Here is a 55,341-nt window from a genome sequence, read left to right as displayed (position 1 = left end):
CCGTCGCGACCTCCGGTAGCGATGTCAACTCGGGAGCCGGGGACGGGTTCGACCGCTGCGGTCTTTCGGTACGAAGCCTTAACGCTCCTTTCCATCGCCAAGGTATGACGAAGGAACGACGTTGACGGCACCCTCCAGCCGAAGCATGGTCTGACGGTCTTTTTCTAAGGAGCGGCTCGTCATGACCCTGGGAGACGGGGAGGCGCAGGAAGCCCTCGACGCCCAACCCCACCCCCCGCGGGAGCGCGACCAGATCGTTCCCCTGCTCGACCACGGCAAACGGACCCGCATCTACGCGGTCCTCTCCTACGCGTTCCGCGCGCAGGTGGATGCCGCCGATGCTCTCAGGATCCTGGGGGAATCGTGCAGCCGCAAGAACCAGGAGGACAAGCAGCTCGGTGCCGCTGCCGGCCAGCTTCTGGACCGCCTCCGCCAGGGCGACGCCATCGGGGAGGCGCTCGGCCGCATCCTGGGTCGCATGCTCTCGGCGGAGGAGGCGGCCATCCTGGCGGTCCTCGCTACCGCTCCGGACGCGGACCCGGCAGCGATGCGGGAATTCCACGCCATGGAGATGCTGCTCCGCCTGCGCGAGATGGATCTCTTGGAGGACCGTCGCACGCAATGACCGCGGAGGTCGTACCTTTCACGATCTGCCGGCTCTCCAGAGCGGTCGCCGGCACGCGGGACATCGTCGAGAACAGCCGCGCCGACGCCCTTCGCTTCGCGGCGATCGCGTCCGGCGTCGTCCGCAGCCCGACCGAAGTCGCGGGCGATCAGCATGGGCGCGTGACCATGACGTGGCGCGGCCCCGACGCCGAAGTCGTCCTGCTCTTTCTCGGCGGCGGCCGCGTCGAGTGGCGCGCCTGCCGCCAGCACGCCTGCTGGCACGGCAGCGCCCGGACGCTCGACGTCGTCGATCACGTCGATTTCGCTGGCGCCACCTGCCACCGGATGCCGGCCGGCTGACGCCCGATCCAACGAGGCAGGAGTAGCCCGATGCCCGAAGACAAGCCGTTCGTCGTCGAGGGATACGAGGTCCCCACCAGGATCGTCGATGCCGCCATGCAGGAGATCGGAAGCCGCAGCGGTTTTCGGGCCGGTGAAATCCAGGCGTTCCTCGTCGAGTCCGGCGTTCCCACGGCCGCCGTGGATCCCAAGTACGGCCCCTGGGGGCCAGCCAACCGCATCGCCGACCGCCTGCTGCAGCGGGCGAGGCGCGCCGGCCTGATTGAGTACCGCAAAGGGCTCTGGCACAGGCGGCCGAGTGCCGGCGCCCGTACTGCCGCCGGGACCTGACGTGCGCATCCCGGCCGTCCTCGCGCTCGCCTTGGCGGCGATTCCCGCCGCACCGACCCGTCCGCTCGCCGCCGATGCGGCGCAGATCGTCCGCACCGCCAGGGCGCTCATGGACGGCGGCCGGTACGTCCGGTGCGGTCTGGACATGAAGCCATCGGATGCCGGCGGCTATTATCGGTGCTTCGATTTCGGACCCTACCGCGTCGTCGAGGACTACCCGCGTCTCTCCGTCTTCGTGACGGGCGAGGACGCGCCCTTCCGCATCTTCGCCTCCGAGAGCGGGCACGCTGGCTTCCTGTTCTCGGGACCCTGGACGACGGATCTCGCGCCGCGGCTGGCCAAGCACGCGGTCGATGCGGTCTCGAAGCGGGAGGCCGGCCCTTCGGCGGAAGCCCGCCGCCTGGACGCCGAAGCCCGCCTGGGCCGGCTCATCGAATCGGAGCGGCCCAAGCCGCCGCCGTCTCCCGCTCCGGAGCCGGAGCCGTCCGCGTCCGCCGTGGCGCCGCCCGGGCACGATCGGAAGCCGCCCCTCGCCGCCGGAAATCCCGGGACCCCCGTCGGGGATGCGGCCCTCAGGCAGGCCCTCGAAGCCGCGGGCCTCACCGGCAGGCGCTGATCCGGAGCTGGGATCGGAGCGCCCTCGGCACCAAGCCGGATCGACGGGGCTCCGAACGCCCGGCGCGGATCAGGGGCGCGGCCCCGCCGGGGGCATCCGCAGCGCGTCCTCTGGATCGTCGGCCATGCGTTCGTCCAGCACGGTCCCGGCTTGGTCGAGGGACTGGATCCTGAAGCTCCCGCTCTTGGCCAGCTGCTTGCCCTTCTCGCCGAAGATCCGGGTGACCGTTCCATCCTCTTCCGGACGAGCGAGGAAAGGGCCTTCCTTCGACCCGCCCGGCAGAAAGCCTGCCGACCTCAAGCCCGAGAGGCGGTCGGACGATGCCGTCACGGAAGGCGACGCCGCCGTGGGCAGATCTCGGAGCTTGCTCGCGCGCCCGGCCTCGGCCGGGACCTCGCGATGCCGGGCGGCGAGGTCGTGCGCAATCGGCGGCCGAGGCGGCGGGGCAAGGCGAGCCTGGGGCGCCGGAAGAGCCGGGGCCTGCGCCGTCCGTTCCAGGAACGCGCGGCCGACGCCGTCGCGGTAGATCGCGGTGCCGCCCTCCCAGCAATAGATGTGCAGGCCCTCGAAGCCGTTCTCCGCCGGCTCGCGGACGAGGAGGAAGCTCTTGTCGTCGGTGGTGGCCAGCACGACCTCGGTGACGTAGTTGCCGAGCGCTTGGCCGTGATCGACGCGGTCCGCCGCGATCGTCACGCCGTTCGCGCGGATCCATCCGGCGACCGCCTGGATCTCGCGCTCGACCTCCCGCGACTCGCGCGGATCGGCCTGCGGCAGGCCGCGGACGAGGCTGAGGCCCGAGACCATGCCCAGCGGATCGCGGCCGGCGGCCTGCCAGACCTGCTCGTGCCGGGCGAAACACGGCCACTGCCGGTGCTGCCGCCGCATGAAGGCGCGGATGCCCTCGTTGTGCAGGTAGGCCCCCCCGTTCATGTCGCGGATGCGGGTCCAGCTCCTGACCTGCGGCGGCGCGCCCCCCGGCGCGGCACCGCCTCCCGCGAGCGCGGGAAGTCCGCCGACGACGGGCGCCGGGAGCCGTTCCGCCGCGACCGGGCCGGCGAGCGCGCCGCCCCTCGGGAGCGCCGGAACCGTCCAACCCGGTGCGGGGCCGGCGAGGGCCGGACGCCCACGGTCCAGCCGCCGCTCGTTCTCGGCACCACGCCGGAGATCGTCCGATCCGTACTCGTCGCGAAGATGGGCGGTCGCCTGGGAGAGGAGGCGCAGCTTCTCCCGCATGGCCGCCGCGGGATCGGCGGGTCTCAGTCCGCGGGGGCCGGCATTCGCGACGCCACCGGCCGCTGGGCGCGCCGGAAGGTTTTCATAACGAGGGGGCATCGCTCTACTCCTGCGCGTGCAGGATGACGGACCTCGGCGAAAACCGCGAGCGGGTGGAGCGCGCCGCACGGACCGCCCCGAGGCCGAGCAGATCGGCCCGCAGCTTGTCTTCCATCGACGCCCACCCCGCCACTCGCCGGACGCCCGCGTCGAGGTCGATCAGAGCGCCCGCCATGTGCAGGGCCAGAGCGCCGGCGCGGAAGGGAAGATCCCGCTCGACGGTTCTGGCGAAGGCCTCGAACGCCGGCATCCGGGTCTCGCGGTCCGCCAGTGCCCGCTGAGCCAGCGCGTAGGCGAGTGCGGCGGCCTCGGCCAGAATCGAGGCCGAACCGGGCAGAACGGATCGCCGGCCTTCCAGGACGTCGTGCGCCGGGGGAGCCGACAGGAAACGCCACCTGTAGAGGATCAGGCCCGGGGCGGCCTCGGGACCGACGACCCTGATGAGCTTCGGAAGGACGTCGTAGGCCCGCCTGGTCGTGGTCAGCACCCGGGACGCCTCGAACCAGTCCTCGCCCGGACGGGGTCCTCCGCGCCGGCATACGAAGCCGACCACCGCGGGATCGACCCTCAGCGTCAGCGCCCTCGACAGGAAGCGGAGGTTCTCCCGTTCGACCTCGGAAAGCGCGAAAGCAGTCCCTTCGGGGAGCGGCCTCATGCGAGGGCCTTCGGGCGCGGAGCCGAGCAGTGGAGGATCGCCATTGCCATGCCGGCGCCTACGACGCCGCCGGGCACGCCGCGGAGCAGCGCGTTGAACACGACGCTCCAGAAGTGCGTCGGCGTCGGCGAGAGATCCAGGAACATCATCCAGCGCATCTCGGCGCCCGCGACGACCATCCCGCCGATCAGGGCGCATTGCCATGCCAAGCGGCGGGGGCCGTCCTCCCGCAATCCCCGCGCGAGGAGAGGAGCCGTGGCGACGGCAGTGCAGAGGGCGGTCAGCTGAACCGCGGCCGTCATCCGGAGGAAGTCGCCGAACGAGCCCTCGAAGACCAGCGCGGGCACGGCTGCGGAGACGTGGACGCCGACGACCGCGCCGGCGAGCGTCGCTGCCAGGGCCCTGATCAGGGACCGCACGTGGGCCATCAGAACACTCCCGCGCTCCGAAGGATGGAGAGGACCCGGTCGCCCGCCTCCATCAGCAGGTCGGCGACGTCCTGGTCCGTGATGCGCTTCGTCCACCACATCCAGCCCGCGACGCCGAGCGCCAGGAGGGCGGAGGCGAGGACGATCTCGGCCGCCAGCAGCACGGCGCGGAAAGGAAACAGGAAGACCTGCAGGCAGCCCATGAACACGGCGGGCGCCTTGAACCAGAAGGGATCGGCCGACCCGAGCGTCGAGACCTCGCCGCCGACCACGTACACGGAGACGGGGCGGTCCCCGACGGCCTGCCTGCGGCGCGCGTTTCCGGCCTCGTCTGTCACTGGTTCACTCCTTCGATGCCGGGGAGCATGAGCCGGGCCGGCGCGCCCGTCAACGAAATTGAAGGAATGGGAGCCGCCTCACTTGCCCGCGGCTGCGATGCGCACGATGGTCGTCGTCGAGACGAAGGAACCGACAGATGCGCCTCCCCGCCGCCGCCCTGCTCCTCGCCGTGGGCATGGCCCCCGCCCACGCGCTCTGCGACGTCGCCACGGGCGAGCGCCCTTCGCGCACGCCGTTCTTCCTCGGCATCGAACCAATGGACGGACCGGCGGAGGTATTCTGCAAGCTGCAGCAGCTCAAGGGCCGCTATCGGGTCAATCTGCAGTTCCGCGACACGGGCGTCGACCGGACGAAGGAGTTCTCCTTCGACGGCGCCCGCGGATTGGGACCCGAGCATCTGACGACCTTCCTTCAGTCCCTCTTCCCGACCGAGCGCGGCCCGGAGTTCGATCCCGTGGACGGCAAGCCGTTCCCGAAGGTCCTCAAGCACGTCGTCCAGGGCCGCGCCTCGCAGGTGCCGGGCGGCGGAGACCTCCAGATCCCGGACGTCTGGCAGGGCGCGCGGCAGTTCATGCTCTGGGAGAAGTTCGCCATCCGCCTTCGGCCGATGCCCGCACCGCTCGAAGGGTTCACCTTGACCGTCAACTTCCGCCCGAGCCCAGGCCGCTTCGTCATGGAGGCCTCCGGCCGCCGCCCGAGCCTCCACTTCCGGGCCTGGAAGCCGCGCCTGCCCATCGGCAGCAGCATCAATTCGGCCTGCTCCGAGGAGATCCCGATCTGCAAGGATCTGCCCGAGGTGGTGCCGGTGCGCATGTCCCACGAGGTCGAGGAAGTGCGTCTCGATCTCGAAGGCGACAATCTCGCCGCGCCCGCCGAACAGACGCTGACGAACCTGGAGACGCGCTACCGGCGCCATCTCGCATCCTCCAACATGCGGGATTTCGATCCCGTCCGCGGGCGCGGACACGTCGAGATCCGGGACGGAACGACGGTCATCACCGGCGAATCGTTCCCACCGGAACGCGGCAAGATCGGTCCTTCGCGCGTCAGCGTGGTCTATGCCGAGGAGCAGAGCCCGGACAGCTACAGGGCGCGCATCGACAACTACTTCCGCGAGTTCCGGGACGCCCTGGTGCGGCAGCAGAGCATCGACCGCAAGGCGCGGACGTACTGAAGCCTCGGCGGACCCGTCGTCAGATCGCCGCGGCGACGCTTTCGTGCGCCGCCGGCCGCAGCTGCGCTCCCAGGATTTCAGGCAGCATGTCGATCATCATGCGCTTGATGACGCGGATCGAACGGCCGGCCTTGAACTCGTACTCGGCCTTCGTGAATTCCCACGCCCCCGGCATGCTCGCGGGGTCCAGCCCGTAGTCGGCCGCGACCTCGTTCATGATGCTCCTGGCGATCTGCGGGAAGGCGTCGGCCGGAGGCTTCTCGACGGTCTCGACGCTCACGCGCGAGCGCATGATGTCGTTGATGTTCATGCGGTCGTTGGCGGCGAGCATGTAGTTCACGTAGAACAGGTCGACGTCGGCCTGAAGGCACTCGTCGTAGTAGCGCCTCGCGGTTTCCGGCTCGAGGACGGCCAGGAGGGCGTCCTCGAGCTTTCCGGCGGCTAGGTTCTTGGCCGCCTTGTCGATCTCGTCGACGAACATGATCGGATTGGCGAAGCGGGACCGGAAGATCGCCTCGACGGGCGCGCACGGCGTCGGTGCTTCATGCGACCGGCCGTTGCCGACGAAGTCCGCGCCCGACGATTTGCCGCCTGCGTTGAGGTACCGGTAGCCGACGCCCGCGATCTGGGCGAGCCGGCGCGCGAACCGGCTCTTGCCGACGCCGGCGGGTCCGACGAGGAGCAGCGGCCGGAATTTGAGGTAGGGCCGATCCGCGAAATGGGCGATCCGCAGATCGTTCCGCAGACGCGCGATGGCGTGCCGGAACCACGGCATCTCCTCCATCAACTCGGCCGCGATGTCCCTTGGATCGAGGTGGCCGCCGCCGAGCGGCAATGGGCGGGTCAGTGGTGCGTAGATGTCCGCGATCCCGCGGGAGTCGTTGGCGCCTCCGATCTCCCTCACGACGATCCGCGTCGGTCGATCGCCCGCGCGCGACGTGCCGAGGCTGCGCTGGACGTAGTCTGCGAAAGAGCGGCCGTCGCTCCAGTCCGTCACGTCGGTGAGGGCCCGCAGGCCCAGAAGCCGCATCTCGTAGGGGTCGCTCGGGACCTTCGGGGATCCGAAGAGGGCCGACAGGGCGGCGAGCGCCGTCGCGCGGGTGGTCGCGGCCACTTTGAGCTCCGTGAGGAGGCTTTCGGCGACCTCGGTCGCGACGAGCCGCTTCAGCGCGGCCGGATGCCCCGCGGCCTCGCCGATCGGCGCATCGGCGAGCATGCGCGAGATGCGGCCCGGGATGTCGTCGGCCCGTGCCGCCACGAAGACCGGGAGGACGTCGTCGTCCCAACCCGCGCGCAGCATGGTCTCGATCCTGAGCAGAGCCTCGCCGGACCAGCGCTCGATGTCCTCGAACACGCGGATCTCGCGCCGGCTTCCGCTGCGGCACCACCCCTCGGCCTCAACCTCGTGAGGCGCGAATGCCCTGCAGGACATGCCGACGCACCCCGCGACCGCCGCAAACAGAGCCCGCTGCCGGGCGTCGGCCCTCGCCCCGTGAACAAGAAGGGGCCGGAACGCGAAACCTTCCCGTCCGCAACGGGCGAGCATCTCCGAATCCGCACGCAGATGGCGCAGCAGGCGCTCCGCCCATGGGTGGGCCTCCGCAACGGTCCGGACGTCTTCGTTTGTGAAGGAACGCATTTCCGGTCTACTCCTTCCGAGAGCCGGAAGGATCGCCGCAAGTCACGTCTCTGGCAAGCCTGCGCGCGATCAGGCCGCATCGTGTTCGAAACGGTCCAGGCGTTCGTAGTCCGAAGGCCAGTCCGGCGACCAATCCCACGAAGGACCCACGTCCGGCCGCGAGAACCCGCACACGTCCTGATCCAAGTCCGCCTCTATCCTGGCGGCCACGTCGGCCCGGTGCAGACGGATCCAGCGCAGGGCATCCGGACCATGGACCGCGGCCCGTATCTCGATCCTCGGAACCGAGAACGCGCGATCCAGCGCGTATTTGAGTTCGCGGAATCGCCGGTGGTCGGCGCAGTGGCGTGCGGCATCGAGCGCGGGGATGCCGGTCCAGTTGCCGTGTGCCATCTCCAGAATGGTTCGGGATGTCGCCTGCTCGAAATAGCTCGTCGCATCGAATTTGGCGCGGATGCGCCCGTCGGCGATGGAGACAGCAGACCGGATCACGGACGGGGGACCTATGAGCGAGGCGAACTCGAAATCGCGCCTTGCATCAATTTATCTAGATACTGATAAAATCGCGAACTGTCAACTTCGAAGCGGAGTCAAGCCGAATCTAGAATAGGTATAGATTGATATAGGTTCGCTTAGTCGTCCCGGCGCGATTCAGATCGACTCGCGCGCTATTCGAATTCGAGTGCGTGATCCATCGAGCGATGGTCGTCGCCGCAATGAGACGCGAAAGCCCTCCGACGGGTCTCGAAATCATCCGCCTCGTCTTCGGCGAAACGAATCCCGCTCGTCCGATGACCCGACAGGTCGGTTCAGTTCCGTGGTGCGGGCTTCGACGCGAAACCGGCCGACGCGATGGCGTCCTGTGCGATGTCCACTTGGTCGGGCGAGGCGTCGGTCCACCACGTCGCGTAGGCCAGATTGGCGGTTCCGTCCGCGTTGGCGAGGACGTGGAATTCGCCGTGCTGGGGGGCGGGCTCCAGCCCGGCGAAGAAGACGTGGGTCTCCCGTGCTTCCGGACCGAGACCGAGCGAGTACCGCGCGGATCTGACGAGACGCTCGACGATGCGCACGGGAGGCCCCGAGGCTTCGACGACGTTTTCCGCGCGGTCGTCCAACGGGATCAGCCAAGTCCCGCCGGCACGCTGGATCAAGAGCCCGAAGCAGTGCTCGTTCGACCTGGGATCTCCGAACTCGTTCGCAGCGTGAAGCCCTGGACAACCCTCGAAGGCGTAGGCGACCTGCGGTTCGCCGCCGGAGCCCCGCACGAGCCACGTGGCCGCGATCACCAGATCGCCCTCTTGCGAAGGACCTAGTCGCGCTGCCTTGACTGTCCCGCCATCCCCCCGGCGCGCGCCGGCCAGAGCCCGGACGCGTTCGCCGGGCAGGAAATACCGTCCTTCGACGACGCGGAGCATCTCGGGCGTACCCTCCACGCCTTCGGCGACTTTGATCGCGGACATTCGTCTCTCCGACTTCAGCGGGGCGCGGGATGGCCCGAGAGGGTGGCGGCAGGCTGCCGCGACAGCCAGAACAGATCGACGTGCATCTTCGCATCGGCCCGCGTGGCACGGCTCCAGCAGTGCGCCGTCCCGCCATCCTTGAGGCCGGCCTCGAAGGCCGATGCGAAGCCGTCGTCGGACTCCTTCACCGAGGCGGGTTCGCGGCCGGCACCGAACGTGTAGGCGATCATGTGCGTCGCGACGTAGGCGACCTCGATGTTGCGCGTCTTGAATCCCGGATGGACGCTCGCGGCGGCGCCGCGGTCGATCGCCTCGGCGAGCTGCGCCAGGGTGTCGACGCCGACTGCCCGCGAGAACGCGTCGTGGTAGCGGTTCGCCGTCCTGGCGACGTCGTTCGGAGCCGACCCGCCGAAGCGGCCATGCTCGAACCGGGCGGGCAGGAACAGCCTCAGCGAGGCCGCCTCGCCCTCCAGAAAGGCCCGTACCGCGAGGTGGTCCGCCCAGGCCGCTCCGCCGGAGACGAGCGCCCGGATGCCCCAGTCCCGCATCGTCTCGACCGCGCGGGCGTACATGGCGTCGTAGAGGCCGACCGAGAGCCGGTCGGCATCCGTGCCGCGTCCAGCGGTGCCAATGACGGCGAGCATGTCGTACCCGTTCCTTCGCGGCGCGAGCGCCCCGGGCGCGATGAAGGATCAGCGCGGCGCAAGCGTCAACAGGGCGTCGGGGTCTGACGGGTCGTCCCGGCCATGTATGCGGAAGAGTTCGTCCTCGGAGAAGTCGTACAGGAAGGCGGGCCCCATGCGGGGCGCTTCGGGCCGCGCCTCGATCGCGCGGGCGAAGGCGAGCATCCGCGCGCGTCTGGGAAGTTCCTTGCCGCTGTCCCTACCCACGGCGCGGGCGAAGCCCCATTCCGTGATCCACCACGCCCGCCCAGGCCCGGCCTCGCGAACGAGAGGGTCGAAGGCCTTCGAGACCGCCTCGCGCACGGAGACGTCGGGATCCTCGTCGCGCGCGCCCACCTGCGGGTAGAGGTGGACGGCAAGTCCGTCCGCCACGCGTCCGGCCCCCCGCTCCATGAGCAGACGCATCGCGCATTCGGGCGCGATCGCCGAAACGCCGTTTGCGGCGGCCCAAGCGGGCTCCGGGCGCACGAGGCTGCTCAGCAGGACCGGCACCGCGCGCCCGGCCATGACGCGCTTCGTCTCGCGCAGCACGTCCACGTAGCGGTCGAGCGCCCGACCATAGGGCTCCGCGAACGGGTGGCCGGCGAACTCCGCGGTTTCGACGATGGCCCCGCCCTGGACGATCGGCAGGGCGGCCTCGAAGACGCTGAGGTTCATCTCGTTGCCCACCTCGACCGCCATCGGCGTCACGCCGGCGGCGTCCAGAGCGGCGACGGCATCCCGCCAGAAGTCTGCGTAGAGCGACGGGTCCATCTCCGAAGTCGGCCGCAGCTCGTAATGGACGCCCTCCGCGGCACGCGGCGCGACGCGCGGCGGGAAGAAGTCGGACTGCCCCATCGGGACGACGAGAAGGACCCCCAGGCCCCGTTTCGACGCGGCGGCGGCCGCGTTCGCCATGGCGTCCAGAGGCCTCACCGCCATGATCCTGACGTGACGGGCGCCGGCGGCTGCGAGCGCGGCCGCCTGACCTTCGTGCCGGTCCGGCGGCCGCCACGCCGCCAAGGTGTCGTTGACGCCCCCGAAGTCGACCGCCGGCGATGCGTGCGGAACCAGGGTCAGACCCACGGCGACGAGCCGCGCGACCGTTTTCGAGACCACCGGCCCTGCCCTCGCGATTCAGCTTCTTCTGCGGAACGCCGCGGCCACCCCGTCGATCCGGCCGATCATGTCGGGAGCGACCCCGGGGGCGGAGCCCTTCGGAGCGGACGCCGGGCCGATGCCGAGACGGCGGCGGACTTCGGCTTCGAGATCGACGTCCTTGAGGAGTTCGGCTTCGGAAAGGCGCTTCGTCACCTCGGATGAACCGTTCGGATGCACCTTCAGCCGCACGTACCATCCCTGCCTCGCGCGGTCGGGCACCGTAGCGTGGAACCCGCCCCGCCTCATGAACTCGGCGTCCTCCGCGCTCCCGTCGGGAATGCCGGCCGTCCAGGTCGAGGCCGCAGCCGCTGCGAGACCGATGCCGACGACCGATGCGATCAGGCCGAGAGCCGGAGCGAGCGTCGGGCGAGCGGGCTTCCGCTTCGCACGGGGCGAGCCGAGGGACGCCGCGAGGGCGCCGTTCCAAGACAGCAGCGCTTCGGCCTCGGCGGCGACCGCCTCGGCCGGTTCGGGATCGACCCCGGATACGTCGAAGCGGCGCAGAATGGTCCAGAGTACGCCTCCACCGGAAGGAGCGGCGCCGGCCTCACGGACGACGACGCCCTCCGCGCCGAGGCGGCCGAGCAACCTGCCGACGCTGCGCGTACCGGCCAGAGCCTCGACCTCCTCGCCGAAGTCGTTGAGGATCGTCCACTCGTCCGGGCGAAAGCCGGGCAGCAGGTTCCGGTCCGGGAGACGGACGATCAGCCTGTAGCAGGCGGGACCGCCTGTTGATGTGATCGCGTCCATTCGAACCGCTCCTCGACCTCGTCGCAGCCTAAGCCTTCACGCATTCGGACCGGCCTAACGAAGTCGGTAGCATTCGACCGATCCTTTCATTCCTTCGCGTCCACCGGGAGATCGCGGCTCAGAAGCTCTTCGGGGGTCGGCATGTCCGACAGCGCGTCGAGGCGGAAATGCGTCAGGAAGGAATCGGTCGTCGAGTAGGTCGCGGCACGCCCCGTTCCCGCCCGGCGGATGCCGGGCCGGATCATGCCGGCCTCCATCAGCTTGTCCAGAAGGGCACGGGAAACCTTCACCCCCCTGCCGCGCTCGATCTCGCCCAGAGTGACCGGCTCGTAGAGCGCGATGAACGCGAGCGTCGCCAGAGCGGCCTCCGAGAGCTCGCGCGCCTTGCGCGCCGGCGCCTTGAGCGCGTCCGGAAGAAAGCCCGGATCGACGGCGTACCGCCACCCCTCGGGATCGCGGACCAAGCGGACCGCCCTGTCCTTCGTGCGCTCCGCGAGCTCGCTCAGCAGGCCGGCCGCCGAACTCCCTTCCTGGAGGCGGGCGGCGACCTGGGCTTCGCTGACGGGCGTGGGCGACGCGAGGATGAAGGCCTCGATCTCGGCTCCGTGCAGCAGCGCGAAGTCCGACGGCGGAAGGAGCGGATCCAAGGTCTTCCCCATGATCTCGGGATGGGCTCGCGGTCGGCTCAGTAGCGTTCCACGATGAGGGAGCGCACGCCGAGCCCGGCGTCGTTGATCCATTCCGGCTGACGGACGATCACGGCCGTCACCATCAGGCTCTGGTTCGTCCGCTGGACGGAGGACGCGTAGCTCACGATGATCGGAACCTTGACCTTCCAGGCGTAGCGGCCGATCTCGCCGTACAGGCCTTTCCTTTCGATCTGCACGGGACCGTTCGGCACCCCGGTGAGAACGTAGTGGTTTCCGATCACGGCCTTGAAGTTGCCGGCCTCTTCGATCGACTTCTTGTACTCCTCCCAGCCGTAGACCGTCATGTCCTCCTGGAGCTTCGTGAACTGAGCCTTGTAGTTCAGGAAATCCCAGCCGTAGGCCTTGAGGACGACGTTCGTCGCCCAGCGCTTGATGGCTTCGTCGTCGTGCTTGGCCTCGACGAGAGGGACGATGTCCCGGATCGTGCCGTCGGCGAGGGTCAGGACGTACCGGAAGACGGGCGGCCTCTGGAGCAGCGAGATCGTGCAGATCAGGGCGAGGGACGCCGCCGCGATCATGGCCCAGGTGGCCCGCATCGTCCAGAAGTAGCGGCTGATCGCGTACGACTCCTTCTCCCAGATCGTCCGGACGATGTCCTCCGTGCGTGCCATTGCTTCAAGGTCCGAAGGTACGGTCAACCTGCCGTTGACGTTGCCGTCGATTGTGAGCATGTTTCGAGCGATCGCTCAAGGAGTGGCCGCCGCCGTTCCTTCATCCGGTGGCGGCGCGATCGACGGGCGCAGCGGGCTCCGACGGGCCCTCCCTTCGAGTCAGAGAGGGTTGAAGCAATGAAGCGGATTTCGAACACGATCGGCAACGCGTTCTACGGATTGATGGCCGCGGCCACCGTCATGGCGCTCGACGCCGTTTCCGGCTCGGCCCAGGCCCAGAGCTCCGGGACGGTGGGCAGCATCGCCGACAAGGTGCGCGAGGATCTGGGCAGCGTCGGCAAGGTCCTCATGGTCGGCTGCGGCCTCGGCGGCGCCGGCATGGTGGCCGCGGGCCTCTACAAGCTCAAGCAGGCGTCCGACCAGGGCGGCAACGGCCAGGTCAAGTACACGGACGGCCTCTGGCGCCTCGGGGCGGGCGCCTGCCTCGTGGCGATCCCGACCTTCACCGGCGCTCTGACCAACACCTTCGGCTTCGGCACGCCGTCGATCTCGCAGAAGACCACGCCCTTCTGATCCGAGACACGTCGACATCGAGGCCGCAGGGCCGGGCGGCACCCGTCGCCCGGCCCTCTTCACGTCCGGAGCATCCCGATGCGGCACTGGTTCAGGTTCCTCGCGGTCTACGCGTTCTTCGTCGCCACCGCGCCGGCCCTCGCCGTCGCGCCCCGTTCCGGCAACGACATCGGCAACCGGCTCGCGGGCGTCCTGGAGGATCTCTACGGCCCCTTGTTCCTGGTGGTCGCCGGCGTCAGCTACCTCGTCGGCTTCGTCATGCTGTTCAAGGGGCTCGACCTCCTGAAGGACTCGGCGGCCTGGGGCTCGACCCGCGCGACGAAGGAGAACGGCGCCGGCCGCGGCATGGCCCATCTCGTCTCGGGCACGGTCCTGATCGCCTTGCCCGAGTTCGTCGGCATCGGCGTCACGACCATGTTCGGCGACGCCTTCAACATCTTCGGCTCGTCCTCCGAGTTCCGCCAGATCGCCGCCCAGATGGACATGGGCGGCAACCCGAACTTCAGCGTGCGCGACGGCAACATGCGCTCGCTCCTGCAGATCGGGACCTTCCAGCCGCCCGACAACTGCTACGCTTCGCCCGCACCCGCGGTGTGCTTCTCCAAGAACGTCGCCCAGAACGTGGTCCCGATCGGCCTGATCGTCACCTATGCGGTCGTCTTCCTGTCAGGTGCCCTGATGATCGCGAAGGCGGTCTTCGAGTTCGCCCACGAGGACGTCGGCGGCCGCGCGGGCGGCGATGGACGCTCCGCCCTCGCCAAGGCGGCCGTCGGCTTCCTGATGTGCAACTCGCCCTTCCTGGTCGGTGCCGTCAGCCAGACGCTGATGGGCCAAGCCGGCGTGCTGACCTCCCGGGGCGGTCTCGACCGGAGCCTGCTCAGCTACCGCTTCAACGGAGCGGTGACGGGCAACGGGACCGCATGGCTGCAGCAGCATCAGGATATGGTGGGCTACCTCTTCACGATCCTCGCGCTGTTCGGTGCGATCGCGTTCTTCCGAGGCGTGTTCGTGCTCAAGGCCATCACCGACCGCCGCGGCACCAACGCCTCGGGGGGGAACGCCCTCGTGCACATGATCGCCGGCGTGCTCCTCGCCAACATGAAGACGACGAGCTGCTACGTGACCACGACCTTCGGCGGAGCCGGCCTGACGCTCGGTTTCTGCAGCTGACGGGTCGCGGTGACGGTCCGTAGGACCGGTTCCGGGATCCGCCCAGGCCGGGGCCCGCCCGTCCGGCTTCGCCCCTCCGCCCGCGACGGACGGGGCCCCCGCGTCACCGGCGGCCCTGGTCCGTCCTGCCGAGCGGCCGCTCGACGGGCATGCGCCGCATCACCTGCAGGACGCGGTCCGCGCTCAGGCGATAGAAGGTCTCGCCCATCCGGCCGATCGGCGCGCCGCATTCCACGGGCGACCCGGTCGCGGGTGCGCAGAGGCGACCGCCCTCGACCCTCCACCCTTCCATCCGGGCGCGCACGGGGCTGCCGGGCACGGGCGCGATCCGACGCTGCCCGTTGAGTGCGAAGTGCTCGACGAGCACGACGCCGCGATCCTCGACGGCTACCTCGAAGGTCGAGCCGGGGAACTCGCGCAGCACCTCCGCGTCGCTGAGGACCTTCATTCCCTTGGCCCGCAGGTCGGGGATCGAGCCGAACCCGTCGGACGCCGCGCCGGCGTTTCCCGGATGCATGCACAGAGCCAGGAGCGTCGCGCAGAGCAGGCGGTCCCGCACGGTTCAGGCCGCCACGGAGCCGAGTGGCACGACCGTGAGCCGCGGCTTCGCGCGCTTGGCGGGCGTCTCGCCGAGCGCGCGGAGGATCTCCTTGCGCGCCCCGCCGAAGTGCAGGACGACGTCCATCAGCGTCTCGACGTCGCCGCGGATCTCCCGGATCGTCGCGACGAAGCGGTGGTGGTAGAACACGATGCGCAGCTTCACGACCGCGTCGCCCCGCGCCAGTTCCATGTTGAGCCCTTCGAAGGAATCGCTCGCCTCGATGCGGTCGCCGTTGGCGAGGGAGATGACGACGGGGCCGCCCTGCCGCCGCGATTTCGATCGTTCCTTCGCCGCGATCTGCAGCTTGCGGGGCGCGTTCACCCCGACCGAGGCCACGGCCTTCTGAAGGGACGAGATGTGGGCCCACCGGTCGTCGCGATCTCCGCCCGTCGCGATCCTGAAGCAGGCGTCGAACATCTCGTTGGTGGTGATGGCGGCCGGCATTCCACACTCCGAAGGAACGGCGGGGGCAGCCTGCCCCCGAAGTCCGAAGCTGTCAACGAACTGTCGGCTCCTGTCGCGGATGGGGCTACAGTTCCAGGGCGCCGGACGATCGCCTCCATCTACCGCGGATGCGGGCGCGGCGGAAGCGCCGACGGAGTGACCATTCCTTCGATGTGCACCAGTCTGTCGGCCAGTTCCCGGGATTTGTTCGCGACGAACCGGAAGGCCGCGAGGGCGGGATCGCCCTCGACCTCGTCCCGCAGCCGAAGCAGTCCGGACAGCACCGCCTCCGCTCCCTTCCGGCCCTCGGCCGCGACGACCCCGTTCGCGTTCGCTCCCAGATGCCATGCCGCGACGCCCGCCGCGGAGAGTCGGGGGACGACGGGATCGAGATCCCGGATCCAGTGCGCGCCGACGACCCGCGCGATCCAGACCAGATCGTCCTCCGCCGCCCAGCCCGGTTCGACCTCGATCCGGCCCGACGGCGGAGCGAGGTCCCGCCGTCCGCGGACCGAGGGAAGCCGGGCGAAGGCGAGCGCCTCTTCGAGACGGTCGTGCCCGAAGGCGGTGACCGTCCCGTGCAGGTCGTCGGTGGTCGGGAGGCGGAGAACCGGTCTGCTCTCCGTTTCGTATCGCGGCTGCGTCCACACCGGCAGGGGCGTGCGGACGAACGTCCGCCCGCGGGCGCCTTCCCCCTGCCTCAGGATCAGCCGGGCGGCGGCCGCGCGCACCTCCTCGATCGAAGGGCGGAGGGACGGGAGGTCAACGAGCCAGGAGCACTCCTCGATCCTCTCGGCAGGCTGCAGGACGTCCTGTCCCCGGATCTGGCGACCCGTGATCCTGTGGTGGGGCTTCTGCTGCAGGGCGTCCTCCGATGGAAGGATTCCTGCGGCCGAAGCGAGGTACAGCGCCGCGCCCGCGTTGCCGGTATGGTACTCGCCGCCGAGGCTTCGCTGGCAGGCATACCATGCCGGGAAGTAGCAGCCGCCGTCGAAGCCGAGGTAGTCGTCCTCGAAGTCCGGCAACCGGCGGCCGACCGCGGCATAGCGGGCCACCGACGGCAACTCGGCACCCGGATCGATCGGGATCCGGACGGAGACCGCGGTCCGGATCCGCACGTCGCTGCCGTCCCTGGCGATACCGTCGAACGTGGCCACGACCACGTCCTCGGCCGTTCCGAGGTCCGCCGCGCGGGGAGTCCGTTCCGGCCTCACGGTCGAGGTCCTCCATCGGCGGGAGCCGCCGCGAGCCCGGCTTCGAAGGCGAGCCTCAGGCGCAGGCCGCGGACTCCGGCGCCCCAGTTCGCCGCCTGGGTCGGGTGATCCTGCAGGGCGAAGCCGATCCTGTCCACGAGGGCCAGCATGTCCGCGGCCGTGCCGTACCCGCGGACCGCCTCGGCTCCGTGCGCGCAGTCGTGCCAGAAGGCCACGGCCTCGGCCGGCAGCAGGCCGACGACGTCCCGCAGGACGCGGGCGATCCAGGCATGTTCGCCCGCGAGGACTGCGGACGGGTCGTCCCGGGTCTCCGGCTCGCTCGGCATCTCGACGACCCGGCCGGAGACGACCGGTTCAGGGCGTCCGAGACCTCCTGCGAACGCCGTCGCATCGTCGAGCCGCCGGAGCCCGAACACGTCGTGCCGGCGCCGACCCGGCGCCAGGATGTGAAGCTGGACGTAGGGCTGGCCGCCCCGCTCGAAGACGCCCCAGACGGGCTGATGCGCGGCCATGCACAGACCCGCCTCCGGCCGGATCAGGAAGCACTGCGAAGCCGCATGCCGGATCTCCGCCACCCGTCGGTCGCGGTCGACGACCTCGCGGCCGGAGCGCTCCACCTCTTCGAAGGTCTCCGTCGGTATCGACCAGCGGTTCTCGATCTTGCGGCCGGTCGCGGCGTGGAGCCGGCCTTCCGACGAGAACACGTCGTCGAAGCGGCGCGGGAGGGCGTAGCGGCCGTCGAACTTCAACCGGGCGAGCTGGCGGCCTGGGTCGGGATCGGTCAGGAGGCTGTCGGGGCAGTTCCCGAGCGTCGCATCGTACAGCGGGGCGAAGCTCACGTTGCCGATCCGGGTATAGACCACGAGCCTGTTCCGCCAGCGGCCCGCGTCCGCGTAGATCCCGTCCGACGACGTCGCTCCGTGCCGGTCCTCGGGAACGTCGATCTCGACAGGCATCCGCGAGCGCGTCCCGGCCCCCGTCCTGGGGTCGAGGACGTCGAACTCGACGTGGATCCGGTGCCTGACGGTCGGCAACCGCGCGAAGGAAAGAGTTTTCATGGCCGCTCCCCGGGTGCGGCGGCGGCGACCGGCCCGGCGAGTTCGACCGCCGAGATCCGCAACGCGGGACGCCGGGTGGCGTCGCACCACGCAGCTATGTCGGGGTTCCCGACGCAATCCTCCGCCAGCAGGACGTCCCGCAGGGCGACGAAGTCCGCGAGGCAGCGCAGAGCCGCCGGCCTGCCTTCGTCACGCAGGGCGCTCTCGGAACCGAGCAGGTGGCGCCACAGATGGACCGCTCTCGCCGGCATGTCCGCAAGATTCCCGCCGAGCTCGGGAACGCGCCGCGCCGCGAGCATGCTCGCGAACTCGACGAGGTCGTCCTGCCGGTCCCAGGCGGCATCGTAGTTCCTGATCTCGCCTTCCACCGGCAGCGCAGGCCGCTTGGTGACGCCCGCCAGAATCTCCTGGAAACGGAGGGCCTCCTGCAGGCGGTCGAGAGAGAAGGCCCAGGGCACAAACGATTCGGACCAATCGTTGAGGAGCGTCAGACGCACTTCGACACCCTGGTGCCTGGGGTCGACGAGCCAGACCGGGAGGCGCCGAGAGATGCGTAGTCCGTCGGCGGCCACCAGAGCGTTCCCGAAGGCGTACCTCCGCACGGCCTCGATCCTGGCCTCGCACTGTTCGTCGAGGCTCCAGCGGCTGTCCGCGAGCCGGGCGGGGGTGGCGGACTGGCGATCCGTCCGCGCCTCCGTGCCGGTCGACCGATGCGGGCCGGTCCACGCGAAGATCTGACGCGCAGCCACGGACTCGTTGTTCCAGTTCGAGCGCTCGAGGAGTTCGGAGGCGATGCGGGCTTCGGTCGCCAAGTCCTCGAAGGCCGGATTGCCCCCCGTTCCGAGGCTCGAGTAGCAGGTCCGGAAGGGCGCGAACGTCCTTTCGCCCGCGCCGAGGAAGGACCAGTCGCCGACCCGTCCCCCCCACCGGACGGTTGCCGCGAGAACTGCCGGCAGTTCGCCGCCGGCGTCCACCGCGATGCGGGCGTCTACGACGAAGCGCTGGCGGACGGGGGTTCCGGTCGCCCGTTCGAAGCAGTCCAGCCAGACAGGGATGCCGACGGGGATGGTCGGCAGATCGGAAACGTCGACGGTCATGGCGCACCGGGTCCGGGTAGGAGTGCGTGCAGGGCCTCGAGTTCGGCCCCCAGCCTCAGCTGCTCGGAACGCCAAGCGCTCTCGTGACGCCGGCTCTTCGACCAGAGGAACTCACCGAACAGATCCCGGCACGTCGCGAGGAGCCTCCGGGCTCCGTCCCGACCTTCATGAGCGATCGTATGCCGGGCATTGGCGACCTCGTGCCATTGCTCGACCGCCCTGCGGTCCATCGCGACGAGTTGCGGCCGAAGCAACGTAGCGAGGAAGGCCGCCAGTCGGATCACCAAGGCGCACGGATCCGATAGCGCTTCCGGGCGCCGCGCCGGATCGAAGTATCGAACTTCGCCGAGCACCTCGAAATCCGCACCGTGAAGGAGGCGCGCATGACCCAGGGCGTCGTGCAGCCGGTCGATCGCGAAGATGTCGCCCGCGCTGGCCATTGCCCGATGGGAAAGAACGACCTTCCTGGTCCTCCAGCCGTACTCGTAGACCTGCCACTGCGGCAGGTCGGAGGCGACGTACCATCCCTGCGGACCGCGGAGGAGGCAGCGGGCCGCCAGCTGCCGCGCCTCGGCGACGGCCGCCTCCAGGGGGCCGATGTCGATCGTATCCAGGTCGGGAATCGACAACTCCCCGGCGAGGGGAGCGAGGATCGTCCCCGGATGCGGCCGCGGGACTTCGCCGTCGATGGCATGGTGCCTGGGAGCCGGTTCGAGGACGACGTCGTTTCGCAAGAAGTAGGGGAGATCCCGCAGAGCCTCCGGCAACTTGGAGGCCGCCCGCGACCTGTGCCCATGGGGATCGTTGAGGGTGCGCAGGACGGTGCCGTTGAAATCCAGATACTCGACCGGATCCTCCTCGATCCCATCCGTGCCACGGGCGAGCCTGCAAACCGCCAGCCGGGGGACCTCGCCGTTGGGATCGTGGAAGGCGAGCGCCTCGACGATCAAGGGCAGACGCCATCCGCGACGCCCTCCGCGCGTGGCCAGATCCACGTGGAGGCCGATGCAGACGGCGGACCGTTCGGGGATCGTCGTGCTCAAGGCCTCGGACATCCAGCCACGCTCTCCCGCGCTTCGATCCCGTCGGATTCGAGCCTCGTGCCGAGGAGCCCAGCCCCGAACATCGCCTTCAGTGCGCCGGGACGAGCAAGCGCGACGTGGTCCGAGATGAGCATGAAGGAGCGCAAGACGGAAACGGCTCCTTCAAGGCCCGTGTCGTCGACGTGCTTCGCTCCATTGACGGCCATATGCCAAGCTTTGACCAAGTCCGACGGCATCCAGGCCGGATCGAAGCACCGCTCCCGGGCCGCCTGGGGCGCGACCTCGCGCGCCAACGCGATCAGATCGTGCTCGACCGGCGCCCAGGCGGGATCGTGATCGAGCACCTCCCCATCCGCGACGGCAGGACGACCATCGCCGAGGATGGTGCCGAACCGAATGGCATCGGCGAGACGATCGATTCGGTAGCTCCGCTCCGGCGATACGGCTTCAGGCGTCAGCCTCACCCTCCACCCCTCGCGATTCCACTGAAGGACCCAGCGGGGCGCCGGGCGGGGAGAGAACCACCCGGCCTCGGCGAGATAGAGCAACCGCGCCTGGGCTTCGGCTCGCACGACGCCCGCGATCCGCCCGAGGTCGGACAGGTCGAACTCGTCGGTCCTGGGCCCGACCGGCACATCCTCGGTCATGATCCAGAACGGTTCGAGGATGTACGGCTCCGTATCCCGATAATCGTCCCGCCGGGCGAAGCGCAAATCCGAGAAGTCCTTCAGATCGAACAATCGGGCATGCTCGAACGGGCCGGTGCACCGACCGGTCGGGTGCCATCGATCGGGAGGGGGACCCACTCTCGCTCCGCCGAAGGCCCGGTGAACGAGGACGGTGTCGCCGACGCGATATCGCCCGATCACCGGAGCGTCGCCCGGGACGCGGCGTGGGACCACGACCCCGATCACGAGGTCGACCTTCTTGAGGCAGGCGCCGGGCCGCCACGGCAAGACGACGTCGGCGCGGACGAGCGCGAGCTCACCGGAGGCGGACGCACCGCCGACCGTCGTCATCGGGTAGCCTGCCGGAGTTGGCGCCCGGCACAGGCGAAGGCGGATGGGTGGACGAGCCCTCCACCGGGCGGAACGAGAGCTCGGCCGGAGAGGTCGGTATCCGAGTGGATGTCGAATGGCGTGGGACCCGTCACGGGCGCGGCTCCGCGGGGTTCGCGGACGGGATCAGGGGGGCTTCGAGGTCGATCCGTGCCGCGATGCGGGCGAGGCGCTTCCGGAAGTGCGGGGCGCACTCGACGATGGCGTCGATCTCATGCAGGTACCCGATCAGGCGCCTCAGGCCGGTCAGCACGCGCTCCGCCCCCGACCTGCCCAGGGTAGTGGCGATCCGCTCGGCGTTGGCCGCGTCGTGCCATGCGAGCAGCGTCTCCCGGTCCATGGACGGCGGGTCGAAGAAGCTGAATCGCGCCAGCTGGGGACCGAGTGCCGACGCAAGTCCGACGACGTCGTCCCGCAGCGGCAGCAGGCCGGGGTTCGTCGTCATCGCGCCGTCGAATGGGGGTTGGGGACGCCCGCCCGCGATCATCCGGGCGAATGCGGATGCCTCCCGGCCCCGGTCGATGGAGAACGTCATCTCGTCCGTGGCGTCCATCTCGACGACGTCGTAGGCGAAGGGGGCTTCGCTCACGAAGTCGTGGACGATCCGGATGACGGGTACGGGAGCTTGGTAGTAGAGGCCTTCGGGCCTGCGGATCAGGCGGGCGCGGGCCTCCGCCCGGATGGCCGCCACGGTCTCGGAGATCGTGGTGAGGTCGAACGAGCGGGCTCCGGCCCCCTGGATCCGCGGCGGACCGTCGCCGTAGACCGCGACGGCGAGGTCGGGGTCGTTCTTCAAGCCGTCGGGCCAGAAGGAGTCGTCCTCTCCATACCTGCGGTACTCGAACCGCGCGACAACGTCCTCCGGGCGGGGGCGCGGCTCGGGCGGCACCATTGCGGACGTATGCCGCGCGTTGTCGGCGCGCCGCAGCCTGTAGACCGCGCCTCCCGCGCTCAGATAATCGGAGCGCAGCTCCTCGCGGTAGAGCGGGAAGCTGCCGATCACGGGCAGCCTAGCCTCGGGATCGGCCGGCACCTCGGCGTCGACGAACAGCAGGGCGCGGACCCGGTTCCCCGCCTCGTCGGCGAGCGCCACTTGGGTCTGCACGACGATGCGGGCGTGGGAGCCAGCCGTCGTCGCCTGCGGCGGGGTCACGGTCGAACCCCCGTGGCGGAAGCGGGGACGGGGAGGGCGGCCCGTTCCAGGACGATGCGGTCGCGGAGAGGCCGCCACGCGTGGCCTCCGTCGAAGCCCATCAGGTGGTCGATCATGCGCACCGCGGACTGCAGAATGCGATCCGCGCCGAGACGGCCCTCCGCGGACAGGATGCCGGGTGCGTTCCTCAGGTCGTGCCAGTCGGCGACGAGCCGTGGTTCGAGCAGGTCGGGAGACACGCTCGGCGCGTCGGTCAGAGCGGGTGCGCGTAGCCTGGCCAAGCGGACGACGTCCTCCTCCAGGGGCGGCGCCAACTCGGCGTCCCAGCTCAACAGGTCGCCCGAGACGCCTTTCCGGGGAGACGGGATGTCCCGCAGGGTCTGCGACGCCGCTTCGAACCGGTCCAGCCGGAACGACCGCTCCTCGCAGCACGGCGAGCGGTCAGCGAGCCTCAACTCCGCCAAGTCCTTGTCGATGTAACCCCGGCAAATCTCCCAGCGCGGCATCGGGCGGGGAACGAAGAAACCCTGCGGAGTCAGCAGGATCGCTTCGGCGGCCTCTTCGCGCATGGCGGCGATCTGCGCCCATAGATGGTCGTCCGGCACGGCTTCGCCGGTGGACGCGGGGATCGCGCACCCATCCACTGCGAAGTGCTTCCGGGAGGAGCGGTCGAAGTTCAACCCGCCCGTGATGCGATGGCGGTGGCCTCCGAGCGGCTCGCGCAGATATTCCATAGGCCCGAAGACGTACGGGGACACCCTGCCGAGATCGTCGGAGTGCGGCCCGTCCAGCCGGCTGGCGCGCTCCCAGGCGGCCGGACGGTCGGCCAGGAGCCTGCCGCCGAACGACACGATACCGCCCGGCGTATCCTCGTCGTGGCGGCGGAAACGTGCGAACGGCCGCAGCACCCCCTCGACGTCGTGCGGAACGGCCGCGTCGAACACCGCCTCGCGCCTGACGGCGCGACCGCTCGATCCGCAGAGCGTGTCGATCGGGCCGCGCAGCAGAACCCGGACAGTCGGCAGATCCAAGGCGGGCATCACGGATTGAGGCCGCCGAGGTCGCCGAGATCCGGCACGGCCGCGGGCTGAGGGACGTCCTCGAACGAGAGCCGCAGGCGGACGGGCTCGACCACCTTGCGCAGGAACTCCTGCCGCTTCTTCTGGTCGGCGGCGTTGAGCTCCGTCTCGCGCATGATCTCGTTGAACTCCTCCGCGGCCGCGAAGACGACGCCGGCCTCGATCTCGTCGAACGGGCCGAGCGCCCGGGCGACGTCCCGGGCCTCGATCCAGGGATCGACCGCGGGGCGCGGAAGGGCGCCGAGGAAGGGCGCGGTCTCGACGGCCAGGGCGCGGCCGTAGGCGGCGGCGACAGCCACCGCGTCGGCGCAGGAAGGCTGGACCTCGCCCACCACCGAGCATCCGGACCGGGCGAGGGCGTCGCCGACCGGCAGGCCGGCTTCGTCGAGGTCCTTGGGACCGAGCTTGATCTCGGACGAGGTGCGCAGATGCTTCGTCTTGAGGGCGAGGTAGGCGTAGGCCTCGGCCGCCCTGCCGATCGCGAACGAATCCAACGACGGCCAGTCGGGGTTGGTCTCCGCCACCATCGACAGCTTGCGCTTGTCGGTCTCGCGGACGACCCAGCGCGGCGCCGTGCACTCGCGGTGCACGACGCCGTCGACGACGAGGAAGCCGGCGGCCGCCCTGGCGACGTCGGCCATGCGCTCGGCCCGGTCGTCCTTGACGACCTCGCGGAACCCGGCGTCGCGCTCGTGGGGCAGGTTGCGGGTGGCGACCGGCTTCTTGGCGTCGGGAGAAGCGAACTTCTCCTCGACGGTGGCGAAGGGACTGCGCCACGCGTCGGGCTCGCCCCGGATCGCCAGAAGGTCGCCGAACTGCGCGGCAGTCACGGGCGCCTCGTCCGCGAGGCGGACCGGCTCGAACAGGCGGCAGTCGAAGCCGCGGTACTCGCGCACGACCGCCGAGCCCTTCTCGACGTGCTTCGTCCTGAGAACCGTCGGAGCTTCGGCCTCGGACGCGACGAGGACGTCGGCGGGCACGTCGATGCGGAGCGCGATGTCGATGGCCTTGCGTGCGCCGGCCTTGCGGACCGTCGCGTTCATGTGGGTCGTCACCATCATGCGAAGCGTGTCGCTCATGCCTTCGGTCCTGCTCTGGAATGGGCCGTTTCGCCCGACGATGTCGGAACCCGTCGCAAGATCAAAGCACCGTCGAAGGAACAAGTCCGAAGACGAGGGGCTCGAACGCGCCGATGCGCGGCCTCTCCGTGTCGTCGAAGCGGCGCGATCGCACTCCCATTGTTGGAAACGCGCCGCCAGTCCCGGCGGACGGCGCGAGCGCGATAGGGGACGCGCATGACTTGGCGGTGGAAGTCGGCCATCGGGGCTCAGGCCGAAGCCGAAGGAGCACTATCGATCTGGGGAACTCCTTCCGGATCCGGCAGACGATGGCGCTCGAACGCGTCGAAGCGACGGATCGCGCGACCAGCCAAGTCCTCGTAGACGGATCTCCAGTTGTCGCACACGCCCAGGATCTCCTCGTCTTCGTGCGATCCCGGCATCTCGGTCACGAAGAGGCGCATCGCGTCGACGGCCTCGACGATCTGTTCCGGCGTCGGCGGCACGGCCGATGCCGGGGCGGGGAGGGTGCGCCGATCCTTGTGCGACAGATCGGCGATCCGCCGACCGTGGACGCGCTCGTATCCCCGCTGCGCCTGTTCGGCCAGCAGGGCCACGGACGCGGAGGCGAGGGGGGCCACGTCGGCCATCCAAGCGGCGCACTCGGTCCTCAGGACCGACCTCGCCGCGACATGGGCATCGTGATCCGGGACGCAGCCGGGCTCGAGGATGTCCACCATGCCCCGTCGATTCATGCTCCTGCGAGGATGTTCCCGGGCGCGGAACTCCATGGCCTCCGCCACCCGGGTGCAGGCGAACATGTCGGGGCCCGACGGCATCTTGAAGTCGAACGGAATGATGCTGAGGTCGTCCTGCGTGTACTGCCCCCAGAACGGACCGACCGAGCGGCGCAGCAACCGTCCGTCCTCGGTCAGCAGGAAATCGCGCGCGAGCCTCCGCGCGGCCGCGCCCGCCGCCGCGAGGCCCGTGGATTCGACCGACCGGAGGGCCGCGTCCTCGATCGGTCCGATCGCGGCGAAGTCTCCGGGCTTGAGGCGGCCATCCGCGACGTGAAGGAACGGATTGTCGTAGTGACCACCGTCGCAGAAGCCGAGGCCGCGGGTCAGGCGCCGCAACGCATCCTCGGCGGCGATCGCATGCCCCCCGAAGTTCGGGCTTGCCGCGACAGGCAGCCATAAGGATGCGTCGTGACCCAGATACACGGTTTCCCGCGCACGTTCGTCGCGGCACAGGACGGCCGTCGCTGGATTGCGGACGATTTCGATCTCGATCGGCACGCTGGCTCGGAAGACGAAGGAACGAGAATTCCGGGCGCCCTTCGGGACCGCATTCGCTTCGTACGGCACGGCCACGGTGGTGCGGAGGCTGGGTCCGGTCATGGCGCATATCCGAGCGGTGCTTCGAGATCGGGGGGCGGCGCATCCGCAGCCAGACGAGGGAGCTCGTACTCGTCCCATCGGACGAGCGCCGCGCCGTAGAACGGCTCCACCTTCTTCGCCCAGGCGTCGAGTTCGTCCGCCTCCAGGCGGCCGCACGCCTCGCCGACCAGGAGGCGCAGGTCTTCGACCGCTGCGACTAGATCGACTGCGGTCTGCGTCAGGTTGCCCTGGGGAACCGGCCAGCGGAAGCCAGGATCGGCGATCGTCGACCATGGCCAGCCCCACAACCGCTCGTAGGCCCGGACCACGGGCGCGGCGACCCGCCGGAGATCAGGCTCGGGAGAGAGGCAGGCGCCGTTCACGAGATCGAACATATCGCGGGATAAGAGGCCGTAGACGTTGTGGACGGCGTCCCGATCCGGCAACGCCCCTCGATCGAGCACCTCGATTTCGCCATGCACGGCGTGCGTGCCGCGCGACCGATGACGGCGGAGGTGGTCGTAGGCCGCGTCCTTTCGGGCGGAGTGGAATATCGCGGACTGCCCCACAGGGTGAAGGTGGAGGCAGGGGGTGGGCTCGATCGACCATGTGTTGAAGGAGGCCCAATGCGGGCCCGGCGAGGCCCGTAGGAACCGGCCCCGGTCGTCGATCATGAGGTCGGCGGCCAGCCGATGCACCTCGGCGACCACGGCCTCCCGCTCGTCCCAGGCAACGGACCTGAGAACCATGTCGTCGATCGACCCGGCCGTCTCACGCTGGGGGCGTGTGATCAAACAAGGACCGAGATGCGCGAACGGGTTCGCGCCGCGCGTTTCCGGGTGCAGGTCGAGGCCGGCGGCGATGTTGGCGAGGGCGACGCCGGCCGGCAGCGGCGGGGAGGACGGGCTCCAGCCAGCCCGACAGACGGCGTAGAGGCGGGAGCCGCGGGCCAGATACTCGTAGGTGCCTTCGAGCTTCGGAGAGGACGCCCTGGCGGCGACCTCGAGATCCCCGGAGCGCACGACTTCGACGTGGACCGGCACGGTGAGCCGGAACACATGCGTCCTTGGCAGCCGCGCCCCGCGCGGCACGACGCCGGCGCGGTAGAAGGCCGGAACGTCGAGGCGGACGCCGTCGGTCACGGTGCGGCTCCGATGGTCGGCAGGCCGAGTTCGGGTGCGGTGTCCGCGATCGGCAGGCGGTCCCTCTCGAAGACGTCCCATCTCGCGAGCATCGGCTGGATCGTCCGCTCCCAGAGGTCGCGGAGCGAGGCGAGCGTCGCCGGCGAGGCCGGGCTGTCGGCCGCGAACATGTGGTCCTCGGCGAACCCGCGCACCGACTCGACGGCGTCGAGGAGCTCCCGAGGACTTGGCGTCTCGATGCCTTCGGGCGCCGGGCTTCGCTCGCGGTCGACGAAGTAGTGCCGGTCGAAGCCGCGGAGCTTGGCGGCGGCGGCGATCGCCGCCTCGGCCGCGACGCGACGGTCGGTATCGGCGCCGTCGGAGACGACGTCGAAGATGCGGGCCCAGTAGCGGGCGCTGACCCCGCGGGCCGTGGCGAGGGCGTCGAAATCCGGGACGCAGGCGGGATCGTGGATCGCCACCTCCCCCCGGACCTTCGCCGTCCGGTCGGGCGCCAGCATGGAGAAGCACTCGACGGCCTCTGCCAAGCGTGCAGGGCCGAAGGGGTGATGAGCCCCGCTCGGAGGAGCGAAGCGGGCGGCCACGAGATCGATCGTCTTGTCGTCGAAGCTCGCGAAGAACGGGCCGCAGCTGCGGCGGAGCACCCGGCCGTCCCCGCAGAGGAGGAGGTCGGAGGCCAGCCGCGCCGCGTGGGCGAGACAGGTCTGGCGATCGTCGGCGAGATGTTCCTTCAGCAGCACGTCCTCGATCGGACGGGCCCGGAGGAAGGCGTCCTTGGACACGGGCCGCGGGCCGACGTGCGCGAATGGGTTGGTCTCTCCGTCCTCGAGATCCTCCGCGCCGACCGCGAGACGCCGGAGCGCCGTCCCGGCCCGCAGCAGCAGGTCCGGATCGTCGTGGTCGTGCATCGGCAGCCACAGGCTGCCGCCCCAGCCGACATATTCGCGGATCGGGCGGTCCGTGAGGTACCTCGCCGGGATGTTCCTGCAGCTGACGGCGACCGGCAGATCCCCCGGCGCGACCACGGGTAGATCGACGGGGAGCGTCGTGCGGTAGACGACCTCCCGGGGTGACCTGGCGCCGCGCGGAACCACGTTCGCACGATAGGGGACCGCGATCGAAACCCGCTCCGTCCTCATGGGCGCGGACCGTCGGGGAGATCGAAGCCGAGGTCGGGCGCGGCCTCGACGGACGGCAGCCTGTCCCGCTCGTACACGTCGAAGCGCCGGCAGGCCGTGCCCTTCCGCGTCTCGAAGTGCTCCCGCCACATCAGGTTCGAGCCTCTGCGGCCTTCGCTCCCGGAGGATGTCGAGACGTCGGCGAAGAAGCCCCTGACCGCGTCCACTGCCGCGACGAGCGCCTCGGGCCCTGGATCGGGCGTCCCCTGCGGCAAGCGGAAGCCGCCTTGGCGTTGACCGAAGGCGTGGACCGGCAATCCATGGATGGCGGCGGCAGCCACCAGCGCGGCATGCCCGGCCTCCACCTGCCCGCGGGGTGCGAGCAGCATGGCGAGCCTGATCCAGCCGCCGGCCTCGACGTCGGCCGCGGCGCGCGCGGCAACCAGGGCGTCGTGGTCGGGGATGTGGTCGGCGTCCAGGATCTCGACCGCCCCCGCGATGCCGTCCGCGGCGACGCCGTGCTCCGCCGCGGCGAAATCCAGGGCCTCCGCGAGACGGCGCGCGCCGAAATGCGCCCCCGACCCGGCAGGCAGATCGTGTCCGCCCGCGACCACGGCGACGGGGCCGTCGGGCCTCGCGTGCAGGAAAGGCCCGACGCTCCGCCGCCAGATGGTGCCGTCGGTGCACAGCAGGAGGTCGTCCGCGAGGCGCGCGGCACGCGCCAGCACGGCATCGCGGTCGTCCGTCTCGACGCGGCGGACCACCAGCTCTTCCAGCGGCACCGCGCAGGCGGCCTGGGCCGAGCCGTAGGGACGCAGGCCGGCGCCGTGGAACGGGTTGACCAAGCCGGCCGCGAGGGTCGGATGGCCGGATGCGAGGCCGGCCAGTGCCTGCTCTGCCCCCACGGGGGCTCCGCCGGTGGACATCGGGAGCCAGAGATCCCCGCGGAAGCCCGCGTAGCGCGTCTCGACGAACCCCTCCCCGTCGACCGCCGTAGCAATCACCGCCGTCGGCAGATCCTCCGGGCGGAGCACGGGCAGGTCCGCGGCCGTCTCGACCAGACAGACGACGTCGCGGGCGCGCTTGGCGCCCCGCACGAAGACGGAAGCCGAGAACGGCACTCTGAGGCGGATCCGACGAATGTCTTCGGTCACGGGCGCGGTCCTGCGAATGCGGGAAGTTCGGGGGCGACATCGGTGTCGGGCAACCTCGGAACCTCCATGAGGTCCCACCTCGCGAGACAGCCGGCCATCGCCTGCTCGAAGCGCTGCCGGCAGGTCCGATGCTCGACCAGCGGATGGCCCTTCCGGAAGTCGCCCATGAAGGTGTCGAAGTAGGCGCGCATGTCCGCAACGACCGCGGCGAGTTCCAGGACCGAAGGCGGTTCGACGCCTTGCGGCCAGGGCATGCCGGCGCGGTCCATCAGGAAAGCCGGCTCGTCGCAGCCCCGCAACTCCGCCATCCGCCCGACGAGCAGCCGGGCCGCCACGTCGGCCTCCCCGCCGAGCTCGCGGCCGGAATCCCGGAACCAGCCCGCGTAGACGGGGTCGGCGATCAGGAGGGCGGTCTCCCGCGCGTCCAGGTCCGGGAAGCTGGCGGGATCGAGGATCTCCAGCGACCCCGAGGTCCGGCCCGGACAGTCGGGATGCCGGATCCCGCGGTAGCGTCGCGCATCCTCCAGGCGCAGTCCGCCGAAGGCTTGGTGGACGGAGCTGCCGGGGAGCTCGAACCCGCCGTTCTTCAGGACGATGCCGTCGTTCGAGGTGACCCGCCACCACGGGCCCGTCGAACGGCGGAGGATCCGACCGTCCTCGCAGAGCAGGAAGTCGGCGGCGAGACGCGCCACGTTGGCGAGCGTCCGCGCGCGCTCGTCGTGCAGGAACTGCCGGACCGCCTTCGGATCGTAGGGCTCCGCCTTCGGGAACCGATCGGCGCGGATCGGCGTCCGACCCGTCTGAAGGAACGGATTACGGTGCCACCCCATCCGCGACGCGCCCGAGGCGAGGGCGGCCAAGGCTTGGTCCGCGGCGAGGTCCCGGGCGTCGCGCTCGTCCCGGAGGGGCTGCCACAGATCGCGGTCGTTGCCGAACCACGTCGCCTCGCGACGCCCGCTTCCGGGCAGGTCCCTCGCATGGGCGGCCTCGGGCAGATCGCGTGCGGGGACGACGCGCAGATCGAGGACGACACGCTCGCGGAAGACCACGTCTCGGGGATTGCGGGCCCCTTTCGGGACCACGCTGGCGACGTAGGGGACGTCGATGCTCAGTCGGTGCGCGTTCACGGTCGTACCCTCGAAGGAACCGCGATGTCGTCGAGGCCCGAGAAGTCCGGTACGGAGAGCCCGTAGCCCAGCCTCGGCAGCTCGCACTCGTCCCAGCGCACCGTCTCGCGCATTCGCTCGACGGTGCTGACGATCGACGTCCCGGCGCGCTGCGGGACGTGGTCCGTGAAGAAGGAGCGGATGGCCGCCACCGCCTCGACGATCTCCGCGACGGATGGCGTCGCGGTTCCCTGGACGCGGGCGCTTTCCGCGTAGAAACGTTGCGGCAGCTCTTCCGGATCGACGCCGTGGATCCGCCCGACCGCGGCCTCGGCGACGATGCCCGCGAGATCGCCCGCCGGGTCGCATTCAGGTCTCGTCACCCTGGCGATCAGCGCGGTGTTCTGCGGCACCATCGCCCTGGCGAGGATGAGCGGGTCGTGGTCGCGGACGAACTCGGGGTGGATCACCTCGAGACCCGGCGCCTCCCGGGGCAGTTCCGCGTACCCGAGATGCCGGTGCGCGTACTCGGCCGCCTCGGCGAACCGGCAGGAGCCGAACACGGCGATATCCGGAAGATCGTGGAGGCACGGGAGCAGGGCGGGCCCGTCGTTCCTGAAGAAGTGGAAGACCCCTGGGGACCTGCGGAGCACCCGCCCGTCGTCGGTGAAGACGAGATCGTCCGCCAAGCGGGCGGCGCGACCGAGGCTGCGTGCCCGGTCGTCGCTCTTGACGCTGCGGAGCGCGGCCTCCTCGATCCGGCCCGCGGCGGCGGCCTCGGCAGGCTTCATCGGTCGGCCCGATAGCTCGAGGAAGGGATTGGGGTACCTGCCGACGTACTCCTCGCCTGCGGCAATCGCCGCACCGACGCGCTCGGGGGTCAGGCGGAGACCGTCCCGCTCGTGGGGTAGGAGAGGGAGCCAGAGATCGTCGTCGAAGCCGAAGTAGTCGAGCCGCTGGATCCGATGGCGGTCGCCGCCCTCGCGCAGCCTGACGGCGACGGGCAGATCGCGCGCGGGAACGACGCGGATATCGGCCACGAGTTCGTCCGCGTAGACGACCTCGCGCGGGACGCGGCCCCCTCGGGGGATCACGTCCGCCCGGAAGGGCACGCGGATGCGCACGCGCTCGCGCTTCATGGCTTGGTCTCCGGGAAGAGGGAATCGAGATCTGGAGCGATGTCGTCGACCAGCAGCCGCCCGCGCTCGTACAGGTCGAACCGTCGGAGATGAGGGGCCGCCGACTGCTCGAACAACTTCCGGTTCGCCTCGTGGACGGCCCGCACGGCCGCCTTGTCGGTCTCGATGGGGGCGGCGAAGAAGTCGCGCATGCCTTCGGCCGCCGCGATGATCTCCCCGGGGGGCGGGGTCTGCATGCCCGGACACGCGGGGTAGGTCCCGATGCCGCGGGAGAGCTCGTCAGAATTCCGTCCGTACAGCGCTCCGGCGGCCCTGAAGGTCGACGGAATGTCGGCGGCGGCCCCGGGCTGGCTACCGGCGACCATGTGCATCCACTGGATGGCGTTGAAGTTCGCGACGGCGCGGGCCGCCACGAGGGCGTCCTGGTCCGGAACGCACTCGTGCATCAGGATCTCGCACGAGTCGGGCGCCGGACTGGTCCCCCACTCCTCGGCCGCGAACTCGCGCATCTCCTCGAAGCGGGAGATGCCGAAATAGGCGGCGCCGCCGGCGACGAGGTCGGGGGATCTGCCGGGCAGATCGAACCCCGGGTGGACGAGGAACGGTCTCGCGTTGGGGCCGCAGCGCCAGAACGGTCCCGGGGAGCGACGGAGGACGCGGTTGCCCTCTACGAGGAGCAGGTCCGCCGCGACGCGCGACGCGCGCGCCAACCGGTCGTCGAGATCGGTCTCTCGGACCTGGCGGATCGGCATCTCCTCGATCGGGCGGGCGTCCGGAAAGCTCTCGGCCCGCAGGGCCCGGCCGATTCGGAGGAACGGGTTCGGCTTGTTGCCGAGGTTGCACGCGCCCGAGGTGATCGAGTCGATCGCCTGGGCCTGCTCCAAGGGCACGCCGACACTGGCCTCGACCGGCAGCCAGAGTGAACCCTCGAAGCCGATGTAGCGCTGCCTCAAGCCCGGTTCGGACTGCTGTCCCAGGACGTCGATCGCGACGGCGAGATCCGATGCGGAAACGGTTCGGATCTCGACGGCGGTCTCGATCCTGAAGCATGCCTCCCGCGGGTTGCGGGCTCCGCGCGGGACCACGTCGCCGACGTAGACCAGCGGGATCGTGAGGCGCTCCCGGCTCATGCCGTCGGCCCGCCGTGGCCGAGGCCGAGTTCGGGGGCGGCTTCGGCTTCAAGCTCCCTGTGGCGCGCCGCGAACTGCCGGAGGTTGAGCGGGATCCAGGCAGGCATCCGCTCCGCCAGCGGGATGCCCGCGTAGGGCCGGCTTCCGGTGTCGTCGGCAAGCCGGCCGCAGGCCTCGTGCAGGAGCTCGGCGTCCTCCCTTTGCGCATAGACGGCCGGGAGGGGATCCTCCGCGTTCTCGTGCATGCGCCGCACCGCCGCCCGGATCTGCAGGAAGTTCTCGACGCCTTCGTCGGAGAAGCCCGCCACGTAGCCCTTGAGGTCGCACAGAAGCTCCGGCCCCATGTGGAAGGCCGAGGCCGCGAGCGCGTCGAAATGGACGGCGTCCGGGTCGTGGACCTCGCACCAGGGGAGCGCCGGCTCCCGTCCCTCCGGCTCGTCCGCTCCGGCCAGGATCGCGCAGGCGATCGCATCGGCAGGGCGGGTTATCGGGAATTGGAACGCCCGCGTCCGCATCTCGTGGCCGTCGTAGAAGAACCTGCGCACGCCCGAGGAGGTGACCAAGCCGACGCCGTAGTAGCGACTGTCGGCGATGAAGCGCGGGGCGGGGCATTCGGTCCAGACGGCGCCGTCGACCACGATCAGCTTGCGCTGGAGGCGGGCGAGACGCGTCGTCGCCTCCGCCTCGTCGGGTTCGGAGATCAGCCGGAGGCCGCGCTCGTCGAAGGGGATGATCTCCGGGCGCTGCCAGCGGCCCGTCGGCAGGAGGTGGCGCCGGCTCATGGCCGCGTCCGGCAGGTCGTCCATCAGGAAGAGGTCCCCGCCGCCGAGGGCGGTCCACCGGCCGAACACGCCGTCCGGCTCGACCTCGCGGACCACGCCGGTGCGGTAGTCGAGGCCGAGGGGCCTGAACAGCCGACCGTCCATCGTCCAGACGGTCTCGGTGATCACGGTACCCGGCATCGTCCAGCCGACTACCGTCGCGGCGGTCCTGAGACGGGCGGCATCCACGGCTTCGACTTCGAGGGCGACCTTCCGCACCAGGAGCGCGTCGCTCTCCTGCCGCGAGCCCTTGAGCTTGACGACGGCGGCGGTTCCGAACGGGACCTCGACGACGGCTTTCGTGCTCATGGCGCGGGCGCTCCGGGGGCGAGGTCGGGAGAGAGGTCCTGCTCGAAGGCAGCCGCGCGCACGCCGAACCGGGCGAGGTGGTGCAGGACGTGGCTGCCCGGGCGCTCGAAGAGGCCGCAGGGGTCGCCTGGATCGTCCGCCATCCGGCCGAAAGCCTCGAACAGGACGTGGGCGTCGTCGCGGCCGCCTCCGTCGAGGAGCCGGCGGGCCGCGGCGCGCGCGACCGCGAAATCCTCGAGGCCGCCCGCGCCGAACCACGCGAGGTCGCGCCCCACGGCGTCGATCGTGGGGGCAGCCACCATGCGGGCGGTGGCGACGAGATCGTCGAACCCGACCGCCCCGGGATCGTGCACGGCGACGGCGGGCATGAAGCCGGGATCGGCGCCTGGCGAGACCGCCTCGCACCACGCGCGCGCCTCCTCCAGGCGGTCCAGCCTGAAGATCTGGCGGAAGGCGCGGTCGGGGTCCATGACGGTCAGGTCGTGGAGGTCGCTGGCGACGACCGCGTAGGGGCCCTGGGCCGGATCGTCGACGACGAGGCAGGGCGGCAGCGGACACTCGGTCCAGAGCTCGCCGTCGACCACCAGGAGCGTCTCCGACAGGGCGGCGAGGCGGCGCTCGGCGTCGTCGGAATGCCTGTGCTCGACGCTCCTGAGCAGGCGCTCCCGGACCGCCGTGTAGTCGCGGTCGTACTCGCCCATGCGGTCGAAGCAGACCTCCGGCAGGCATGCGGTCGGCACCTCCCGGCGCCAGTCGATGAAGTCGTAGCCGTCGGTCGCCAGGACGTCGGCGCGCGCGGTCTCGGCGCGCACCCGGCGCCCAGGGCGGCCGTCGCAGCCACGGTCCATCTCGACCGGCCGCCAGAGGCGCCCGTCCATCGCGTAGACGGTCTCGGGGTACCCGTTGCGCGGGCTCGCGCCGACGGTGGCGGCAGGGCGGAGATCCGCGATCGTGCGCACCTCCGCCGCGATGGTCGCGCATTCGCCCAGAAGGAACGATTGGACCCGTCTCTCGCGCGGCAGCACGCCCTGCACGGCGACGGCGTACGGGATCTCGATCGTGGTGCGCATCGCCCGCTCTTCCCCAACGACCGGGATCCTAGGAGCGGGCGGCGAAAATCGCGATCAACCCGCGCGCGCGAAGCGGACCACGGCGGCCGGATCGGCTTCGACGCGGCTGCGCGAGACGGCGTGGGGGATGCACGATACGAGCGTGCCCGCATCGCAGGACGCCACGATCTCGCCGGCGGCCTCGGAGAGGCGGTCGCGATGGAAGCAGCCGGAGACGGGAAGCACCGCGTCGACGCACCAGATGGCCTCGCCCGGGGGCGTGCCTATGCGGTTGACCGCGCCCACTTCGGCGCCGACAGCGTCGAGCCGGTCGGCGAAGATCCTGCGGACCGTGGCGGCGTCGACGCAGTCAGCGAAGGTGTCGAGGACGAAGATCTGAAGGCTGTCCACGAGGACGCAGCCGAGGCGGTCGAGGATGGTTTCGGCCGGCACCGAGCCGGGACGATGGAAGACCTCCGCCCCGACTTCGACCTTCATGAGGCTCCGCCAGCCGCCCGTCCCGATCTCCATGGCGGCCGCGGCGTCCTTGAAGGCGTGGTCGAGGCTGTGGTGGTCGACGTCGAGGATGCGCGCGTCGGAGGCCTCGTCCACGATGGTCAGGTTCCACCGGAACGGGCCGCGCGGCTGCCGGGAGATCCGCACCAGGGCCCGTGAACGGCGTACGGCGAACGTCCCGTCGGGAGAGAGCGTGAAGTGCGCGGCGTTCATGTCGTCCTTCAGCCCGTCCGGGCGCTTCGAATTCGGAAGACGCTATGTCCATTCCTTCGATCCGCGCAAGCCGAGGAGGAAGGAACGGAACCGCCTTCGGATGGATGCGTTAACGGATGTGCGGAGACCCCGGCTTCCTGAAAAAAGGACGGGCCGCTCCCGGTCGGGGCGGCCCTTGGAAGTGCGAGACAGGCGATCGAACGGCGTCCGGGCCGCGATCGCCGGCGGGCCGGCGATCGGTTAAGGAAGCGTTGAAGATCGGGTTCGACTATTCGGCGCGGCAGCAGGGTGGTCAAGCGTTCCTTCGGCGGCGCCCGCATTTCGTTGGACGCACCCCGTCGGTGCTTCATTTATGACACACGACGTCTGCACGTCAGGCGCGCCGCGGCTCCTCGATCCTTGCGAATTCGACGGCCTTGTTGAGGTCGATGCCGGCGATCCGGCTCACTCCCTGCTCGGCCATCGTCACGCCGTACAGCCGGTCCATCCGCGACATCGTCATCGCCTTGTGGGTCACCACCACGAAGCGCGTCCGTCCCTCGCGGGCGAGTTCCTCGATCAGGCCGCACATCCGCTCGACGTTCGCATCGTCCATCGCCGCGTCCACCTCGTCGAGCACGCAGATGGGACCCGGTTTCACGAGGAACGACGCGAAGATCAGGCCGAGCGCGATCAACGATTTCTCCCCGCCCGAATAAAGCGACAGCATCTGCATCCTCTTCCCGGGCGGGGCCGCGTAGACCTCGATGCCCACCGCGAAGGGATCCGGATTGTCCACGAGCTTGAGGAACGCTTGACCTCCCCGGAAGAGGCGCACGAACAGGTCTCGGAAACGGCCGTCGATCTCCTCGAACGCCTTCTCCATCCTGGCGCGGCCCTCCTTGTCCAGGGCGGCGACCTCCTGCTCGAGCTTCTGGACGGACTGCGCCACCTCGGCCCTGGCCTTGTCGACGGCCCCCCGGGCGGTCTGCGCCTCCTGCAGCTGCTGGGCGGCGAGCATGTTCACCGCGCCGAGCCCGTCGCGTTCCTGGACGAGCTTCGACAGGCGGCTCTCGGCGGCGCCGATTGAGGGGAGGGCGGAGCCGACCTCGATCCCGGCGATCCCCGCCAGCTCGTCGACGCGCCCCTCGAAGCGCTCGCGGACGCGCTCCAGAGCGTCGGCGAGCTGCTGGCGGGCAGTGGCGATCTCGGCGATGCGCCCGGACCGGTCTTCCTTCAGGCGCTCGACGAGGGCGGCCGTCTCCCGCACGAGGCGTTCGGCATCCGCGTTGCGTCGTTCGACCTCCTCCAGCTCCCGCTGCACGGAGGCGGCGACTTCCCGGGCCGCCTCGACGGCCTCCCGCGCCTCCTCCACCGCGCCCGCCGGCGCCGGTCCCTGGTCCACCTGGGCAAGGGCCTCCTCGGCAGTGCGGCGGCGGACCGCGAGGTCGGCGCACCTCTCCTTCGCGGCGGCGATGCGCCGGTTGAGAGCATCCACCTCGCGGACGATCGCGAGCCCGCGCTCGCGCCGCCCCCGCTGGGCGGCCGTCAGGCCGTCGAGGAGCCGCTTGGCCTCGTCCGCTGTGCGGCGCGCACCCTGCTGCACGGCCCTAGCCTTCTCGAGGTCGGCCCGGAGGATCTCCGCGGGCGGAAACCCGGCGAGGACGCGCAGCGCCTCTTCGTGCTCGGCCCGGCCGGCGACGTCCTCCTGCTCGAAGCGGGCGGCCTCGCCGCGCGCCGCGTCGATCCGGGCGTCGACCTCGCCGCGCAGCCGCGCCGCGTCGAGGGCCGAGCGCCGCGCGGCTTCCAGCGCCGCCTTCGCCGCCGTCTCCAGCCGCCGGGCCGCGTCGAGGGCGGCGCGGGCGTGCACGGTTCGGGCCCGCACCCCTTCCAACGTCTGGGAGGCCGCCGTCGACGTGCGGACTGCGGCCTGCAGTTCGACATCCAGGACCCGCCGGCGCGCCTCAAGGGAGAGCCGGCGCGCGGAGGCGTCGTCTCCGAGGGTCGAGCGGTAGCCGTCCCAGCGGCGCATGTAGCCGTCGGCGGAGACCACACGCTGCCCCGGTCTCAGTCGAGCGGAGATGTCGTCGACCTCGGCCATGGTCGCGACCACCCCTACGGACGCGAGGCGCTCGGCGAGCTGCGGAACGCCGCGGACCCGTTCGGAAAGCGGCTTCGACCCATCGGGGTGGCCGGGCCCGCGGACCGCGTCCGCGGTCCAGACGGCGGGAGAGGCCGGATCGGTCCCGACGGCGAGATCGGGCCCCAGGGCGCCGGCGAGCGCCTTCTCGTAGCCGGGATCGACGTCGATCCGGGAGGCGACCGCGTCCGGGTCCGACCCGAGGGCGGCGAGCGCGAGCCCGACGCCCTCGGCCTCGCCCCGCAGGCGGGCGAGCACGTCCGCCGCTCCGGCGAGGGCGGTCCGCGCCTCCTCCTCGGCTTCCCGTAGGCGCTCCGTCTCGGCGTCCGCGCCCTCCAGAGCCTCCGCCGCGGCCTCGGCCTCGGCCTTGCGCGTCGCGGCCAGTTCCTCCGCGGCGGCGGGGTCGAGCTCGACCGCGCGTGCCAGGAGCGCCGTCAGCGCGTCGCGCACCGTCAGAAGACGCTGGGCCGCCGCGCGCGCCCGGACGCCCGCTTCCTCGACGCGCCGACGCGCCTCCATGCGGCGCGCGTCGGATTGTGCCTGGAGAGCGACGAGACGTTCGACCTCCTCGCCCGAAGCCTCGGCCGTCTCGCCCGCGATTTCGAAACGCTCGCTCGCCTCCTCGATCTCGGCGCTCTCGTCGGCCTGGGCCTCGACGATGACGGCGCGCTCCTCGGCGAGGCCTCGCAGACCGCCCAAGGCCTCCGCTTCCGCATCCGCCTCGCGCGCGAGATCCGCGTCCACGTCCGCGACACGTCGCAGGAGGTCCTCGCGCTCGCGCCGCCGGCGCTCGGCATCGTTGGCGATCTGCTCGGCGTGCACCGTGGCCCGGGTCAGGGCCGACTCCGCCGCGAGACGCCGCTCCCGCACGGGCGGGACCGCGCCGGCGGCGGCGAGGCGAGTCCGCTCGCCCGCGGCGAGCGCGACCATGGCGTCCCCGATCTCCCTCTCGGCGGTCTCGTGCTTCGCCGACGCGGCGGAGAGCCGGTCGTCGGCCGTCCGGTGGCGGACGTGCAGCAGCGTCGCCTCCGCACGCCGCACATGGGCGTCGATCTCCATCCGCCGGCGCGCCTGCTCCGCCTCCGTGGTCAAGCGCTCGACCTCGGCCCGCATCCGTTCCAGGTCGCGCTCGTTGTCGTGCAGGTTCTGCAGGGATTCCCGCAGGCTCTTCGCGGCGGCGTCGCGCCTCGGCTTCAGACCGGCGATGCCGGCGGCTGCCTCGAGCAGCGGCCGCCTGTCGGAGGGCGTGGCCTTGTCGACGAGACGGGTGATCTGGCTCTGGCTGACGAGAGCCGCGGATGTCGGGCCCGAGCCCAGGTCCTTGTAGTGCAGCACGACGTCGGACAGCCGCGCCTTGCGGTCGGCGAACCAGTAGCTCGATCCTTCCCCGCGCTCGATGCGCCTCCTGACCAGAAGGCGCCCGTCGTCGCGCGCCGGGTCCTCGTGCTCGATCCCGACCTCGCAGATGATCCGCTCGGACCGCCGCTGGGTACCGGCGAAGATGACGTCCTCCATGCCGGAGCCGCGGAACTCCGCGACGCGATGCTCGCCCATCCCCCAGCGGATCGCCTCCATGAGGTTCGACTTTCCGCAGCCGTTCGGGCCGACGATGCCCGTGGTTCCGGACTCGATGGGCAGCTTCACCCGGTCGGCGAAGCTCTTGAAACCGTCGATGACGAGGCCGCTGATCCGCATCGGAGCATCAACGGGCGGCACGGGCCTTGGCGACGGCGTCCGACAGCGCCTTGTCGTCGACGGCGCCCCTGAACATGCCTCCGTCCCTCACGTACACGAACGGAGTGCCCTGGACGCCCGCGCCCACCGCGAGGTTCGAGTTCGTGGTGACGATGCCGTAGAGCGGATCGCCTTCGCGGAGGACCGCCTCCCGGATCCGCGCCGTCGCCGCGGCTCCGAGCTCCTGGGTCATGAAGGCCTCCACCTCCTCCTTCGTCCGGAGGGGCTGCTTGCGGGCCATGAGCTTCGCGTGGATCCCGGGGTACTTGTCGCGGGCGAGGGTCCAGATGCCGGCGTTGAAGTGCGCGGCGTAGTCGGAACCTGCGCCGAGGATGCCGACCTCACGGTGCACGATCTTCACGTCGGGGTTCTCGGCCGCGAGCTTCGCGAGCCGGGGCTCCATCATCTTGCAGAAGCCGCAGTTGACGTCGAAGAAGTAGACGATCTCGACCCGGCCCGCGGGGTTGCCGAGGACTGGAACGATCTCCGCGTGGAAGAGGCTCTCGTCGAGGGCGTGGACACGGGCATCCGCCTCGTCCGCCTGCGCCTTCTGGTTCTTCTGGATCATGGCCGAGAGAGCTTCCGCGACCTTGTCGGGATTCTCGCGGACCCACTTCTCGATCGCGATCGGCGATGCCTTCTCGACGATCTCGCGAACGACGGCGGGAATCTGCCGCTCGACCTCGCGCCGCACCAGGGTCTCGAAGCTCTCCCCGGCCGCGAGCGCGGGGACGGCACCGCCCAGGGCTGCGGACGAGGGCAGGAAAGGTCCGACGAGGACGAGCCCGGCGCCGAGCGCGAGCGACGCGACCGTGGATGCGGAAAGACCGGTTCGGGCGCGGCGGCTGCGTGTCATGCTGATCTCGAAGGAACGATACGACGCGACCATGACCCGGGTGGGTTTGCGTGGCAAGCGCTCGTTCCTTCGGGCGCCTCAAGAGGGCTTCGCTCCGTAGAAAGCTCCGTCGTTGCGCGGCCGGAAGGCTTCGCCCTCGTCGAAGATGAACATCTCCATGCTGGAGCCGCCGCCCTCGGCCTTCGCCCCCGCGGGGTCGGTCACCCTCACCCGGAAGCTCCGCGGATAGGACCGGTCGGGGAGGCCCAGCACTTCGAACGCGATGACGCCGGAGGTCTGGCCGCGCCGGAAGTCGATCGTCCCTTCCGGGAAGACGCCCCCGAAATCGGCCGCGTCGGCCGCGTTGCCCCCTGCCGGCTCGACCTTCCAGCGGAACCGCGCCTTGCGGGAGTCTTCCTGGCGGATGACGAGGATCTCTCCGCGGCCGGGCCGGCCGCCAGACGGAGCGCTCACGGCCGGACCGTCGGCGGCGAGTGCGAAGGTCGGAGGCTCCGGAGGAACGAGGGGCGGTAGGGGCCGCTCCGGGACGAGGGCTTGGCCCGGAACGGCCACGGGCGGGACCGTCTGGGCGGTCGCGGCTGAAGCCGCGAGCAGGACCGAGGCGAGTACGAAGGAACGGATCATCCGCCGACGATCGCACGGCGACGCGCTTCGTCAAGCCGGCGGCGTGGAAAAGTTCGGCGGCGGGGCCGTGCCGATGGACGCCCCCGCCGCCCGTGGTTTCGTCAGCGGGGAGCGGGCCGGTACGACGCTCCCTCGGGGGCGACGGGCCGGTGCTGCTCGGAAAGCTCCATGCCCCTCATCGACGCGAAGGCGCGCATCTCCGTCCGAAGCCGGGTCTCGGTCGCTTCGTTGAAGCTCGTCACGGTCCAGGTCCGGCCGGAGGCGTCGATCGGCGCGAGACCCATGCCGGCGACCACGTCCGCGAGCGGTCCCGTCATCGGCTGGTGCGGGTTCGTCATTCGGGCCCGGACGAGGCTCAACGCGACGTCGCTCCCGAACTGGATGGCCACGAGGATGTCGGCCGGGTTGGTGCGGCCCAGCGCGTTGTCGGCCAGGAACGCCGCAGCCGATTTCGCGTTCGCGGCGCCGAGAACGGAACTGGCATGGATGTTCTGACGCAGGCCGTCGACGGCGTCGCGCGCGTGCCCGACCGCGACGTATTCCCCCCGTGGCGTGCGGCGGATGCCGGCGACGACGTCATGCAGGCCCAGCGAGCCACCCCAACGGACCAGCTCCTCCAGAAAGCGCTGCTCCCCATAGGCGAACATGCCGCCGACCCGCATTCCCGTCGCCGGCAGCGCGCCGCCCTCCGACGCGATCGCCGAACGCCAGGACAGGGCCATCACGAGGGCCGGATCGATGCCGACCATTCGCGAGGCGGCCGAGATGTTCTGGACCACGTCGCGCCCGACCTCGATCGGTTCGGAACGCGGATCGGCGCGGAACAGGTAGTCGCCGGACGACGTCCTGGACGCCGCGCCCGCGACGTGAGGATCGCGGGCGCGGCCCCCGGCTCCGAACGAGGGGACGCCGTACCCCGCAACTTCGTACGCCGCGCCGCGCCCGCGGTTCGCCATGGCTGGGGGCGCCCCTGCCTCGAGCTCGAGTCTCCGTTCCCCTTGGGGGCGGCGAGCGGCGGCATCCCCGTCGAGCCCGCCCCGGATGCCGGAGGCGGGGCCGCGGACCGGCGCGGCCGCCTCGGCCGCCCGATCGCCCGCAAGGACCTGGGCCGCCTGGGGGCGGGCATCCCGGTACGCCTCGCCGGCGGCGGCGGCGAAGATCGTCGCCGCCGGCACGCCTCCGAGGACGCCCGCCACGATGGCCACGGCCTTGAGCCGCGACAGCCCCGCCTGCAGACCCGACGGTCCGAAGGTCCTGGTCGGGGTGTCGAAGTAGCGCTCGGCGATCTTGCGTGACGTCTTCATGGCCGCACCTTCCTGTCCACGGCAGGTTGATCGCAGGCCACGCAAGGGGCAAGGCTGCGGAAGGAGCGATCACGTCCGCGAAGCCGCGCGGCTGGCGGCTTGCGCCGCAGCGCGGGTCGGGACAAGGTGGCGCGAAGGAATGATTTTCGTCCTTCGGGATCGGCCGCCTCCGCTGCGGCGCCCGCACGACAACCGGGAGTGCCATCGCCATGAACGGCTTCGCAGTGGATGCCATCCGTCGAGCGGTCCTCGAGATCGGCGAGGGGCGGGTCGAGGTGGACCGCTTCTCGGACGCCGTCGCGGTCAGCGTATACGCAGCCTCCAAGAACCTGCACTCGGCCTTCGCCGTGCGGAACGCCGCCCCGTTCGGCTACAGGCCCGAGGCGATGGCGGACGAGAACGTCCTCGAGGTCATGCGGCATCGCCTCACCGACCAGCCGGTCCTGATCCCCTTCGAAGGTCTCGGAATCGAGCTGGTGGCCGCACGCACCGAAGGGTTCTTCGACGTCATCGTCCGGAAATCCGACGGCCAGGAACCCATCCACGGAGATACGGTGGACCTGACCGTCTTCGCCGCCTGATCCGATGCAACTGCCGTCCTGGACCGAAGACGGGGCCTACTTCCCGGACGCCCGGCATCGCGTCTGGCTCCGAAGGCGGCTCGGCATCTCCGGCGCCCCGCTCGTCTTCGTCCTGTACAACCCTTCGCGGGCAGGCGCCGAGAGCGACGACGCCACGGCCCGCAGGGGCATCGGCTTCGGCAGAGCCGTGGGCGCGTCCGACGTCGTCTTCGCGAACGCCTTCACCGGCATCGCCACCGATCCGGACGACCTCGCGGGCATGGACGACCCGGTCGGCCCGGAGGCCGATCACGCCCTCCTGGTCGCCGCCGAGTTCTGCCTGCGCCGTGGCGGAACGCTGGTCGCCGCGTGGGGGGGGGCCGAAGGGCAGGGCAGCCACCCGACGCCTCGCCGAGGCCCGCTTCGCCCACATCCTGTCGCTCGGCCTGCCGCTGCACGCGCTGAGGATGACCGCATCCGGCCACCCCGAGCACCCGCTGAGGCTGCCTGGGCATCTCAGGCCGGTGCCCTGGGACGAGGCGCCTCGCGCCGCGATCAACGCGCCCGGCGATCCCAGCCCTCGCTGAGCTGCGTTCCCGCCACCCGCGCGTGCCGGATCTCCGCCTCCGCGCGGGAGCGGGCCGTCCGGTCCGAGGGCCTGCCCGAGCCCCGGAACACGTCCGCACCCGGCGAGAGCTCGACGGCGGGAATGCCGCCGGCATCCTGGACGTCGGAAGCGGGATCGCCCGAGTACGCCAACCTGAGTGGAGCGCGATCGGCCATGGGTTCCTCCTGGGTGGGAGACGACGTCGAACGGAGGCCTTCAGGATGATCGCTCGCCCCGGTCGCGCAAGACGGCGCGTGGGCGGAGCGGTGGATGGCGCGGCCTCAGGCTTCGACGGAGGGAAGCGAACCCGACCACGCCCGGAAGGCAAGCTTCCGATCCTCGGGATTGTCGAAACCGCCGAACGATGCCCAGTCGAGACATGCGTTCCAGCCGGAACCGGGCGGCGGCGGCTCGCCTCGGCCGCCGTAGGCGGTACGGCCCGTCCGGGCATGAGGCCGTGCCTCCGGACGTGAGCCGCTCGCGGGCGGTCGGGCGAAACCGCCGGCCTGGGCGGGGCCGACCTGCGGCGCCTGGGCCGGGGTGGGGGGCGTCCGGATCGCGACCGGTCGCGGCATGATCCCTCGGAGCGGGCCGGCGGGCACCGAGGATCGCGGACGGTCGAGGTCGAAGCGAAGGGACAACCGACCGTCCTCTCTCAGGGCGCCACGGTGCGCCATGCGCCGCCGGGCGTCCGGCAGGCCGTCGCCGTCAGGGAGGGGTTCCTGCCGTCGAAGTAGATCGTGTGGGTATATTCCCGGCACTGGCCGTAGCCGTTGAGATAGGCCGGTCCGGCGATGACCGTCCCTTCGGTCCCGTCGATGCCGTTGCGCCAGGGATGATGCACGTAGCGCCGCGGGTCCTCCAGGGCGGCGAACTGGGCGTCGAACGCCCTCGCCAGCGAGCGCTCGTCGAGCCGGGCGCCGAGCTCGCTTCCGGCAAGGCCGCCGAAGTAGGGACGGTTCGCCGTCCGCAGAGCCAGCATCTGCTTGCCGATCGAAGTCGGCACCGCAGGATCGGCCACGATGGTCGTGCCCGCGGGGTCGCCCGCGAGCGCGCGCGAACCGGGCAGGAACGCGCGTCCGGTCACGGGATCGCGCGGCTGGCAGGCGCCGAGTGAAAGCGCCGCGAGGGCGATCGCGAGCAGGGCCGCGCGATGGATACGGATCATCTCGTGTCGTTCCTTCCGGAAGGAATGAACGACCATAGCCCATGGGCGACGGCTGGCAAGCCTCGGGCGGATCCGGAGCCGTCGATGGTTGAGGAAACGGTTCGCCCCGGCCTCACGGACGAGGCGAACCGTGCGTGGCCTCGGGCTCGTCGACGATCCCCACGGCGACCTCGAACGCCTCATCGGGCGTCGGGAAGGTGCCGACCACGTCCTCGTGGGCGTCGTGGTGCTCCATCGCGACCAGGAACGGCGCCGCGTGTTTCGAGGCCTTGACCAGGCTGAGATGGAAGCCTTCCTCCGTGGGCGTGACGACCAGGATCGCCGCCGGTTCGATGCGCGCCTCGCCGACCACGAGGCGCCCCGCCGCATCCAGAAAGCAGAAGGCCGGATCCGGGCCCGTCGTCCGGTCCAGGTTGAAGGCCTCGACCGCGCTGGAGTCCCTGCAGAACTCCAGCAGGGCGCGGGCGTTCTCTTCGATCCTGCTCATATCCTCGGCTCCTTGGCTCTTTTCCTCACATCCCGAACGCGGGCGCGGCGGGGGCAGGTTCGGCGGCGGGCGGTTCGGCAGCCGCCTCGCGTGGCGGGGCGGCCGGGCCGCGCCTGCGGCCGTTGATCCAGGTCTCCTCGCGCCCGTCGGGGTGCAGCACGGCCGGACCCAGATCGTTGTCGAGACGCCTCGTCCCGTTCAGCACCAGAAGGGTGCCGTCCGCTCCGGCCCGGACGACGTTTTCGGACGGAAACCGGAGATCCCGCAGGTCGTGCTCGGCCAGGATGGCGCGCTCGAAGGCTTGGACCGCGAAATCCCTGCCGAAGGAGTGGAGACAGCCCGCGGGGATCTCGCCGGCGCGGCAGAACAGCCGGCCATGGCCGTCGAAGCCCGCGACCGAGCGGGTTCCGTCGGTCCGCCGCCAGACCGCTACGACCGCGCCGGTGGGATCGAAGCGCAGGACCTGGGGCACGTCGTCGTCCGTTCCGCCGGGTCGGACCAAAACCACGTCGGTCGAGAGGGCGTAGTCGCGGGCGCGGTTGGCGTGGATGCTCGAAAGGGCCAGGGCGAGATGGCGCCGGTCGCAGAGCACGACCTCGGTCGACCCCGCCGCGATCCGCGCGACGGCCGAGAGGAAGCCCCGTCCGTCCGCGTCCCTGCCCGTGGCCTCCAGCGCGGCGGTCAGGTGCCCGGCCCCGCGCGTCAGAGCCAGCGCGAGCACTTCGGTCGCGGCCACGCCGACCCGCTTGGCCGCGTCGAGGAACATGCGCGCGCGCGCCTGGACGTGCCCGAGATGGTGCTCGAGCCGCTCCTTGATCGCGTCGGCGACCCGCTCCTTGAACAGGAAGGCGACGCCGATCGCCAGTCCGAGCACGGATCCCTCGGACAGATGGCCGGCTCCGTGCTCCAATTCCTCCATGAAGGGGACGTGCGACATCGCGGCGAGAAGCGCGACGGCCGACACGGTCCAGGCCGAATGCTTCAGGAGGGTCGTCCACCGGTGGTCCCGACGGAACGCCCCGACGGTCGGACACAGCTCGGCGTCGGCGTAGCGTCCGCCCACGGCCATGGTGCCGAAGGTGCGGTCCGGCAGCGAACCGACGGGGAGGGGGACCGAGGCGCGCAGGTCGGCGCGCGAGAAGTCCGGCTCGACGAGGTACGCGCCCGCGAAGTCGGCGTTTCGCAGGCGCGCGTCGGCGAGGTTCGTCTTCCGCATGCGCGCCTGGGCGAAGGTGACGTTGGCACCGGCGACGTCGTCGAGATGCGCTCCGTCGAGGATCGCGCGCCGGAACGAGGCCCAGGTCAGGTGAGCGCCGTCGAGGCGCGCCTCCGTGAGGTCTGCCGCCTCGAAGCGGGCGCGGCGCGCCTGCACGCCCTGAAGCTTCGCCTGCTTGAGGGAGGCGAAGCCGAAATCGGCATCCTGCATCCGCGAGGCGCGGAAGTCGGCCCGGTCGAGCCGCGCCTCCGCGAAGCAGGCCCGCCTGAGGTCGATCTGCGTGAGGTCGGCGTCGGCGAGGTCCGCCCTGGCGAACGAGGCTCCCTGCGAGACCAAGTGGGCGATCAGCGCGCGACGGCTCTCGGCACGGCCCGAGTGCATCACCTCGCCGTCGATCGACTTGATCTCGAACACCTTGCCGGCCATGCCGCCCACCTTCGAAGGAATGGACGAAGCCTAGACCGCGGCCACGAAAACCGGAAAGCCGGAGGGGCCGCCCCTCAATCCACGTCGTCGAGGAAATTGCGCAGGTAGGCGCCGACCTCCGGCGTGCGCAGCTTCTGGATGGCCCTGCTCTCGATCTGGCGGACGCGCTCGCGGCTGATCCGGAAGTGCTGGCCGATCTCCTCCAGCGTCATCTGGTCGGCGTGGCCGACGCCGAAGCGCATCCGGATGATGGTCTGCTCGCGCGGGGTCAGATCGAGGATCGCGTCGGACACAGCCTCCTTGAGCTTGGCGAGATCCGCGAGGCCCACGGGGTCGGGCGCCTTCTCGTCCTCGACCAGATCGCCGAAACGCCCGGCGCCGTCCTCGCCGACGGGCAGATCCAGGGAGACGGTCTCGCGCGACATGTTCACCAGCCGCTCGACCTGCCTGACGTCGATGTCCAAGGCCTTGGCGAGCTCGTCCGGCGTCGCCGCCCGGCCGAGCTCGCCCCGCAGGCGGGAAATCGTGCGTTCGATCTTGGCCGCCTTCTCGTGCAGGTGGACCGGCAGGCGGATCGTGCGGCCGTGGTCGGCGATGGATCGGGAGATCGACTGCTTGATCCACCAGATGGCGTAGGTGGAGAATTTCCAGCCGCGCCGGTAGTCGAACTTCTCGATCGCACGCATCAGACCGATGTTGCCCTCCTGTACGAGATCCAGGACGGGCAGGGGGCGGTTCGCGTATCTCTTGGCGACCGAGAAGACGAGACGCAGATTCGAGGTGACGAGGGTGTCGCGCGCCTTGCGCAGATCCGCGTAGGCCGCCCTGGCCTCCCGCTGGGCGGATCTGAAGCGGCGGACGGAGCCGCCGAAGGGGAGCGCGACGAGATCGACCGCGCGGGCGGCGGCGAGCGCCGCACCGGCAGCCTCCCCGGGCCCGGGCGGGAGGGCGAACGGACCCGCCGCGTCCGAGACCGCGTCCGCGACGACGTCGACCCCGTCGAGGACGGGGACGAGGTCGGCCGCGAGACCGCCGCGCTTCTCGAGGATGCGGCCCAGGACGCGCGCCGCCCCCATGAGAGCTGCGCCGGGAGCTTCCAGAGACCCCACGAGCTCGTCGATCCGATCGGTGGCGAGCTTCGCGGCCTGTATGCGTGCGGCGGCCTCCGGGGCCTTGCCGGGATCGTCATGCGCGGACGCGCAGGCAGCCAGGATCTGATCGAGGGTTTCGACCGCCCGGCTGCGGATCGCGGCGGTCTCCGCGTCTCCGTCGGCGGCCTCCTCCTCGTCCTCGCCCGCGAAGAGGTCCCATGGGCGCATGGCGCCCGAGGAGACGGCGGCACGCCATCCCGCGGCGAAGCGTGCCATGGAGCCCAAGGCGACGAAGGACGCGAACAGCGACAGCCGCGCCGCCTCGATCCTCCTGGAGAGGGCGACCTCCTCCTCGCGCGTCAGGATCCGGTGGCGGCCGATCTCGCGGGTGTAGCAGGAGAGCGCGTCGGCCTCGGGCGCTTCCGCGCCCCGGACGGTCCTCTGGGCCGCACCCGAGCTGGGCCCCGGCCGCATCGACACCTGCCGACGATCCGCGGCCTGCCGCCGTGGATCGGCCACGGTGGCCGCGTGCCTTCCGGGCAGGGAATGGGGCGCAACGGCGCGGCCGGCGCATTCCTCCCTTCCCGGGTCCACACGTCCGTCCATCGCCGCTTCCGAGAGGTGGTGAAGGAATGCCTCGCCGGACCTTGATGCAATCGCAAGAGGCTGTCCAGCCGGGCGGCCGATCCCGGCCGGAACGGGCGGAATCAGCCTCGGGGGCCGTTCGGTTCCTTCGGACGTGCGGCTTCCTCGAAGGACTCCAGGATGCGCAGCAGCGCCGCCGCGCGCTCGGCGAGCGGGCGGCCCGCGAGAGTCAGGAGGGCATGATCGCCGCGCAGCCCCGGGGGCAGACGCTCTGGAGAGATCTGCTCGGCCCAGTCCTGCAGGCGGCTCTCCGCGGAGAGTGTCTCCTCCGAGGCGGCGGATCCGCCCGCCGCGAAGGAGCGCAGTTCGCGCCGCGCACGGTCGAGCGCCTTGCGGTGGATCTCGGCGAGCCGCTCGCAGATCGCCTCGACCTGGGGGAAGGTGTCGCGGAATCCTGCGAAAAGTTCGAGGGCTTCGTGCGTGGCAGGCGGGACGTCGTCGCCGAAGAGGCGGACGGCCCGTACCGGACCCGCCTTCAGGAACGCTTCGATCCCGCGCACGGGGTAGACGAAGAGACGTGGTCCCTCCCGGTCGCGCAGGACGTCGAACGCGCCCGCGTCGCGCAGGCCGATCTCGGCGGCGAGAATGGCTCCGCCGTCTCCGCCCGCCACCTCGAACACGAGCAGGAAGCGTCCCGTCGCGTCGAAGGCCTTGAGGAAGCAGCCCGACTCGCGGGCGCCCCAGGCGGGACCGGTCGCCGCAGCGAGATCGTGGTGGTCGGACATGGGTTCCGCCTCCGCTGGCAGCGTCGCGCGCGGGAGGCGCCGATCGACGGAACCCTCGGAGAAGGCGTCGCAAGGAACAAGAGGCTCAACCGCGGGCGGTCCGCCGTCCCGGCCGAAGCAACGGAAGCGCGAGCGCGGCGACCCGCTGGCGCAGCCAACCGGCCGTGTCGAACCATTCGACGCCGCCCGGATGCACGAAGACCGCCGAGCCGCCGTAGACCGGGCGGTCGGGCGTCGGAACATGGGCGATCTCGATCTCGACGAAGGGCACGCGATGCGGGTCGCGCCGGCAAAGGCCGCGCAGCACCTCGGTCCATTCGATCCCTTCGCCCAGATCGATCTCGATCGATCCCTCGTCGGCGTCCACGTCGGCGAGGATCGCGAGGAAGCGGGCGCAGAGGTCGGGGCAGATCTGGATCGACGCCCGCACGAGGCCCCTGAGGTGCTCGACCCGCACCGCAGCGAACGGCGGCAGTCCGTCGGGATTGTGGAAGCTCAGGCTGATCCCGTCTTCCCGGGTCCGGAACAGGGCGCCCAGATACCACCGCTCCAGCGGCGTCAGCAGATCGGCCGGCAGGGGGGTGCGGACGACGACGGGCTCGCGGACGGACGCCATCGCATCAGAACCGCGGCACCGGGCCGAGATCGCCCGGTTCCAGGCTCCGCACCGGCAGATCCTCCACGGGTTCGGCGACGCCCAGAACGCCCGCGAGATGGAGTGCGAGGTCGTCGCGCTCTTGGAGGAGCACCTCCGCGCGGGCCTCGAGCTCCGCAGCCGTCCGGCCGATCTCGCGCGAGCGCTCGACCATGGCGCGGTAGGCCGCGACGACGATGTCGGCCGGAGCCGTCGCGAGGTAGGAGCGAACGGCGTCGGCCAGGGGGGCGGGAACCGGAGCGTCGGTCCCGGCGGCCTCCGAGCGCACGGTGCCGTCGGGACGCGCGAGAAGGCTCAGGTCGCCCATCCGGATCTCGACGTCTCCCTGGGCCGTCGCCTTCAGCACGGCCTCGCGGCCGTCGATGGTGGTCCGCGCACCCGCCGGACCAGCACGCCATGCGGCCTCGGCGGCGATGCCGATTGCGGCCAAGTGTTCCTCGGCGTCGAACCGGATGCCCCTGGGAGCCTGCGCGAGGGGGCCGCCTTCCATGCGGATCAGGGTCGAGGCCGCCGCGGCTGCAGCTTCGGAGACGAACGCGCCATCCTCGATCTCCCGCCACGGACGATGCCGAGACGCGAGGTCCGCCCCCATCGTGGAGAGGACGCGCCCTTCCAGGCCGAGGACCGCTTCCAGGAACGCCCGCTCGCGGCGGTCGAACGCGCCGGTGGCGCGCGCACGGAGATAGGCGGTCGCGTGCAGCGAGCCTTCGACGAGCGTTCCTTCCGCGAAGGCGCGCTCCACGTCGTCGCCGCGCCATTCCGCGACGACGTCGCCGAGGTCGCCGTCGGCAGCCTCCAGATAGAGTGCGACGTTGCGCAGGCCGCACACCGGCGTCGCCGCGACGATGGTGTCGCCCACGCCGATCCTCGCCTCGAACGCCATCGCAGCCCTCCGACCCGGAAAGCCCGAGGATAGATGAGGGAGGGCCGGCGTTTCAACGGTCTCGGCGGACGCGGCCTGCGAGCGAAGGAACGGATTGCGGTGGGACGTCAGGGCGCGGGGCCGGCTGACGCGGTCCGGACGTCGTCCGGTCCGGCAAGCCACGCCTCCGTCGGCGGCTCGTTCCCGAACCGCTCGGCGAGCGCCGCGGCCAGCGCGTCGGACCGCCCGTCGTCGACGATGCCCGCCGCGGCGGCTTGGCCGATCGTCGCGTCGATCAGCTCGATCCCGGGGGTGGACTCGAGCAGAGTCATCTTGGCGGCGAGATCGGCCTTCGTCGCGAGGCCGTCGCCGTCGAGATAGACGAGATGCCCGCCGACGACGACTTCGGCCACGGCATGCTGCAGGCGCCCGCTTCCGGCGCAGAAGCGCACCTCGACCCCGGCGCCGAGCCATTTGCGGACGGCGAGGGCGAGCGACAGGCATCCGCCGTCGAGGAAGCCGTGGTCTGGCATGTGCGCCAGCATGGCGGACGAGCCGCAGAATCTGCGGAACTCCCGCCCGAACGGCGTCAGGTTGGCGAGCCGCCCCCGCCCGATCCGTTGCAGCCGGTCCATTCCGTCCCCCGAGGTCCGGGCGAGCCTGGCCGCGACCGCCGCAAAGGCCAAGGCTCCAGGAGCGACCGCGGGACGCCGCGACGGTGCCGTCCTGGCTCGTGATCGAAAGAACGTCCGCCCGAGGGAATGCGGGGCCAGGGGTCAGTGCTCGAGGCCGGCCTTCGCGAAGCCGCGCATCATGGGCTCGGCAAGCCACGTCAGCAGCGTGCGCGGGCGGTCCTCGATGAAGGCCTGGACGGGCATGCCGGCCACGAGCTTCGAACCGGGGGCGAGACGGGCGAGCTCGCCGCGGTCGATGGCGATCTCCGCCTTGTAGTGGAACTCCCGCGTCGCCGGATCCTGCACGGCATCAGCGCCGACCTTGCGGACGTGGCCCGGCAGGACGGGCACCTCCTTGGAGGAGAAGGCCGTCACGGTGATCCGCGCAGTCTGGCCGACCGCCACGTGGGCGATGTCGACGGGGCGGATCCGCACCTCCAGCACCAGCGAGGCGTCCGAAGGCAGGATGTCGGCGACGGCGCCCCCCGGAGCGACGACCGCGCCGGGCGTGCGCGACTTGATCGAGACAACCGTGCCCGCCTCGGGAGCCCGGACCTGCTGCCGGCCGGCGGCGTCCGCGGACGCGGCGATCTGGTTGGCGACGACGGCCGCCTCGGCATCGACCTTTGCGGTCTCCTCGCCGATCTGCTGGCGGAAGGCCGATTCCTCCCCCGCCAAAGCGGTGCGGGTCCGCTCGGCGTCCGAGGCGGCCGCGTGGATCTGCCCGTCGAGCGCGGCGCGCTGCGCGTCCATCTGCGCCATGCGGGCTTCCAGCGCCAGGACGCGGGGGCGGGTCGTCAGCCCTTTCGCGAGGAGGTAGCGGGCGTCGTCCAACTGCTTGGCCACCGTGACGCGCTCGGCCTCCGTCGCATCCACCTGACGGCGCAGGGCCGCGCCGGTGGCTTCCGCCCGGCGGATCTGCTCGACCAAGCCCTCGATCCGGGCCTGCTGACCGGCACGACGGGTGCGCAGGATCTCGGCCTCGTTCTCGAACACCGTCCGGAGGGATGGATCGCGGGCGAGGTCCGCGTCGAGCACCCGGAAGTCGGGCCCGGTGCCGTCGGCGAGCGCGCGCAGCCGGACGCGGGCCGCCGCGAGTTCGGACCTCCGGTGGATCTGATTGTCGTAGGCGGCCTTGGCGCGGGCGTCGAGCAGGACCGCGATCGGCTGCCCGGCGGCGACCGCGTCGCCCTCCGCGACGAGCATGCGGTCCAGAATGCCGCCCTCCAGGTGCTGGACGGTCTGCCGCCCGGTCTCGGGCGACACGATGCCGACCGCGACCGTGGCGGAGGCGAGGGGAGCGACCGCCGACCACGCTCCCAGCAGCGTCACGGAGCCGATGCCTGCGACGAGTGCCAGGGTGCGCGGCCCGCGGAGCTTGCTCTGGAGATCGCTCATCACGCAGCCTTCCGGTTCGGGGTCTGATCGGTGTTGCGACGGACCTGCGCTTCCGCGGCGGCCCGGAGGTTGTCGAGGGCCCGGCGGGCGGTGTCGTCGTAGATCTTCCGACCGTCCTCCAGGGCGACGACGCGGTCGGCGACGGAGAACAGCTGGTAGCGGTGCGTGACGACGAGGACGGTGACGCCACGCTCCTTCAGCTCGGTCAACGTGGCCGCGAGGGCCGCGTCGCCGGACGTGTCGAGGCTGGCGTTCGGCTCGTCGAGAACGAGGAAGCGGGGCCGGCCAAACAGGGCGCGCGCGAGGGCGACGCGCTGGCGCTGGCCGCCCGAGAGGGGAGCGCCGTACTCGCCGAGTCGGCAGTCGTAGCCGCCGGGAAGGCGCAGGATCATCTCGTGGCAGCCCGCGAGCTTCGCGGCGGCCACCACCTCCGCGTCGGAGCCGGCGGTGAAGCGGGCGATGTTATCCTTCACGGAACCCGCGAACAGCATGCTGTCCTGGGGCAGGTAGCCGACGTGGTCGCGGCGCTGGGCCTCGGTCCAGTCCGTGATGCAGGCGCCGTCGAGCCGGACCTCGCCACCGGTCGGGCGGAGGGCGCCGACGAGGATCCGGCAGAAGGTGCTCTTGCCCGAACCCGAGGAGCCGATGACCGCGATGATCTCGCCCGCCCGAGCCTCGATGGAGACGCCTGCCAGGATGTCCCGGCCGGAGACGGCGTCGCGGTAGGAGACCTCGGCGATGCGCAGGTCGCCCTTGGGCTCGGGCAACTCGGTGGTGGAGGCGGCGCCCCACCCCCCGAAGGCCGTACGCAGGCGCCCCCAGGACTCGCGCGCCGCCTGGAGCGAGCGCCAGCCGCCGATCAGGCCGTCGATGGGAGCCAGCGCGCGTCCCAGCAGGATCGAGGAGGCGATCACGACGCCCGCCGAAGCCTGATTGGTGAGGGCGAGGGACATGCCGATCGCGAGGATGAGCGACTGGGAGCCGAGGCGGACGGTCCGCGACAGCGTCGCCATGGTGGCGGCGATGTCGGTGACGCGCCGCGTCCGCTCCAGGACCGCGGCGTTCGCGTCGATCTCGCGCGCCACCATCGGGCCGCACATCGAGAGCCCCGCGGCCGCGTCGCGGTTGCGGGAGATCTCGTTGAGCCGCTGCACCACGAAGGCCTGCCGGCGGGCGGCCTCCTCCGAGGCGCGACGGGTGACGACCTCGCCGCCGACCGCGATGGCGACCAGCAGGGCCGCCGTTCCGAGGGCGTAGAAGCCGACGTAGGGATGGAGCAGGAAGCAGACGAGCAGGAAGAGGGGAAACCAGGGCAGATCGAGCAGCGCCTTGATCCCGTTGGCCGAGACGAAGGCCCGGATCACCTTCACGTCGGTGACGGGATTGCGCTCGAGGTCGAACCTGCCGGAGGTCGACAGCGTCGCGGCGTGCGGGAGCAGGGTCTCCTCGATCCACTCGCCGACCCGGGAGGTCATGCGGTCCCGCGCCAGCTCCATTGCGGCGACGAAGCCGAGGCAGGCGACGAGGGCGGCGGTCAGCAGGGCCAGGGTCTCGAAGCTGCCGCTGTGCTGGACACGGTCGAAGACCTGCATCGAGTAGAGCGGCGAGGCCAGCATCAGGGCGTTGATCGCGACGCCCGTTCCCGCCAGCGGCGCCAGCGCGACGCGGCTTTCCCTGACCATGCGGTCCAGCGGGGAGGTGACGTGGGCGTCCATCGGGCGGGTGTCTCCTGGAATCGCCTCAGGATGCGCCCGCAACTTCTTACTTGAGGTTTCCGCGACCGGGAGAATTCTAAGGATCGAAGGAGCGGCGGACCAATCCCTCGTTCCTTCGGTCAGGCGACGACGAAGTCCGAGTTCTGCAACTGCTGTCCGTTCGCGATCCGGGCGATCGCCTCCGCGGCCTGTCCGCCCTGTCCGTCCGCATCGAAGTAGAGCGTGGACGTGGTCTTCTCGAAGTAGAAGCCTGCGTGCCGCCCCCTGAAATCGACCTGGGCCCCGGAGGCGAAGTCGTCGGCGCCGAGCCGCTTGTCGGCCAGCATGGAGCCGAACTCCGACGCCTGCAGGTAGATCCGGTCCTGCCCGCGGGTGAAATCCTCGACGATCTGCATGCCGATGCGGGAAACCTGGAACAGGTCGGCTCCCGCGCCGCCGTTCAGACGGTTCGTGCCGGCGCCGCCCACGAGCATGTCGCCGCCCTCGTCGCCGGAGAGCCGGTCGTTGCCGTCGCCGCCGCGCAGGATGTCGGCGCCCCCGCCGCCGCGGACGACGTCGTCGCCGCCGTTGCCTTCGAGCGTGTTGGCCGCCCCGCTGCCGACGAGCACGTCCGCGTGGCGCGAACCCGCCACGTTCTCGAAGTTCGAGACCCGGTCGCCTTCGGCATCGCCGCCGCCGCAGACGCCCGCCACGAGATCGACGCGCACGCCCGCGCCCGAACCGAGGTAGGAAAGCCAGTCGATCCCGGCGCCGCCGTCGAGCTTGTCGGCGCCGCCGCCGCCCTCGGCCCAGTCGGCTCCCGCGCCGCCCTGGATGTCGTCGGCCTGGGCCGAGCCCTGCACGACGTCGTTGCCGGCGCCCGCATCGGCCGTGCGCACGGCTCCGGCTAGCCGTATGACGTCGTCGAAGCGGCCGCCCTGCACGGCTTCGATGCCCGTGAAGGTGTCGCCCGCCGCGTCTCCGAGATTCCGGCCGACGACGCCGAAATCGACGGTGACGCCCGCGGACGCCGTCTCGT

56 protein-coding genes and 1 pseudogene (1 of these 57 cut by a window edge) are annotated in these 55,341 nt (G+C 70.9%); 9 read left to right on the top strand and 48 right to left on the bottom strand.

Translation table 11 applies throughout. The annotated features are described in order from the left end of the window. Positions 1-181 precede the first annotated feature (181 nt). Genes MFF56_RS21195 through MFF56_RS21180 form a run of 4 tightly spaced genes read left to right on the top strand, consistent with a single transcriptional unit; the run spans position 182 to position 1,912 of the window. Positions 182-625, top strand: coding sequence for a hypothetical protein (locus MFF56_RS21195; RefSeq protein WP_238230918.1), 444 nt, complete (start codon positions 182-184; stop codon positions 623-625). Continuing rightward, positions 622-966 carry a hypothetical protein gene (locus MFF56_RS21190; protein WP_238230917.1) on the top strand — a complete coding sequence of 115 codons (345 nt, stop codon included), beginning with the start codon at positions 622-624 and terminating at the stop codon, positions 964-966. The genes MFF56_RS21195 and MFF56_RS21190 overlap by 4 nt, the downstream gene beginning before the upstream one ends. 30 nt (positions 967-996) lie before the next feature. Further along, positions 997-1,296: a hypothetical protein gene (locus tag MFF56_RS21185; RefSeq protein ID WP_238230915.1), complete on the top strand. Its 300-nt coding sequence runs from the start codon at positions 997-999 to the stop codon at positions 1,294-1,296. A 1-nt stretch (position 1,297) separates the two neighbouring features. Then, a complete protein-coding gene (locus tag MFF56_RS21180; protein ID WP_238230913.1) occupies positions 1,298-1,912 on the top strand; it encodes a hypothetical protein in 615 nt (204 codons plus the stop codon). Positions 1,913-1,981: 69 nt separating this feature from the next. On the opposite strand, the gene MFF56_RS21175 is transcribed toward MFF56_RS21180, so the two are convergent. The 4 genes from MFF56_RS21175 to MFF56_RS21160 all read right to left on the bottom strand — a co-directional run bounded on the left by MFF56_RS21175 (position 1,982) and on the right by MFF56_RS21160 (position 4,665). Continuing rightward, positions 1,982-3,145 carry a hypothetical protein gene (locus MFF56_RS21175; RefSeq protein ID WP_238230911.1) on the bottom strand — a complete coding sequence of 388 codons (1,164 nt, stop codon included), beginning with the start codon at positions 3,143-3,145 and terminating at the stop codon, positions 1,982-1,984. Positions 3,146-3,248: 103 nt separating this feature from the next. After that, positions 3,249-3,899, bottom strand: coding sequence for a hypothetical protein (locus MFF56_RS21170; RefSeq protein WP_238230909.1), 651 nt, complete (start codon positions 3,897-3,899; stop codon positions 3,249-3,251). Further along, positions 3,896-4,327: a hypothetical protein gene (locus MFF56_RS21165; protein WP_238230907.1), complete on the bottom strand. Its 432-nt coding sequence runs from the start codon at positions 4,325-4,327 to the stop codon at positions 3,896-3,898. Before MFF56_RS21165 ends, MFF56_RS21170 begins: the two co-directional genes overlap by 4 nt. After that, positions 4,327-4,665: a hypothetical protein gene (locus tag MFF56_RS21160; protein WP_238230905.1), complete on the bottom strand. Its 339-nt coding sequence runs from the start codon at positions 4,663-4,665 to the stop codon at positions 4,327-4,329. The genes MFF56_RS21165 and MFF56_RS21160 overlap by 1 nt, the downstream gene beginning before the upstream one ends. Before the next feature lie 137 nt (positions 4,666-4,802). Between MFF56_RS21160 and MFF56_RS21155 the strand changes: the two genes are divergently transcribed. Next, complete coding sequence (locus tag MFF56_RS21155) at positions 4,803-5,840, top strand: hypothetical protein (RefSeq protein WP_238230903.1); 1,038 nt, start codon at positions 4,803-4,805, stop codon at positions 5,838-5,840. Positions 5,841-5,859: 19 nt separating this feature from the next. Here the strand turns inward: MFF56_RS21155 and MFF56_RS21150 are convergent, their stop codons facing one another. The 8 genes from MFF56_RS21150 to MFF56_RS21115 form a co-directional block, all read right to left on the bottom strand. Further along, positions 5,860-7,194 (bottom strand): AAA family ATPase, encoded by a 1,335-nt coding sequence (locus tag MFF56_RS21150; protein ID WP_238230900.1) that lies wholly within the window; start codon positions 7,192-7,194, stop codon positions 5,860-5,862. Between the two features lie 354 nt (positions 7,195-7,548). Continuing rightward, positions 7,549-7,971 carry a hypothetical protein gene (locus MFF56_RS21145; RefSeq protein ID WP_238230899.1) on the bottom strand — a complete coding sequence of 141 codons (423 nt, stop codon included), beginning with the start codon at positions 7,969-7,971 and terminating at the stop codon, positions 7,549-7,551. 317 nt (positions 7,972-8,288) lie between these two features. Further along, positions 8,289-8,939 carry a hypothetical protein gene (locus tag MFF56_RS21140; protein ID WP_238230897.1) on the bottom strand — a complete coding sequence of 217 codons (651 nt, stop codon included), beginning with the start codon at positions 8,937-8,939 and terminating at the stop codon, positions 8,289-8,291. A 14-nt stretch (positions 8,940-8,953) separates the two neighbouring features. Continuing rightward, positions 8,954-9,583 (bottom strand): hypothetical protein, encoded by a 630-nt coding sequence (locus MFF56_RS21135; protein ID WP_238230895.1) that lies wholly within the window; start codon positions 9,581-9,583, stop codon positions 8,954-8,956. 48 nt (positions 9,584-9,631) lie between these two features. After that, positions 9,632-10,720, bottom strand: coding sequence for a hypothetical protein (locus MFF56_RS21130; RefSeq protein ID WP_238230893.1), 1,089 nt, complete (start codon positions 10,718-10,720; stop codon positions 9,632-9,634). 18 nt (positions 10,721-10,738) lie between these two features. Continuing rightward, complete coding sequence (locus MFF56_RS21125; RefSeq protein ID WP_238230891.1) at positions 10,739-11,512, bottom strand: hypothetical protein; 774 nt, start codon at positions 11,510-11,512, stop codon at positions 10,739-10,741. Between the two features lie 86 nt (positions 11,513-11,598). Beyond that, positions 11,599-12,171: an SMC-Scp complex subunit ScpB gene (gene scpB, locus MFF56_RS21120; RefSeq protein WP_238230889.1), complete on the bottom strand. Its 573-nt coding sequence runs from the start codon at positions 12,169-12,171 to the stop codon at positions 11,599-11,601. 26 nt (positions 12,172-12,197) lie between these two features. Beyond that, positions 12,198-12,833 carry a DotI/IcmL family type IV secretion protein gene (locus MFF56_RS21115; RefSeq protein ID WP_238230887.1) on the bottom strand — a complete coding sequence of 212 codons (636 nt, stop codon included), beginning with the start codon at positions 12,831-12,833 and terminating at the stop codon, positions 12,198-12,200. Between the two features lie 177 nt (positions 12,834-13,010). On the opposite strand from MFF56_RS21115, the gene MFF56_RS21110 reads away from it, so the two are divergent. After that, the gene (locus MFF56_RS21110; RefSeq protein ID WP_238230885.1) at positions 13,011-13,406 is read left to right on the top strand and encodes a DUF6750 family protein; all 396 of its coding nucleotides are present in this window, start codon (positions 13,011-13,013) and stop codon (positions 13,404-13,406) included. Positions 13,407-13,484: 78 nt separating this feature from the next. Next, the gene (locus tag MFF56_RS21105; RefSeq protein ID WP_238230884.1) at positions 13,485-14,576 is read left to right on the top strand and encodes a hypothetical protein; all 1,092 of its coding nucleotides are present in this window, start codon (positions 13,485-13,487) and stop codon (positions 14,574-14,576) included. A gap of 103 nt (positions 14,577-14,679) precedes the next feature. Here MFF56_RS21105 and MFF56_RS21100 read toward each other — a convergent pair whose 3' ends face one another. From MFF56_RS21100 to MFF56_RS20985, 24 genes are all read right to left on the bottom strand, one after another. After that, on the bottom strand, positions 14,680-15,135 hold the full coding sequence (locus tag MFF56_RS21100) for a hypothetical protein (protein WP_238230882.1): 456 nt from the start codon (positions 15,133-15,135) through the stop codon (positions 14,680-14,682). Positions 15,136-15,138: 3 nt separating this feature from the next. After that, positions 15,139-15,621 (bottom strand): hypothetical protein, encoded by a 483-nt coding sequence (locus MFF56_RS21095; protein WP_238230880.1) that lies wholly within the window; start codon positions 15,619-15,621, stop codon positions 15,139-15,141. Between the two features lie 119 nt (positions 15,622-15,740). After that, complete coding sequence (locus MFF56_RS21090) at positions 15,741-16,778, bottom strand: hypothetical protein (protein ID WP_238230878.1); 1,038 nt, start codon at positions 16,776-16,778, stop codon at positions 15,741-15,743. A 53-nt stretch (positions 16,779-16,831) separates the two neighbouring features. Continuing rightward, positions 16,832-17,893 carry a hypothetical protein gene (locus MFF56_RS21085; RefSeq protein ID WP_238230876.1) on the bottom strand — a complete coding sequence of 354 codons (1,062 nt, stop codon included), beginning with the start codon at positions 17,891-17,893 and terminating at the stop codon, positions 16,832-16,834. After that, entirely contained in the window at positions 17,890-18,990 is a 1,101-nt protein-coding gene (locus tag MFF56_RS21080; protein ID WP_238230874.1) for a hypothetical protein, read from the bottom strand. Before MFF56_RS21080 ends, MFF56_RS21085 begins: the two co-directional genes overlap by 4 nt. Continuing rightward, complete coding sequence (locus tag MFF56_RS21075) at positions 18,987-19,940, bottom strand: hypothetical protein (protein ID WP_238230873.1); 954 nt, start codon at positions 19,938-19,940, stop codon at positions 18,987-18,989. Before MFF56_RS21075 ends, MFF56_RS21080 begins: the two co-directional genes overlap by 4 nt. An 89-nt stretch (positions 19,941-20,029) precedes the next feature. Next, positions 20,030-21,052, bottom strand: coding sequence for a hypothetical protein (locus MFF56_RS21070; RefSeq protein WP_238230871.1), 1,023 nt, complete (start codon positions 21,050-21,052; stop codon positions 20,030-20,032). A gap of 130 nt (positions 21,053-21,182) precedes the next feature. Further along, positions 21,183-22,244 carry a hypothetical protein gene (locus MFF56_RS21065; RefSeq protein ID WP_238230868.1) on the bottom strand — a complete coding sequence of 354 codons (1,062 nt, stop codon included), beginning with the start codon at positions 22,242-22,244 and terminating at the stop codon, positions 21,183-21,185. Then, the gene (locus tag MFF56_RS21060) at positions 22,241-23,284 is read right to left on the bottom strand and encodes a hypothetical protein (RefSeq protein ID WP_238230867.1); all 1,044 of its coding nucleotides are present in this window, start codon (positions 23,282-23,284) and stop codon (positions 22,241-22,243) included. The genes MFF56_RS21065 and MFF56_RS21060 overlap by 4 nt, the downstream gene beginning before the upstream one ends. After that, a complete protein-coding gene (locus tag MFF56_RS21055; protein ID WP_238230865.1) occupies positions 23,284-24,402 on the bottom strand; it encodes a DUF8359 domain-containing protein in 1,119 nt (372 codons plus the stop codon). Before MFF56_RS21055 ends, MFF56_RS21060 begins: the two co-directional genes overlap by 1 nt. Before the next feature lie 248 nt (positions 24,403-24,650). Beyond that, positions 24,651-25,781, bottom strand: coding sequence for a DUF8359 domain-containing protein (locus MFF56_RS21050; protein WP_238230862.1), 1,131 nt, complete (start codon positions 25,779-25,781; stop codon positions 24,651-24,653). Further along, positions 25,778-26,983, bottom strand: coding sequence for a DUF8359 domain-containing protein (locus tag MFF56_RS21045; protein ID WP_505744318.1), 1,206 nt, complete (start codon positions 26,981-26,983; stop codon positions 25,778-25,780). The genes MFF56_RS21050 and MFF56_RS21045 overlap by 4 nt, the downstream gene beginning before the upstream one ends. Beyond that, complete coding sequence (locus MFF56_RS21040) at positions 26,899-28,041, bottom strand: DUF8359 domain-containing protein (protein ID WP_238230858.1); 1,143 nt, start codon at positions 28,039-28,041, stop codon at positions 26,899-26,901. The genes MFF56_RS21045 and MFF56_RS21040 overlap by 85 nt, the downstream gene beginning before the upstream one ends. Continuing rightward, complete coding sequence (locus MFF56_RS21035) at positions 28,038-29,174, bottom strand: DUF8359 domain-containing protein (protein WP_238230857.1); 1,137 nt, start codon at positions 29,172-29,174, stop codon at positions 28,038-28,040. Before MFF56_RS21035 ends, MFF56_RS21040 begins: the two co-directional genes overlap by 4 nt. Continuing rightward, positions 29,171-30,301 (bottom strand): DUF8359 domain-containing protein, encoded by a 1,131-nt coding sequence (locus MFF56_RS21030; protein ID WP_238230855.1) that lies wholly within the window; start codon positions 30,299-30,301, stop codon positions 29,171-29,173. The genes MFF56_RS21035 and MFF56_RS21030 overlap by 4 nt, the downstream gene beginning before the upstream one ends. Then, a complete protein-coding gene (locus tag MFF56_RS21025; protein ID WP_238230853.1) occupies positions 30,298-31,419 on the bottom strand; it encodes a DUF8359 domain-containing protein in 1,122 nt (373 codons plus the stop codon). Before MFF56_RS21025 ends, MFF56_RS21030 begins: the two co-directional genes overlap by 4 nt. Then, entirely contained in the window at positions 31,416-32,549 is a 1,134-nt protein-coding gene (locus MFF56_RS21020) for a DUF8359 domain-containing protein (RefSeq protein WP_238230852.1), read from the bottom strand. Before MFF56_RS21020 ends, MFF56_RS21025 begins: the two co-directional genes overlap by 4 nt. After that, on the bottom strand, positions 32,546-33,679 hold the full coding sequence (locus MFF56_RS21015; protein WP_238230851.1) for a DUF8359 domain-containing protein: 1,134 nt from the start codon (positions 33,677-33,679) through the stop codon (positions 32,546-32,548). Before MFF56_RS21015 ends, MFF56_RS21020 begins: the two co-directional genes overlap by 4 nt. Beyond that, positions 33,676-34,749 (bottom strand): DUF8359 domain-containing protein, encoded by a 1,074-nt coding sequence (locus MFF56_RS21010; protein ID WP_238230849.1) that lies wholly within the window; start codon positions 34,747-34,749, stop codon positions 33,676-33,678. Before MFF56_RS21010 ends, MFF56_RS21015 begins: the two co-directional genes overlap by 4 nt. 54 nt (positions 34,750-34,803) lie before the next feature. Beyond that, a complete protein-coding gene (locus tag MFF56_RS21005; RefSeq protein WP_238230847.1) occupies positions 34,804-35,457 on the bottom strand; it encodes a hypothetical protein in 654 nt (217 codons plus the stop codon). 373 nt (positions 35,458-35,830) lie between these two features. Beyond that, on the bottom strand, positions 35,831-39,271 hold the full coding sequence (locus MFF56_RS21000; RefSeq protein ID WP_238230846.1) for a chromosome segregation SMC family protein: 3,441 nt from the start codon (positions 39,269-39,271) through the stop codon (positions 35,831-35,833). 7 nt (positions 39,272-39,278) lie between these two features. Then, a complete protein-coding gene (locus MFF56_RS20995; RefSeq protein ID WP_238230844.1) occupies positions 39,279-40,166 on the bottom strand; it encodes a DsbA family protein in 888 nt (295 codons plus the stop codon). Positions 40,167-40,244: 78 nt separating this feature from the next. Continuing rightward, a complete protein-coding gene (locus tag MFF56_RS20990) occupies positions 40,245-40,790 on the bottom strand; it encodes a hypothetical protein (RefSeq protein WP_238230842.1) in 546 nt (181 codons plus the stop codon). 101 nt (positions 40,791-40,891) lie between these two features. Then, on the bottom strand, positions 40,892-42,094 hold the full coding sequence (locus MFF56_RS20985) for a hypothetical protein (protein WP_238230841.1): 1,203 nt from the start codon (positions 42,092-42,094) through the stop codon (positions 40,892-40,894). A 209-nt stretch (positions 42,095-42,303) separates the two neighbouring features. Between MFF56_RS20985 and MFF56_RS20980 the strand changes: the two genes are divergently transcribed. After that, positions 42,304-42,675 (top strand): hypothetical protein, encoded by a 372-nt coding sequence (locus MFF56_RS20980; protein ID WP_238230840.1) that lies wholly within the window; start codon positions 42,304-42,306, stop codon positions 42,673-42,675. A 4-nt stretch (positions 42,676-42,679) separates the two neighbouring features. Next, positions 42,680-42,982 (top strand): annotated as a pseudogene (locus MFF56_RS20975) (DUF1643 domain-containing protein); the annotation flags it as partial. A 227-nt stretch (positions 42,983-43,209) separates the two neighbouring features. On the opposite strand, the gene MFF56_RS20970 reads toward MFF56_RS20975, so the two are convergent. The 12 genes from MFF56_RS20970 to MFF56_RS20915 form a co-directional block, all read right to left on the bottom strand. Then, positions 43,210-43,437, bottom strand: a complete 228-nt coding sequence (locus tag MFF56_RS20970) for a hypothetical protein (RefSeq protein ID WP_238230944.1) — start codon at positions 43,435-43,437, stop codon at positions 43,210-43,212. 479 nt (positions 43,438-43,916) lie between these two features. Beyond that, on the bottom strand, positions 43,917-44,429 hold the full coding sequence (locus MFF56_RS20965) for an RT0821/Lpp0805 family surface protein (protein ID WP_238230839.1): 513 nt from the start codon (positions 44,427-44,429) through the stop codon (positions 43,917-43,919). 112 nt (positions 44,430-44,541) lie between these two features. Continuing rightward, a complete protein-coding gene (locus MFF56_RS20960; RefSeq protein WP_238230838.1) occupies positions 44,542-44,916 on the bottom strand; it encodes a hypothetical protein in 375 nt (124 codons plus the stop codon). Between the two features lie 25 nt (positions 44,917-44,941). Next, on the bottom strand, positions 44,942-46,558 hold the full coding sequence (locus MFF56_RS20955; protein ID WP_238230837.1) for a pentapeptide repeat-containing protein: 1,617 nt from the start codon (positions 46,556-46,558) through the stop codon (positions 44,942-44,944). A gap of 74 nt (positions 46,559-46,632) precedes the next feature. Beyond that, on the bottom strand, positions 46,633-48,123 hold the full coding sequence (locus MFF56_RS20950; RefSeq protein ID WP_238230942.1) for an RNA polymerase sigma factor RpoD/SigA: 1,491 nt from the start codon (positions 48,121-48,123) through the stop codon (positions 46,633-46,635). 233 nt (positions 48,124-48,356) lie between these two features. Next, entirely contained in the window at positions 48,357-49,019 is a 663-nt protein-coding gene (locus MFF56_RS20945; RefSeq protein ID WP_238230836.1) for a hypothetical protein, read from the bottom strand. 85 nt (positions 49,020-49,104) lie between these two features. Next, positions 49,105-49,635, bottom strand: coding sequence for a hypothetical protein (locus MFF56_RS20940; RefSeq protein WP_238230835.1), 531 nt, complete (start codon positions 49,633-49,635; stop codon positions 49,105-49,107). A gap of 4 nt (positions 49,636-49,639) precedes the next feature. Then, positions 49,640-50,557: a hypothetical protein gene (locus MFF56_RS20935; protein ID WP_238230834.1), complete on the bottom strand. Its 918-nt coding sequence runs from the start codon at positions 50,555-50,557 to the stop codon at positions 49,640-49,642. 107 nt (positions 50,558-50,664) lie between these two features. After that, positions 50,665-51,171: a hypothetical protein gene (locus tag MFF56_RS20930; RefSeq protein ID WP_238230833.1), complete on the bottom strand. Its 507-nt coding sequence runs from the start codon at positions 51,169-51,171 to the stop codon at positions 50,665-50,667. A gap of 141 nt (positions 51,172-51,312) precedes the next feature. After that, positions 51,313-52,608 (bottom strand): HlyD family type I secretion periplasmic adaptor subunit, encoded by a 1,296-nt coding sequence (locus tag MFF56_RS20925; RefSeq protein WP_238230832.1) that lies wholly within the window; start codon positions 52,606-52,608, stop codon positions 51,313-51,315. After that, the gene (locus MFF56_RS20920; protein WP_238230831.1) at positions 52,608-54,323 is read right to left on the bottom strand and encodes a type I secretion system permease/ATPase; all 1,716 of its coding nucleotides are present in this window, start codon (positions 54,321-54,323) and stop codon (positions 52,608-52,610) included. The genes MFF56_RS20925 and MFF56_RS20920 overlap by 1 nt, the downstream gene beginning before the upstream one ends. Before the next feature lie 119 nt (positions 54,324-54,442). Beyond that, on the bottom strand, positions 54,443-55,341 hold the 3' portion of the coding sequence (locus MFF56_RS20915; RefSeq protein ID WP_238230829.1) for a S8 family serine peptidase. The gene runs 2,113 nt beyond the window's last position; only the last 899 of its 3,012 coding nucleotides appear in the window; its start codon lies beyond the right edge, outside the window; the stop codon is at positions 54,443-54,445.

It is taken from the genome of Methylobacterium hispanicum, assembly GCF_022179285.1.
Taxonomy (GTDB): Bacteria; Pseudomonadota; Alphaproteobacteria; order Rhizobiales; family Beijerinckiaceae; genus Methylobacterium; species Methylobacterium hispanicum.
The sequence above is the reverse complement of the archived record's forward strand: the minus strand, read 5'-3'. Positions and strand labels throughout refer to the sequence as shown.

Excerpts from the sequence above, each read along its gene's own strand:
- MFF56_RS21195 (WP_238230918.1), top strand. The coding sequence starts at position 182 with ATGACCCTGGGAGACGGGGAGGCGCAGGAAGCCCTCGACGCCCAACCC.
- MFF56_RS21190 (WP_238230917.1), top strand. The coding sequence starts at position 622 with ATGACCGCGGAGGTCGTACCTTTCACGATCTGCCGGCTCTCCAGAGCG.
- MFF56_RS21185 (WP_238230915.1), top strand. The coding sequence starts at position 997 with ATGCCCGAAGACAAGCCGTTCGTCGTCGAGGGATACGAGGTCCCCACC.
- MFF56_RS21175 (WP_238230911.1), bottom strand. The coding sequence starts at position 3,145 with ATGCGGGAGAAGCTGCGCCTCCTCTCCCAGGCGACCGCCCATCTTCGC.
- MFF56_RS21170 (WP_238230909.1), bottom strand. The coding sequence starts at position 3,899 with ATGAGGCCGCTCCCCGAAGGGACTGCTTTCGCGCTTTCCGAGGTCGAA.
- MFF56_RS21165 (WP_238230907.1), bottom strand. The coding sequence starts at position 4,327 with ATGGCCCACGTGCGGTCCCTGATCAGGGCCCTGGCAGCGACGCTCGCC.
- MFF56_RS21155 (WP_238230903.1), top strand. The coding sequence starts at position 4,803 with ATGCGCCTCCCCGCCGCCGCCCTGCTCCTCGCCGTGGGCATGGCCCCC.
- MFF56_RS21140 (WP_238230897.1), bottom strand. The coding sequence starts at position 8,939 with ATGTCCGCGATCAAAGTCGCCGAAGGCGTGGAGGGTACGCCCGAGATG.
- MFF56_RS21135 (WP_238230895.1), bottom strand. The coding sequence starts at position 9,583 with ATGCTCGCCGTCATTGGCACCGCTGGACGCGGCACGGATGCCGACCGG.
- MFF56_RS21125 (WP_238230891.1), bottom strand. The coding sequence starts at position 11,512 with ATGGACGCGATCACATCAACAGGCGGTCCCGCCTGCTACAGGCTGATC.
- scpB (WP_238230889.1), bottom strand. The coding sequence starts at position 12,171 with ATGGGGAAGACCTTGGATCCGCTCCTTCCGCCGTCGGACTTCGCGCTG.
- MFF56_RS21115 (WP_238230887.1), bottom strand. The coding sequence starts at position 12,833 with ATGGCACGCACGGAGGACATCGTCCGGACGATCTGGGAGAAGGAGTCG.
- MFF56_RS21110 (WP_238230885.1), top strand. The coding sequence starts at position 13,011 with ATGAAGCGGATTTCGAACACGATCGGCAACGCGTTCTACGGATTGATG.
- MFF56_RS21105 (WP_238230884.1), top strand. The coding sequence starts at position 13,485 with ATGCGGCACTGGTTCAGGTTCCTCGCGGTCTACGCGTTCTTCGTCGCC.
- MFF56_RS21095 (WP_238230880.1), bottom strand. The coding sequence starts at position 15,621 with ATGCCGGCCGCCATCACCACCAACGAGATGTTCGACGCCTGCTTCAGG.
- MFF56_RS21085 (WP_238230876.1), bottom strand. The coding sequence starts at position 17,893 with ATGAAAACTCTTTCCTTCGCGCGGTTGCCGACCGTCAGGCACCGGATC.
- MFF56_RS21080 (WP_238230874.1), bottom strand. The coding sequence starts at position 18,990 with ATGACCGTCGACGTTTCCGATCTGCCGACCATCCCCGTCGGCATCCCT.
- MFF56_RS21070 (WP_238230871.1), bottom strand. The coding sequence starts at position 21,052 with ATGACGACGGTCGGCGGTGCGTCCGCCTCCGGTGAGCTCGCGCTCGTC.
- MFF56_RS21060 (WP_238230867.1), bottom strand. The coding sequence starts at position 23,284 with ATGCCCGCCTTGGATCTGCCGACTGTCCGGGTTCTGCTGCGCGGCCCG.
- MFF56_RS21055 (WP_238230865.1), bottom strand. The coding sequence starts at position 24,402 with ATGAGCGACACGCTTCGCATGATGGTGACGACCCACATGAACGCGACG.
- MFF56_RS21050 (WP_238230862.1), bottom strand. The coding sequence starts at position 25,781 with ATGACCGGACCCAGCCTCCGCACCACCGTGGCCGTGCCGTACGAAGCG.
- MFF56_RS21045 (WP_505744318.1), bottom strand. The coding sequence starts at position 26,983 with ATGGGACGTCTTCGAGAGGGACCGCCTGCCGATCGCGGACACCGCACC.
- MFF56_RS21040 (WP_238230858.1), bottom strand. The coding sequence starts at position 28,041 with ATGAGGACGGAGCGGGTTTCGATCGCGGTCCCCTATCGTGCGAACGTG.
- MFF56_RS21025 (WP_238230853.1), bottom strand. The coding sequence starts at position 31,419 with ATGAAGCGCGAGCGCGTGCGCATCCGCGTGCCCTTCCGGGCGGACGTG.
- MFF56_RS21020 (WP_238230852.1), bottom strand. The coding sequence starts at position 32,549 with ATGAGCCGGGAGCGCCTCACGATCCCGCTGGTCTACGTCGGCGACGTG.
- MFF56_RS21015 (WP_238230851.1), bottom strand. The coding sequence starts at position 33,679 with ATGAGCACGAAAGCCGTCGTCGAGGTCCCGTTCGGAACCGCCGCCGTC.
- MFF56_RS21010 (WP_238230849.1), bottom strand. The coding sequence starts at position 34,749 with ATGCGCACCACGATCGAGATCCCGTACGCCGTCGCCGTGCAGGGCGTG.
- MFF56_RS21005 (WP_238230847.1), bottom strand. The coding sequence starts at position 35,457 with ATGAACGCCGCGCACTTCACGCTCTCTCCCGACGGGACGTTCGCCGTA.
- MFF56_RS21000 (WP_238230846.1), bottom strand. The coding sequence starts at position 39,271 with ATGCGGATCAGCGGCCTCGTCATCGACGGTTTCAAGAGCTTCGCCGAC.
- MFF56_RS20995 (WP_238230844.1), bottom strand. The coding sequence starts at position 40,166 with ATGACACGCAGCCGCCGCGCCCGAACCGGTCTTTCCGCATCCACGGTC.
- MFF56_RS20990 (WP_238230842.1), bottom strand. The coding sequence starts at position 40,790 with ATGATCCGTTCCTTCGTACTCGCCTCGGTCCTGCTCGCGGCTTCAGCC.
- MFF56_RS20985 (WP_238230841.1), bottom strand. The coding sequence starts at position 42,094 with ATGAAGACGTCACGCAAGATCGCCGAGCGCTACTTCGACACCCCGACC.
- MFF56_RS20980 (WP_238230840.1), top strand. The coding sequence starts at position 42,304 with ATGAACGGCTTCGCAGTGGATGCCATCCGTCGAGCGGTCCTCGAGATC.
- MFF56_RS20970 (WP_238230944.1), bottom strand. The coding sequence starts at position 43,437 with ATGGCCGATCGCGCTCCACTCAGGTTGGCGTACTCGGGCGATCCCGCT.
- MFF56_RS20965 (WP_238230839.1), bottom strand. The coding sequence starts at position 44,429 with ATGATCCGTATCCATCGCGCGGCCCTGCTCGCGATCGCCCTCGCGGCG.
- MFF56_RS20960 (WP_238230838.1), bottom strand. The coding sequence starts at position 44,916 with ATGAGCAGGATCGAAGAGAACGCCCGCGCCCTGCTGGAGTTCTGCAGG.
- MFF56_RS20955 (WP_238230837.1), bottom strand. The coding sequence starts at position 46,558 with ATGGCCGGCAAGGTGTTCGAGATCAAGTCGATCGACGGCGAGGTGATG.
- MFF56_RS20950 (WP_238230942.1), bottom strand. The coding sequence starts at position 48,123 with ATGCGGCCGGGGCCCAGCTCGGGTGCGGCCCAGAGGACCGTCCGGGGC.
- MFF56_RS20945 (WP_238230836.1), bottom strand. The coding sequence starts at position 49,019 with ATGTCCGACCACCACGATCTCGCTGCGGCGACCGGTCCCGCCTGGGGC.
- MFF56_RS20940 (WP_238230835.1), bottom strand. The coding sequence starts at position 49,635 with ATGGCGTCCGTCCGCGAGCCCGTCGTCGTCCGCACCCCCCTGCCGGCC.
- MFF56_RS20935 (WP_238230834.1), bottom strand. The coding sequence starts at position 50,557 with ATGGCGTTCGAGGCGAGGATCGGCGTGGGCGACACCATCGTCGCGGCG.
- MFF56_RS20930 (WP_238230833.1), bottom strand. The coding sequence starts at position 51,171 with ATGGACCGGCTGCAACGGATCGGGCGGGGGCGGCTCGCCAACCTGACG.
- MFF56_RS20925 (WP_238230832.1), bottom strand. The coding sequence starts at position 52,608 with ATGAGCGATCTCCAGAGCAAGCTCCGCGGGCCGCGCACCCTGGCACTC.
- MFF56_RS20920 (WP_238230831.1), bottom strand. The coding sequence starts at position 54,323 with ATGGACGCCCACGTCACCTCCCCGCTGGACCGCATGGTCAGGGAAAGC.